The 55,555-nt window shown below is 58.8% G+C and carries 59 protein-coding genes and 4 pseudogenes (1 of these 63 only partly in view); 28 read left to right on the top strand and 35 right to left on the bottom strand.

Annotated elements, in window-relative coordinates; genetic code table 11:
* The 8 genes in view from BN77_RS15325 to BN77_RS15290 are tightly spaced (at most 59 nt apart) and all read right to left on the bottom strand, a layout consistent with a single transcriptional unit that may run on beyond the window.
* Positions 1–1,085, bottom strand: partial view of an FAD-dependent oxidoreductase gene (locus BN77_RS15325; protein ID WP_040677254.1) — the 5' portion only. It extends 670 nt beyond the left edge of the window; the window shows 1,085 of its 1,755 coding nt (coding positions 1–1,085); the start codon lies at positions 1,083–1,085; its stop codon lies beyond the left edge, outside the window.
* A complete protein-coding gene (locus tag BN77_RS15320; protein WP_007533413.1) occupies positions 1,078–2,166 on the bottom strand; it encodes a branched-chain amino acid ABC transporter permease in 1,089 nt (362 codons plus the stop codon). The genes BN77_RS15325 and BN77_RS15320 overlap by 8 nt, the downstream gene beginning before the upstream one ends.
* A 5-nt stretch (positions 2,167–2,171) precedes the next feature.
* On the bottom strand, positions 2,172–3,035 hold the full coding sequence (locus BN77_RS15315; RefSeq protein ID WP_007533411.1) for a branched-chain amino acid ABC transporter permease: 864 nt from the start codon (positions 3,033–3,035) through the stop codon (positions 2,172–2,174).
* Positions 3,022–3,741 carry an ABC transporter ATP-binding protein gene (locus BN77_RS15310; protein WP_007533409.1) on the bottom strand — a complete coding sequence of 240 codons (720 nt, stop codon included), beginning with the start codon at positions 3,739–3,741 and terminating at the stop codon, positions 3,022–3,024. The genes BN77_RS15315 and BN77_RS15310 overlap by 14 nt, the downstream gene beginning before the upstream one ends.
* On the bottom strand, positions 3,741–4,460 hold the full coding sequence (locus BN77_RS15305) for an ABC transporter ATP-binding protein (RefSeq protein ID WP_007533407.1): 720 nt from the start codon (positions 4,458–4,460) through the stop codon (positions 3,741–3,743). The genes BN77_RS15310 and BN77_RS15305 overlap by 1 nt, the downstream gene beginning before the upstream one ends.
* A 59-nt stretch (positions 4,461–4,519) precedes the next feature.
* Positions 4,520–5,800 (bottom strand): ABC transporter substrate-binding protein, encoded by a 1,281-nt coding sequence (locus BN77_RS15300; protein WP_007533405.1) that lies wholly within the window; start codon positions 5,798–5,800, stop codon positions 4,520–4,522.
* 33 nt (positions 5,801–5,833) lie between these two features.
* A complete protein-coding gene (locus BN77_RS15295; RefSeq protein ID WP_007533403.1) occupies positions 5,834–6,895 on the bottom strand; it encodes a maleylacetate reductase in 1,062 nt (353 codons plus the stop codon).
* A complete protein-coding gene (locus tag BN77_RS15290; protein ID WP_007533401.1) occupies positions 6,892–7,767 on the bottom strand; it encodes a dioxygenase family protein in 876 nt (291 codons plus the stop codon). Before BN77_RS15290 ends, BN77_RS15295 begins: the two co-directional genes overlap by 4 nt.
* Positions 7,768–7,865: 98 nt before the next feature.
* Between BN77_RS15290 and BN77_RS15285 the strand changes: the two are divergent.
* A pseudogene (locus tag BN77_RS15285) lies at positions 7,866–8,814 on the top strand (LysR family transcriptional regulator).
* A 55-nt stretch (positions 8,815–8,869) separates the two neighbouring features.
* On the opposite strand, the gene msrB reads toward BN77_RS15285, so the two are convergent.
* From msrB to BN77_RS15270, 3 genes are all read right to left on the bottom strand, one after another.
* The gene (msrB, locus tag BN77_RS15280) at positions 8,870–9,352 is read right to left on the bottom strand and encodes a peptide-methionine (R)-S-oxide reductase MsrB (RefSeq protein WP_007533399.1); all 483 of its coding nucleotides are present in this window, start codon (positions 9,350–9,352) and stop codon (positions 8,870–8,872) included.
* Positions 9,353–9,450: 98 nt separating this feature from the next.
* Entirely contained in the window at positions 9,451–10,734 is a 1,284-nt protein-coding gene (locus tag BN77_RS15275; RefSeq protein ID WP_007533397.1) for an epoxide hydrolase family protein, read from the bottom strand.
* Positions 10,735–10,852: 118 nt separating this feature from the next.
* On the bottom strand, positions 10,853–11,248 hold the full coding sequence (locus BN77_RS15270) for an Ohr family peroxiredoxin (protein WP_007533395.1): 396 nt from the start codon (positions 11,246–11,248) through the stop codon (positions 10,853–10,855).
* 166 nt (positions 11,249–11,414) lie between these two features.
* Here BN77_RS15270 and BN77_RS15265 point away from each other — a divergent pair, with 166 nt between their 5' ends.
* Positions 11,415–11,912 (top strand): MarR family winged helix-turn-helix transcriptional regulator, encoded by a 498-nt coding sequence (locus tag BN77_RS15265; RefSeq protein WP_007533393.1) that lies wholly within the window; start codon positions 11,415–11,417, stop codon positions 11,910–11,912.
* A 281-nt stretch (positions 11,913–12,193) separates the two neighbouring features.
* Here BN77_RS15265 and BN77_RS15260 read toward each other — a convergent pair whose 3' ends face one another.
* Entirely contained in the window at positions 12,194–13,282 is a 1,089-nt protein-coding gene (locus tag BN77_RS15260; protein WP_007533391.1) for a DUF3095 family protein, read from the bottom strand.
* Positions 13,283–13,838: 556 nt separating this feature from the next.
* The gene (locus tag BN77_RS34145; RefSeq protein ID WP_167540356.1) at positions 13,839–14,174 is read right to left on the bottom strand and encodes a hypothetical protein; all 336 of its coding nucleotides are present in this window, start codon (positions 14,172–14,174) and stop codon (positions 13,839–13,841) included.
* Here BN77_RS34145 and rpsU point away from each other — a divergent pair.
* The 3 genes and pseudogenes from rpsU (at position 14,134) to BN77_RS15240 (ending at position 14,992) form a co-directional block, all read left to right on the top strand.
* Positions 14,134–14,359 (top strand): annotated as a pseudogene (rpsU, locus tag BN77_RS15250) (30S ribosomal protein S21). The gene BN77_RS34145 and the pseudogene rpsU overlap by 41 nt on opposite strands.
* Before the next feature lie 61 nt (positions 14,360–14,420).
* Positions 14,421–14,615, top strand: a complete 195-nt coding sequence (locus BN77_RS15245) for a hypothetical protein (protein ID WP_007533385.1) — start codon at positions 14,421–14,423, stop codon at positions 14,613–14,615.
* A 119-nt stretch (positions 14,616–14,734) separates the two neighbouring features.
* Complete coding sequence (locus BN77_RS15240) at positions 14,735–14,992, top strand: DUF982 domain-containing protein (protein ID WP_007533383.1); 258 nt, start codon at positions 14,735–14,737, stop codon at positions 14,990–14,992.
* 122 nt (positions 14,993–15,114) lie between these two features.
* On the opposite strand, the gene BN77_RS15235 is transcribed toward BN77_RS15240, so the two are convergent.
* Entirely contained in the window at positions 15,115–15,429 is a 315-nt protein-coding gene (locus tag BN77_RS15235; protein ID WP_007533381.1) for a DUF2934 domain-containing protein, read from the bottom strand.
* 186 nt (positions 15,430–15,615) lie between these two features.
* Here BN77_RS15235 and BN77_RS15230 point away from each other — a divergent pair, with 186 nt between their 5' ends.
* On the top strand, positions 15,616–15,876 hold the full coding sequence (locus tag BN77_RS15230) for a YMGG-like glycine zipper-containing protein (protein ID WP_007533379.1): 261 nt from the start codon (positions 15,616–15,618) through the stop codon (positions 15,874–15,876).
* Between the two features lie 25 nt (positions 15,877–15,901).
* Here BN77_RS15230 and BN77_RS15225 read toward each other — a convergent pair whose 3' ends face one another.
* Positions 15,902–16,627: a 3-keto-5-aminohexanoate cleavage protein gene (locus tag BN77_RS15225; protein WP_007533377.1), complete on the bottom strand. Its 726-nt coding sequence runs from the start codon at positions 16,625–16,627 to the stop codon at positions 15,902–15,904.
* A 372-nt stretch (positions 16,628–16,999) separates the two neighbouring features.
* Between BN77_RS15225 and BN77_RS15220 the strand changes: the two genes are divergently transcribed.
* The 4 genes from BN77_RS15220 to BN77_RS15205 are packed head-to-tail and all read left to right on the top strand — an operon-like array spanning position 17,000 to position 20,686.
* A complete protein-coding gene (locus BN77_RS15220; protein WP_007533376.1) occupies positions 17,000–17,620 on the top strand; it encodes a TetR/AcrR family transcriptional regulator in 621 nt (206 codons plus the stop codon).
* Positions 17,617–18,582, top strand: coding sequence for an HlyD family secretion protein (locus BN77_RS15215; protein WP_007533374.1), 966 nt, complete (start codon positions 17,617–17,619; stop codon positions 18,580–18,582). The genes BN77_RS15220 and BN77_RS15215 overlap by 4 nt, the downstream gene beginning before the upstream one ends.
* On the top strand, positions 18,579–19,529 hold the full coding sequence (locus tag BN77_RS15210; RefSeq protein ID WP_007533372.1) for an ABC transporter ATP-binding protein: 951 nt from the start codon (positions 18,579–18,581) through the stop codon (positions 19,527–19,529). Before BN77_RS15215 ends, BN77_RS15210 begins: the two co-directional genes overlap by 4 nt.
* Entirely contained in the window at positions 19,526–20,686 is a 1,161-nt protein-coding gene (locus BN77_RS15205; protein WP_007533370.1) for an ABC transporter permease, read from the top strand. Before BN77_RS15210 ends, BN77_RS15205 begins: the two co-directional genes overlap by 4 nt.
* Before the next feature lie 43 nt (positions 20,687–20,729).
* Here the strand turns inward: BN77_RS15205 and BN77_RS15200 are convergent, their stop codons facing one another.
* The gene (locus BN77_RS15200; protein ID WP_007533367.1) at positions 20,730–21,374 is read right to left on the bottom strand and encodes a Vgb family protein; all 645 of its coding nucleotides are present in this window, start codon (positions 21,372–21,374) and stop codon (positions 20,730–20,732) included.
* A gap of 9 nt (positions 21,375–21,383) precedes the next feature.
* Positions 21,384–22,604, bottom strand: coding sequence for a hypothetical protein (locus BN77_RS15195; protein WP_007533365.1), 1,221 nt, complete (start codon positions 22,602–22,604; stop codon positions 21,384–21,386).
* 121 nt (positions 22,605–22,725) lie between these two features.
* Between BN77_RS15195 and BN77_RS15190 the strand changes: the two genes are divergently transcribed.
* The 5 genes from BN77_RS15190 to gltS all read left to right on the top strand — a co-directional run bounded on the left by BN77_RS15190 (position 22,726) and on the right by gltS (position 27,332).
* Positions 22,726–23,523 (top strand): DUF899 domain-containing protein, encoded by a 798-nt coding sequence (locus BN77_RS15190; RefSeq protein ID WP_007533363.1) that lies wholly within the window; start codon positions 22,726–22,728, stop codon positions 23,521–23,523.
* 5 nt (positions 23,524–23,528) lie between these two features.
* The gene (locus BN77_RS15185; RefSeq protein WP_007533361.1) at positions 23,529–23,810 is read left to right on the top strand and encodes a hypothetical protein; all 282 of its coding nucleotides are present in this window, start codon (positions 23,529–23,531) and stop codon (positions 23,808–23,810) included.
* Between the two features lie 176 nt (positions 23,811–23,986).
* On the top strand, positions 23,987–24,865 hold the full coding sequence (locus tag BN77_RS15180; protein WP_007533359.1) for an aldo/keto reductase: 879 nt from the start codon (positions 23,987–23,989) through the stop codon (positions 24,863–24,865).
* A 621-nt stretch (positions 24,866–25,486) separates the two neighbouring features.
* Entirely contained in the window at positions 25,487–25,849 is a 363-nt protein-coding gene (locus BN77_RS15170; protein WP_007533356.1) for an RT0821/Lpp0805 family surface protein, read from the top strand.
* A 277-nt stretch (positions 25,850–26,126) separates the two neighbouring features.
* On the top strand, positions 26,127–27,332 hold the full coding sequence (gene gltS / locus BN77_RS15165; RefSeq protein ID WP_007533354.1) for a sodium/glutamate symporter: 1,206 nt from the start codon (positions 26,127–26,129) through the stop codon (positions 27,330–27,332).
* Positions 27,333–27,401: 69 nt separating this feature from the next.
* On the opposite strand, the gene BN77_RS15160 is transcribed toward gltS, so the two are convergent.
* The 4 genes from BN77_RS15160 to BN77_RS15145 all read right to left on the bottom strand — a co-directional run bounded on the left by BN77_RS15160 (position 27,402) and on the right by BN77_RS15145 (position 30,713).
* Complete coding sequence (locus BN77_RS15160; protein ID WP_244426183.1) at positions 27,402–28,340, bottom strand: helix-turn-helix domain-containing protein; 939 nt, start codon at positions 28,338–28,340, stop codon at positions 27,402–27,404.
* A 197-nt stretch (positions 28,341–28,537) separates the two neighbouring features.
* On the bottom strand, positions 28,538–28,762 hold the full coding sequence (locus BN77_RS15155; protein ID WP_040677246.1) for a hypothetical protein: 225 nt from the start codon (positions 28,760–28,762) through the stop codon (positions 28,538–28,540).
* Positions 28,763–29,027: 265 nt separating this feature from the next.
* Complete coding sequence (locus tag BN77_RS15150) at positions 29,028–30,071, bottom strand: AI-2E family transporter (RefSeq protein ID WP_040677243.1); 1,044 nt, start codon at positions 30,069–30,071, stop codon at positions 29,028–29,030.
* Positions 30,072–30,215: 144 nt separating this feature from the next.
* On the bottom strand, positions 30,216–30,713 hold the full coding sequence (locus tag BN77_RS15145; RefSeq protein WP_007533349.1) for a DUF1269 domain-containing protein: 498 nt from the start codon (positions 30,711–30,713) through the stop codon (positions 30,216–30,218).
* A gap of 719 nt (positions 30,714–31,432) precedes the next feature.
* On the opposite strand from BN77_RS15145, the gene BN77_RS15140 reads away from it, so the two are divergent.
* On the top strand, positions 31,433–31,747 hold the full coding sequence (locus BN77_RS15140) for an alpha/beta hydrolase (protein WP_007533345.1): 315 nt from the start codon (positions 31,433–31,435) through the stop codon (positions 31,745–31,747).
* Positions 31,748–31,930: 183 nt separating this feature from the next.
* Here the strand turns inward: BN77_RS15140 and BN77_RS15135 are convergent, their stop codons facing one another.
* Positions 31,931–32,188, bottom strand: coding sequence for a YMGG-like glycine zipper-containing protein (locus tag BN77_RS15135; protein ID WP_007533343.1), 258 nt, complete (start codon positions 32,186–32,188; stop codon positions 31,931–31,933).
* Between the two features lie 169 nt (positions 32,189–32,357).
* Here BN77_RS15135 and BN77_RS35845 point away from each other — a divergent pair.
* Positions 32,358–32,496 (top strand): annotated as a pseudogene (locus BN77_RS35845) (aminopeptidase P family protein); the annotation flags it as partial.
* A gap of 65 nt (positions 32,497–32,561) precedes the next feature.
* Positions 32,562–33,086 carry a DUF1643 domain-containing protein gene (locus tag BN77_RS32180; protein WP_040677240.1) on the top strand — a complete coding sequence of 175 codons (525 nt, stop codon included), beginning with the start codon at positions 32,562–32,564 and terminating at the stop codon, positions 33,084–33,086.
* Between the two features lie 64 nt (positions 33,087–33,150).
* Here BN77_RS32180 and BN77_RS15125 read toward each other — a convergent pair whose 3' ends face one another.
* Positions 33,151–35,187, bottom strand: coding sequence for an NADH:flavin oxidoreductase (locus BN77_RS15125; RefSeq protein WP_007533338.1), 2,037 nt, complete (start codon positions 35,185–35,187; stop codon positions 33,151–33,153).
* Between the two features lie 145 nt (positions 35,188–35,332).
* Here BN77_RS15125 and BN77_RS15120 point away from each other — a divergent pair, with 145 nt between their 5' ends.
* The 5 genes from BN77_RS15120 to BN77_RS15100 all read left to right on the top strand — a co-directional run bounded on the left by BN77_RS15120 (position 35,333) and on the right by BN77_RS15100 (position 39,892).
* Complete coding sequence (locus tag BN77_RS15120) at positions 35,333–35,962, top strand: TetR/AcrR family transcriptional regulator (RefSeq protein WP_007533336.1); 630 nt, start codon at positions 35,333–35,335, stop codon at positions 35,960–35,962.
* 12 nt (positions 35,963–35,974) lie between these two features.
* Positions 35,975–36,769 (top strand): pyrroline-5-carboxylate reductase family protein, encoded by a 795-nt coding sequence (locus tag BN77_RS15115; protein WP_007533334.1) that lies wholly within the window; start codon positions 35,975–35,977, stop codon positions 36,767–36,769.
* A gap of 68 nt (positions 36,770–36,837) precedes the next feature.
* Complete coding sequence (locus BN77_RS15110; RefSeq protein WP_007533332.1) at positions 36,838–37,839, top strand: ABC transporter substrate-binding protein; 1,002 nt, start codon at positions 36,838–36,840, stop codon at positions 37,837–37,839.
* A gap of 96 nt (positions 37,840–37,935) precedes the next feature.
* Positions 37,936–38,823 (top strand): ABC transporter permease, encoded by an 888-nt coding sequence (locus BN77_RS15105; protein WP_007533330.1) that lies wholly within the window; start codon positions 37,936–37,938, stop codon positions 38,821–38,823.
* On the top strand, positions 38,816–39,892 hold the full coding sequence (locus BN77_RS15100; protein WP_007533328.1) for a quaternary amine ABC transporter ATP-binding protein: 1,077 nt from the start codon (positions 38,816–38,818) through the stop codon (positions 39,890–39,892). The genes BN77_RS15105 and BN77_RS15100 overlap by 8 nt, the downstream gene beginning before the upstream one ends.
* 443 nt (positions 39,893–40,335) lie before the next feature.
* Here BN77_RS15100 and BN77_RS15095 read toward each other — a convergent pair whose 3' ends face one another.
* The 6 genes from BN77_RS15095 to BN77_RS15070 form a co-directional block, all read right to left on the bottom strand.
* Positions 40,336–41,085, bottom strand: a complete 750-nt coding sequence (locus BN77_RS15095; protein ID WP_007533326.1) for a ribonuclease activity regulator RraA — start codon at positions 41,083–41,085, stop codon at positions 40,336–40,338.
* A 20-nt stretch (positions 41,086–41,105) separates the two neighbouring features.
* Positions 41,106–42,269 (bottom strand): mandelate racemase/muconate lactonizing enzyme family protein, encoded by a 1,164-nt coding sequence (locus tag BN77_RS15090; RefSeq protein WP_007533325.1) that lies wholly within the window; start codon positions 42,267–42,269, stop codon positions 41,106–41,108.
* A gap of 33 nt (positions 42,270–42,302) precedes the next feature.
* A complete protein-coding gene (locus BN77_RS15085) occupies positions 42,303–43,400 on the bottom strand; it encodes an ABC transporter ATP-binding protein (RefSeq protein WP_040677237.1) in 1,098 nt (365 codons plus the stop codon).
* An 11-nt stretch (positions 43,401–43,411) separates the two neighbouring features.
* Positions 43,412–44,302, bottom strand: coding sequence for a carbohydrate ABC transporter permease (locus BN77_RS15080; RefSeq protein ID WP_007533321.1), 891 nt, complete (start codon positions 44,300–44,302; stop codon positions 43,412–43,414).
* Complete coding sequence (locus BN77_RS15075; RefSeq protein WP_040677234.1) at positions 44,299–45,258, bottom strand: carbohydrate ABC transporter permease; 960 nt, start codon at positions 45,256–45,258, stop codon at positions 44,299–44,301. The genes BN77_RS15080 and BN77_RS15075 overlap by 4 nt, the downstream gene beginning before the upstream one ends.
* A gap of 73 nt (positions 45,259–45,331) precedes the next feature.
* Positions 45,332–46,810 (bottom strand): ABC transporter substrate-binding protein, encoded by a 1,479-nt coding sequence (locus tag BN77_RS15070; RefSeq protein ID WP_007533316.1) that lies wholly within the window; start codon positions 46,808–46,810, stop codon positions 45,332–45,334.
* 213 nt (positions 46,811–47,023) lie between these two features.
* Between BN77_RS15070 and BN77_RS15065 the strand changes: the two genes are divergently transcribed.
* The 4 genes from BN77_RS15065 to BN77_RS15050 all read left to right on the top strand — a co-directional run bounded on the left by BN77_RS15065 (position 47,024) and on the right by BN77_RS15050 (position 51,597).
* On the top strand, positions 47,024–47,734 hold the full coding sequence (locus tag BN77_RS15065; RefSeq protein ID WP_040677232.1) for a GntR family transcriptional regulator: 711 nt from the start codon (positions 47,024–47,026) through the stop codon (positions 47,732–47,734).
* A gap of 54 nt (positions 47,735–47,788) precedes the next feature.
* Positions 47,789–48,955, top strand: coding sequence for a mandelate racemase/muconate lactonizing enzyme family protein (locus BN77_RS15060; protein WP_007533312.1), 1,167 nt, complete (start codon positions 47,789–47,791; stop codon positions 48,953–48,955).
* Between the two features lie 63 nt (positions 48,956–49,018).
* Positions 49,019–50,380: a mandelate racemase/muconate lactonizing enzyme family protein gene (locus tag BN77_RS15055; protein WP_007533309.1), complete on the top strand. Its 1,362-nt coding sequence runs from the start codon at positions 49,019–49,021 to the stop codon at positions 50,378–50,380.
* A 17-nt stretch (positions 50,381–50,397) separates the two neighbouring features.
* Positions 50,398–51,597 (top strand): mandelate racemase/muconate lactonizing enzyme family protein, encoded by a 1,200-nt coding sequence (locus BN77_RS15050; protein ID WP_007533307.1) that lies wholly within the window; start codon positions 50,398–50,400, stop codon positions 51,595–51,597.
* A gap of 762 nt (positions 51,598–52,359) precedes the next feature.
* Here the strand turns inward: BN77_RS15050 and BN77_RS15045 are convergent.
* The 4 genes from BN77_RS15045 to BN77_RS15035 all read right to left on the bottom strand — a co-directional run bounded on the left by BN77_RS15045 (position 52,360) and on the right by BN77_RS15035 (position 54,276).
* Entirely contained in the window at positions 52,360–52,839 is a 480-nt protein-coding gene (locus tag BN77_RS15045) for a BA14K family protein (protein WP_007533305.1), read from the bottom strand.
* A gap of 285 nt (positions 52,840–53,124) precedes the next feature.
* Complete coding sequence (locus BN77_RS33510; protein ID WP_157224456.1) at positions 53,125–53,274, bottom strand: hypothetical protein; 150 nt, start codon at positions 53,272–53,274, stop codon at positions 53,125–53,127.
* Positions 53,275–53,678: 404 nt separating this feature from the next.
* Positions 53,679–53,840: a hypothetical protein gene (locus BN77_RS33505; protein WP_157224455.1), complete on the bottom strand. Its 162-nt coding sequence runs from the start codon at positions 53,838–53,840 to the stop codon at positions 53,679–53,681.
* Between the two features lie 100 nt (positions 53,841–53,940).
* Positions 53,941–54,276, bottom strand: a complete 336-nt coding sequence (locus BN77_RS15035) for a hypothetical protein (protein WP_007533302.1) — start codon at positions 54,274–54,276, stop codon at positions 53,941–53,943.
* A 410-nt stretch (positions 54,277–54,686) separates the two neighbouring features.
* Between BN77_RS15035 and BN77_RS32175 the strand changes: the two are divergent.
* Positions 54,687–54,905: pseudogene (locus tag BN77_RS32175) on the top strand (isopentenyl transferase family protein); the annotation flags it as partial.
* Between the two features lie 244 nt (positions 54,906–55,149).
* On the opposite strand, the gene BN77_RS34830 reads toward BN77_RS32175, so the two are convergent.
* Positions 55,150–55,353 carry a hypothetical protein gene (locus BN77_RS34830; RefSeq protein WP_007533296.1) on the bottom strand — a complete coding sequence of 68 codons (204 nt, stop codon included), beginning with the start codon at positions 55,351–55,353 and terminating at the stop codon, positions 55,150–55,152.
* 20 nt (positions 55,354–55,373) lie between these two features.
* The coding region (locus BN77_RS34390) for a hypothetical protein (RefSeq protein WP_208856439.1) at positions 55,374–55,555 on the bottom strand (182 nt) is incomplete at its 5' end.

Raw genomic sequence — 55,555 nt, 5'->3', positions numbered from 1 at the left:
ACAGGCGCACGCTCGGTGTTGTAGCTGTCGAGCAGACCGCGCCCGGCCTGTCCCTTCAACACCATGGCCAGCTTCCATGCGAGATTGAAGCTATCCTGAATCGACGTGTTCGAGCCCAGTCCATTCGACGGCGGATGCCGGTGGGTCGCATCTCCCATGCAGAAGACGCGGCCGTTCGACATCTGCGTCGCATACATATTGTTAACGGTCCAAGTCGAGACCGACTTGATCTTCGGCTGAAGTTCGTGATCACCCACGAGATCGCGAACGACCTTGATGGCGAACTCCTCGGTTACCTCAGGAGCCGGCTGATTGATATCGTAGCCCCAGACGATCAGCCATTCGTGCCAGGGCCTGACCATGCGCACGAGCCCCATGCCGATGCCGCCGACATCGGCGCCTGGCTGCAGCACCCAGTAAAGCACCGAGGGCCGATGCGCGACATGTCGCGACAAGTCGGCCTCGAACAGGATGTTCATCGAGCCGCCGACACCCATCTTGCCTTCGAAGGAAAGGTCCGCGTGCTCGGCCACCCTTGAATTGCCACCATCGGCGCCAATCAGGAACTTGGACCGGACGGTAAACTCCCTGCTCGTCAACCGATCGAAACAGGTGGTCGTGACACCGTCGGCATCCTGCTCGTGACCGACATATTCGCACGACATGCGCGCCTGTGTGCCACGCGAGCAGGCCGTCTTAAACAGAAGCGGCTCCATGAAGGTTTGCGGCAGATCGTTCATCAGACTCGGTGAGGAAAGCTGATGTTCGGCGCGAGACAGGGGATGCTTGCCCCAACTCTTCATGCGGCCGATCTCCTCGCCCGTCAGCGATGTGCAGAAGACGTTCTCGCCCATCAGGTCCTGTTCTGCGGCAAACATGTAGGCCTCGTCCTCGACATCTCGCCCGAGATCACGCAGCACCTCCATCGTGCGCTGATTGGTAATGTGCGCACGCGGCGTGTTTGCAAGCCACCGGTAGCGATTGATCACCATGTTCTCGATGCCGTAGGTCGACAGCAGTGCGGCGGTAGCCGAGCCCGCCGGGCCGGTCCCGATGACGAGTACGTCCGTTGTGATATCAGCCATTTGGCCCTCCCATTTGTTTGTGTTCAAGAGGTCCGCCCTTGAGAATTCGGCGGACCGGAAAAAGCTGGATGCCGGTGCGGTCGGAAAACAGGCCCCAAAGCCCGCGTGGCGCAAAAAGCATCGTGACAATGGCAACCAGGCCGAGGATCAGAAGATACCAGGAGCCATAGCCGGCAAGCAGGTTCTGCAGCAGAAAGAAGACGATGACGCCCACGATCGGGCCTTCGACAGTACCGATGCCGCCGATGACGACGATGAAGATCACATACGCCGTCCAGTCGATCACGGAGAACGCCGCATCCGGCGAGATGCGCTGCTCTTGGACGTAAATCAGCGCGCCGCAGCAGCCGGTCAGAAATGCCGCTGTCAGGTAGACCATTGTCTTCATGCGCCGGGCATCGACGCCAACGGCGCGTGCCGCTTGCTCATTGTCCCGAACAGCCGCAAGACCCAGCCCATGGCGTGATCGCAGCAACCAGTAGATGGCTCCGATGGTGATTAAGGCGAGCGCCAGCGCGAGCCAATAGGTCAGCGCATCGCCCGCTTGTGCCGATTTCATGCGAAACAAGGATTTCAACGGCCAGACGCCGATCATGTCACGGGTCGCGTCATGCGGCAAAGATGTGCCGGTGCCACCACCGAGCGCCTTCCACTGGGCAAAGAGCAGACGACCAACCTCAGCGATGACCCAGGTGCCGATCGCGAAATAGGGGCCGTAGAGACGGAAGGTAAAGAAGGCCGTCGGCACCGCGATGAGCGCCGCAAAGAGACCCGCGATGATGACTGCCGCCACCGGATCAAGCCCGAATATGCTAACGAGAGCAAACATGGCGTAAGCTCCGCATCCGACGAAGAGCTGCTGGCCCACGGAAATCAGACCGGCATATCCAGCAAGCAGGTTCCAGCATTGTGCGAGCACCAGCATCGTGAGGATGAAGAACAGGTCCTGGACGGCGCCCCGCGAAACGAGAAGTGGCGCCAGGAAGGCGAGGATGACGACGATCGCCGCGATGATGGCGAATGCCATGGAGGCGCCAGTACGGGTCTCAACTCTGAAGGTCGGTGCGAGCAACTGTTCCATAACGCTCAATCCACTGCACGCGGCAAAAGGCCACGAGGCTTGAACAGAAGGACGAGAAGGAATGCGAGATGTCCGGCAAGAATCTGCCACTCCGGATTGATGGCCCCACCGATCGTCTGCGCGACACCAAGAATGATTCCTCCGGCCAGCGTTCCCCATAGAGAGCCAAGGCCGCCGATGATGACCGCTTCGAAAGCGTAAATCAGCCGGGCAGGCCCGGACGTGGGATCAAAATTGGCGCGCGTCCCCAGGTAGAGCGCCGCGATGGTCACCACCACCATGGCAAGTCCCGTTGCCATCGCAAATATGCGCTGCGGCCGGATACCCATAAGTCCCGCCGTGGTCAGGTCGTCGGACGTCGCGCGGAACGCCCGGCCGACGGACGTGCGATAGATCAGCTGGTTCAGCGCCACGATCACGAGGACCGCTGAGCAGAAGGTAAGCATTGGCATGACCCCGGCATTGATCGGCCCCAGCGAAACGGATGCCGTCTCGAGAGCTCCTGCCGAAATCCGCCGGCTGTCAGCCGTAAAGCCTTCCAGCAAACCGTTCTGGATAACGATCGAGAGACCGAAAGTAACAAGCAGCGGCGGCAGGATATCCTTTCCGAGCGTGCGGTTGAGCAAGTGGTACTGAAGGATCCACCCGGCGGCGAACATGAGAGGCGCCGCGACAAGCGCGGCGACAAACGGATGAAGCCCGAGCAAGGACACGAGCGACAAGATCAGAAAGGCTGCCAAAACAATCAGATCACCATGCGCAAGATTAACCAGCCGCATGATGCCGAAGACCAGGCTAAGCCCCGCCGCGAAGAGAGCATAGAGCCCACCAAGCAGAATGCCCTGTGCTATCGTATCAAGCCAGTTCATGGCCATCTGCTCCAAAGTAAGCCTTGTGAATAGCGTCGCGGTCGAGATCGCATGCCTTTCCGGAAAGCGTGATGCGGCCCTCCATCATGCAATACACCCGGTTGGAGACCTTGAGCGCCTGGGCGATGTCCTGTTCAACGATGATGATCGCCGCTCCGGTTTCCCGAATTCGCGGGAAGGCGGCATAGATGTCGCGCACCACGACTGGCGCGAGCCCTAGGCTGATCTCATCGCAAAGGAGCACGTCTGGGTTCGACATCAATGCCCTGCCAATTGCCACCATCTGCTGCTGGCCGCCGGAAAGTGCGGTCGCAGGGCTGCGGCCCCGCTCTTGCAGGATCGGGAAGAGCGCATAGATGCTGTCGAGCGTCCAAGGACCTGCGGTCTTGCGACCGTAAGTGCCGACCAACAGGTTCTCCTCGACGGTCAGCGATGGAAACAGACGCCGGCCTTCGGGCACCATAGCGATCCCACGCGCCATGACGTCAGGAGCTGTGAGCGCCCCGATCGCCTCGCCCCGATAGCGTATAGCGTCCGGCTCGTTCTTCAGGACGCCCGAGAGCGACCGCATCAGCGTCGTCTTGCCCGCCCCATTCGCGCCGATGATTGCCAGCGTCTCGCCCTCTTCGAGACAAAGATCGACACCGAACAGCGCCTGGAAATCGCCGTAGGACGCGACTAGTGCGTGGGTTTCGAGAAGCGCCATCAGAGGTCGATCCCCAAGTAGATTTCGCGGACTTCCCTCGAATTCATGATCTCGTCAGGTTTCCCGATGCCGATGACGCGGCCGAAATGCAGTACAAGCAGGCGACCGACCACGGCGTTCAGCGCATGCAGGACATGCTCGATCCAGATCACCGCAATGCCTTTGCTGTTCAGGCTTCGGATTGTCGCCACCAGCGCCCGGCATTCGCCTTCCGTCAGCCCTCCGGCTATCTCGTCGAGCAGCAGAAGCTTCGGATCCGTTGCCATCGCGCGGGCGAGTTCCAACCGCTTTCGCTGCAGCAATGTGAGGCTGCCTGCCGTTGCATTCGCCTTGTCGATCAGGCCTGTATCGATAAGGATCTCTGCGCAGCGATCCGCAACGTCCCTTTCCCGCTTGCGTGCGCCGAACGATCCGGCGACGAGCAGGTTCTCGAACACGGTCAGTTGATCGAACGGTTGCGGAATCTGGAACGTCCGGCCCATTCCGGCAAAGCAGCGTGCCATCGGCGGGGTCCTTGTCACATCAGCGTCCGCGAAACGGATCGCCCCATCGTCCGCGGCGATATTGCCGGTAATCAGGTTGAACAAGGTCGACTTACCGGCGCCGTTCGGGCCGATGATCCCGAGCGCCTCGCCCTCCTCGACAGTAAAGGAAATCTGCTCCGCGACGATCAATGCGCCGAACTTCTTCGAGACACTTTCGAGTTCCAGTACAGGCATCTGCTCCTCCTCCGGAGGGAGCCACCTCCGGGCTCCCTGGCGATCCTGAACCCTCAGGCTCAGGCGATCGGCTCCATCTTTCCGCCAGTCGGAATGTTCGGTGCGGTAACATTCTCGACGATCACGAGATCGTAACCTTTACCATCCTGCTTCAGCCGCCACTGGCCTCCCACAAGAGGCGTCTTGGCGACGTTTTTTTGCGCGAACGGCGGCAGCTTCTCATTGCCCCACGCGATCGGCCCAACCAGGGTGTCGAGCTTCGTTTCGCTAATGGCCTTGGCAACCGCCTCTCCGTCACCAGGTTCGTCGGACCGTTTCATGACATCGACCGCCAGTTCGAACAGGGCGTGCGCAAACCCGATCGGCTGCGTCCAGGGCCGTCCGGTCGCCTTGGTGAAGGCGTCGGCAATCTGAGCAGCCGTCTCGCCCGTCAACGACGACTTGAAGGGATGGCTCGGTGTCCACCACACTTCGGTCGACAGATTTTGGCCGGCATCGCCAAGCGATTCCACCGTTTGAGGAAAGAGCAGCGCCTTGCCGATCGACGCGACCTTCGGCTTGAAGCCTTGCTGCTTCGCCTGGTTCCAAAAAGTTGTGAAATCCGGCGGAATGACGACGCCGGTGACAATCTCGGCGTTCGCCTGCTTGAAGGCGTTGATCTGCGCGGAAAAGTCGTCGGAAAGGTTCTGGAAGCGGCCGGGGTCGGTGAGCGTATAGCCAAGCTTTTCGAGTACCGGCGGGAAACCGACAGCCTTATCCCCCCATGCATTGCCGTCGCCATCGTTGGGGAAGAGTCCACCGACCTTCTTGTTGGTCTCGATCTGGCCCCACATGCCGGTGAAGACGGCGATGATGTCCTCGAGGCCCCAGAAGAAGTGATAGGCGAAATTGAACGGTTTCCAGGAATTCGGATCGCCCGGATTCGCCTGCTGGCCGATGAACCATGGCTGCCAGGGCGCTACAGTCGAAATGCAGGGCATTTCTTCGGCTTCGCAGGTCGTCGACACCGGGTTGGTGGTTTCTGGCGTCGAGGAAACAAGGACCAGATTGACCTTATCGGTGACGACCAGTTCCTTTGTCACCTCGGCGGCACGGTTGGGATTGGACTGGCTGTCCTTGACAACGACCTCATAGTCGAACCCCATCTTCTTGGTCGTTGCGAGAAAGCTGTCGATCACGAACTTGTCGGCCTCTCCAAACGCGGCCAACGGTCCGGTCCGGGGGCTGACATAGCCGAGCTTGATCGAACTTTTCTGCGCGAGCGCCGGCGTGGCCAGCCCCGATGCGGCAAGCACCCCCGTGGCGGCCGTCTGTTTTAGGAATTCACGCCTGGTTGTCATCTTGTTCTCCTCCCATCCCCTTTTGTGTGACGACTAATTCTGCGGCCGGCGCCCCTCCCAGGCATCCTGCAGCAACGCACGAATTGACGGCCCGTCGATCGGCCGCGGATTCCAGTAAGGATTGTCGACCGCGATCTGGCTCGCCTTGTCGAGATCAGCTTCAGTCAGGCCTATATCACGAAGCGCGAGCGGCGCGCCGACCGACCTGGCGAAGTCCCAAAGCCCGCCACCGACCGCGCTCCCGAAGATCTCTGCCACAGGCTTCAGGAGCTCCGGCACTGCCACGGAATTGAAGGCCGCCGTATGCGGCAGCATGATCGCATGCGTCTCAGCGTGTGGCGTGTCGAACGTGCCGCCGAGCGTGTGACAGATCTTGTGATGTAGGGCCATACCAACCGTGCCAAGCACGGTGCCGCAAAGCCACGCGCCATAGAGGCCGCCCGCCCGCGCCTCGAGATCGCTTGGCTTCAGCAGAATTTCCGGAAGTGCGGAGCGGAAGGCGCGCAAACCTTCAATCGCCATGAGCGTGGAGATCGGGTTGCGGTCCTGCGCATAAAGGGCTTCAACAGCATGGGCCATGGCATTCAGCCCCGAGGTCATCGACAAGGCGACCGGAAGACCGATCGTCAGCGAGGCGTCATAGATAACCACCTCGGGCAAGATTTTCGCACCTTTGATCGTCGTCTTGCGGCCATCCTCGGTCTGACCAAGGATCGGAGTAACTTCCGAACCTGCATAGGTCGTTGGAATGACTATTTGCGGCAGGTCGGTGCGGTAGGCTATGGCCTTGCCCAGGCCCGTCGTCGAGCCCCCGCCGAGCGACACGACGCAATCGGCACGGCTTTCCGAAACCATCTTCATCGCGGCTTCCGTGACATTGACAGGTGTGTGCATGACCGCACCGCTGAAAATGCCAACCGCAAGTGGGCCGATCGTCGCGGCCAGCGCTTCGGCGTCGCCTTTCTGCTGTGGCGTGGAAAGGACAAGGGCTCTGCGGCAGCCGATCTTCTCGATCCAGTTCGCCACGTTTTGGCTGGCGCCTTCGCCAAAAACAATATGAGCCGGACTGCCAGCGTAGTGAAAAGATAGGCTCATTTTGCTCTCTCCGGCCTTGCCCGCACCATCACGAAAGTGAAGTCGACCTGCTTCGTCTGCGACGCATCTGCGCCTGTCGCGCGAAAATCTCTCACGAGTTCGGGCTTCACCCCGAACAATGCGTCCTCGTGGAGGTGCGAATCATTTCGATCATAGACATGTGTGGTGATTGTCTCGAAGCCGGCGGCACGGACGACAAAATGGAGGTGTGCCGGTCGATGCAGCGGATAGCCAGCCGCCGCCAACAGATGCCCGACGGGACCGTCGTCCGGCACGCTGTACCCCTTTGGCATGACCGTGCGGTAGTTAACGCGTCCATCAGCATCGGTGTGGAAAAGCCCACGCAGGTTGTGCTCCGGCTGCAGGTCCGGTTGCTGGTTCTCATAGAGACCCTGAGCGTTGGCCTGCCAGGTGATCAGCTCGGCCGACGGTATCGGCTGCCCGTCTAGGTCGATGACCCGGACGGCGACGCAAAGCGGCTCTCCTATTCCATCAAGTGAAATCGAGCTGCCCCGCGAGCGTTCGGGCACATCGCTGCGGAAGAACGGGCCACGGATAGTGTTGGGCGTAGCGCCTTTCGGCCGCCGTGAATTGATCTCTTCCACCAGGGCTGACGCGCCAATCAGGTCGGAGAGCAATACCCACTCCTGACGGCGTTCATCGGAGGCATGGCCGACCTCGGTCAGAAACGCGATCACCTTGCGCCAATCATCCTGGGTGGGGCGAAATTCCTTGATCAGTTCATGCGTGTGCCTGGCCACCGCGGCCATTAGGAGAGGCAACTGACCGCCTTTACCGGATGGCATGCGCTCAGCAAACACCTTCGAAGATGTCGCTTCACTGAAAACAAGCGCATCGGTGGCTGGCGACATGCGTGTCCTCCCAAAATCCGCATCATTCGTGGAGGTAAACTAGCAGGCCCACAGGAACTAATTGATGATTTGATTCGGCTTTTGTATAACATATCGTTATGAAGATGGACGAACGGCATCTCATACAGCTTGCCGCTGTGGTCAAGACGGGCGGGGTAACCGAGGGGGCGGCCCTTCTCGGGCTTGCGCAGCCAGCTGTTTCACGGACGCTCTCGATGCTTGAAAGGAGGCTTGGCGAACCATTGTTCGTCAAAGGTCGGCGGCCGTTGCAGCCGACGCCGCTGGGGCTTTCATTGGCCGAGCAAGGGTTGGCGATGCTGGCTGCGTCCCGAAAGGCCTCCGATCTAGTGGAGAGCTTTCGTGTCGGCAAAAGCGGCGTCGTGCGTGTCGGAGGCACGCCTTTTTTCATGGATGCGCTAATCGCAGAGCTGTGCGCCGACTATCAAATCACACATCCTGACGTTCGCATCGATCAAAGCTACGGCTACTTCCCGGATCTTCGCGCCGCCTTGAAGGCTGATCAGATCGATCTTGCGATCTGCCCGATCGACATTCTGGACGAAGGTTCCGGCTTGGAGTTTCAGCAGATCCTGCCGGGGCGCAACGTCATTGCCTGCCGCGTCACATCCGCTGTTATTGAAGCGCCGGCCGCAGCCAAGCCAGCTTCTCGACTATCCCTGGGTTGCGCCGCCGCCCGGCAGTCCGCTGCTTGCCGATCTTCGCGCGCTTCTGCTCTCCTTTGGTGCAACCGAAATCAAGATCCGCTATTCCGGCGGCTCGTTGATGAGTGTGATCAACTATCTTAAGGCAGCCGACGCCCTGACCGTCATGCCACACAGCGTGGTCTTCGCGCTGCGCAGGGAAAAATCCATCACCGCACTGCCGCTCACCATCCCGCATCCCGAGCGGGCACTGGCAATTCTGACGCGCGCGGACTCCGCCCGGTCGCCGGCCGTAGATCAGTTCGCACAGCATATACGCTCTGGATTCGAAAGCCTGCGCCACTTGATCAAGCGACACGAAGAAGCAGTGGTCTGGGGGCGGTAGCAGCGAGCTGCTAGCGCTGGGCGCCAGTCGGGACCAATGTGCCGCGAACGGGTAACTACCACGCAGGCTCGCCTTCTGGGCTACCGCGGCCAAGCTTGTCAGGAAGCGGCTGCCCTTTCGGCGTGAACTCGAGCGACCCTGAATTTATGCAAAAACGCTCGCCCGTGGGAGGCGGCCCGTCGGCAAAGACGTGGCCCTGGTGCGCTCCGCAACGTGCACAAACGATTTCCGTTCTGACCATGCCGTAGCGGCTATCGCGAACACGCCGGAGATGATCGCTCGCCGCCGGGGCAGTGAAGCTCGGCCAGCCTGTGCCGCTTTCGAATTTCGCCACGGCCCTGAACAGGGGAAGACCGCACAGGCGGCAGGTATAAAGTCCCTCACGTCGCTCGTGGAGGAAGACGCCGCAAAACGGCGCCTCCTCACCGTGCTCCAAAAGCAGGTGGCGTTCCTCATCGCTGAGGTCCGCCGCAAGCTGCTGCATCTCTTCCCGCGTGGGAGGGGTACGATCGAACTGCAATTCAACGACGTCACGCATTCCTGGCTCTCCTTCGATCCCGCCGGATTCCCGAGATCTTCTCGGCTAGATTACCATCACAAAAGAGACGGTGCCGCTGAGCGCCCTCCTACCAGTTCCTACGCAGACCGCAGCGAGTGGAACGCCGCTCTGAGCTCGGAGGTGAAGGCATTCGCCTGCTCCCAGGCAGCAAAGTGCCCACCTTTGTCGAGCTTGTTGTAGTGGATGAGCTTCGGATAGGCGCGTTCCGTCCAGCTGCGTGGCGCCGCATAGATCTCATCGGGAAAAACGCTGACAGCAACCGGGATGGTGACATTCTTGACGGCAAAGAACGCCAGCTTGTTTTCCCAGTAGAGCCGCGCCGACGAGACGGCTGTGTTCGTCAGCCAGTAGAGCGTAATGTTGTCGAGGATATCATCGCGCGTCAGGCCTTCGGTCTTTCCATCGAAGATGCGTGCGATCATCTCGTAGCTGCGGATATCGTGGTCGATCATCCACGCTGCCAGACCGACCGGCGAGTCTGCAACTCCATAGAGTGTCTGCGGACGATTAGCCATTTCGATCGCATAGCCGAGCCCATGCTTGTAGAAATCGTCGAGCTGGTCGTACGCATGCTGTTCGTCGGGAGAGAGGTTTTTCGGCGGCGTGCCGCCGGGTTGCAGGGCGGCGGCGATATCGGCAGGAACGGTCGCCGGCATGTTGACATGAATGCCAAGCAATTCCGGTGGAGCGATCAGAGCCATCTGCTCGGTGACCGCATCGCCCCAATCGCCGCCCTGCGCAACGTATCTGGTGTAGCCGAGCCGCTTCATCAATTCGATCCAGGCATGTGCGATGCGCATCGGATCCCAGCCAGTCGTGGTCGGCTTGCCGGAAAAGCCGTAGCCGGGCATTGACGGGATGACGAGATCGAAGGCATCCGATGCCGACCCGCCATGCGTCGTCGGGTTCGTCAACGGCTCGATGATCTTCAACTGCTCGATGACAGAGCCGGGCCATCCATGCGTGACGATGAGCGGCAATGCATTCTTGTGCTTGGAACGAACGTGAATGAAATGAATGTCCAAGCCATCAATCGTCGTGATGAACTGCGGCAGGGCATTCAGCCGGGCTTCGACCTTGCGCCAGTCATATTCGGTTGCCCAGTAGTGCGCGAGTTTTTGAGCGGTCGCATATTGCACGCCCTGCGTACTGTCCGTGACCGTTTCCGGCTCCGGCCAGCGGGTTGCGTTTACCCGCTGGCGCAGGTCGGCAAGCTGCTCGTCAGAGGCCCTGAATTGGAACGGGCGAATCGCAATGTCGTCGCCCGCGATCACGAATGATGCTGGCAGGAGACTAACGGCGCCGGCAACTGCCGCGGAGGCAAGCAGGCTACGCCGTGTGATCGATGCTAGAGCTGTCATGATATCCTCCAATGCTTTCAGCTTGTTCGGGTGCGGGCATAATTTACACTGAACTCCGACGCACCTATGGTGTTGGCGACACCTTTGAATCGGCCTCGCCGAGAACTTTCTCATCGCTTCAAACGAGATTGAGCGCCACGTCGATATTGCCGCGCGTTGCCTTGGAGTACGGGCAGATCTCGTGTGCTGCATGGATCAATTCCTCCGCGACATCACGCTCGATACCCGGCATGTTGACGTTCAGGCGCGCACGGAGAAAGTAGGAACCACCGTCAGCGTTCAAATCGATTTCCGTGTCGATCTCAGGCTCAACGGGCAGCTTGATCTTTCTTAGCGCTGCGGCGACCTCAATGGCGCCGATGAAGCAGGCGGACCATGCTGCGCCGAAGAGGCGTTCAGCGGCCGGGTGCGGCTGTGACATCTGAAGGTCAAGCTCTCCATCGCTGCTGCGCGTGAAACCATTGCGACCGCCCTTGTTGTGGGTCTTGCCGGTAAAGAGGAGCTTCTCGGTCATGGTAGGATCCTTCCTGGTGGGTTTATCACTCGTATCCGCGTTAATCGGATGTAATTTAATCGGATACGATTTAAATAAGGCGATAAAAATCCCTTGTCAATACCATTGCGATTTAATCGGATGCGATTTATATAAAGCATGACGAATAATCGAACGGGATCTCCCCATGTCCGCATCCAAAACCACCAAGAACCTGGAGACAGGAGCGCCCTCGTCCGCCCAGCGCGACAGCAAGCTATCGAATTTTCTTTGCTTCGCGGTCTACTCGGCAAATCTGGCCTTCGGCCGCGCGTACAAGCCGATTTTGGACAAGCTGAACCTGACCTACACTCAGTACATCGCAATGGTCGCCCTCTCTGAGAAAGACGACCAGACCGTGGGAACGCTCGGCGAAAAGCTCTTCCTGGAATCAAACACGCTAACGCCGATGCTTAAGAAACTTGAGACCCTCGGTTATATCCAACGCAAACGCGACCCAGCTGACGAGCGGCAGGTGAGATTGAGCCTGACGGCAGCCGGACGCGATCTCGTCGCGACGGATCCCGGCGCACCGCTGGTCGAAGCAACCGGCCTCGGCAACGACTTTCCGGCCGTCCAGAAGTCCGTGGTGCGGCTGCGCAACAACCTGCTGAAGGCAAAGCAGGACGGATCGGCCAAGGATTAATCGTTTTCTCCACCGTCGAGCGTCAAGCTATGCAGCTGGCACGCGGTCCAAACGCCGAAGCGTCTTCGTTCCGGGCATAGGCTGGCATGCACTCCCCACAAGTCCGCGAAATCGATATTTGCAAATCGCGATCACCGCTGCCTATGAGCCGCAGCAATAGAGATTTCCCCGATCAGGTAGGCGAGCACCAGACCTAGGCCAACGATCCCTGTGAGGTCGCAAGGTCGGCCGGCTGGCGCGGGAACAGACTCCGGATGCCGGCCGGCTTCCGACAGGTCCTACTAGCGTGATGACACCATCGGAAAGTCGCTTGCCCCCATCATCTCAGCTGCCTTGGCATACCCGCCCCCCATGCCATCGAGAAAATGCAGATGAGAATCCGGCTTTCCCGAAGGCACGAAGCAGGTCATGAGCGCATGAGACTGGCGATGCAGGCCGAAGTTGACCTCGCCTTTCGTCCTTGCAGCAACGAGGATGGCCTCGACCGCTTCGATCTGTTTGCTTGTGCAATCAAGTGTGAGACGCAGGCCGTCATCGTATTTGCGGAAGTCCGAGCTGGAGGCGACGGCCAACCAGGCATCGAGGTCGACCGACCTGGTACCATCCCTAGGGATGGCTGTATCTCGCGACAGGGGTTTGGCTTGCCGCGTCCCGGCGCCGAGAACGGAAAGCACGCACTTCGCCAATGATGCGAAGGCTTCCGGGCTTCCATCTTCGACCGGCTCCACCAGTAGCGACAGTATCTCACCCCTCTGGCTGGGGAACGGCTCCCAATCGCAGGTAAGACCGGTCAGATCGGGTTTCGTCGTGTAGCTGCCAGGCTTCACTAGGTATCGGCCGTTCTTGATCTGACGCTCCGCCCATTTGAGGCCACCACCGGCAAACATCGCATAGGTCGCGTTTTCAGAGGCGGCGTAGTGCGCGATGCGGACGTCACGTCCATTGGCACGTATCTCGCCGACGCGCACCAAGCCGGCCCGAAGAGCCAAGTTGAGATTGGCGCTGGCAAAGGCAACCACCTGCCGAAGCGCCGAAGTCGCGGTCATGATCCCATCAGGCGGCAGCGCGAATGCCGCACCATCTCCACGAAACACAAAGAGAAAATCAAAACTGCCCCAGGCGTTGCCAACAGCGGCGATCACCGATGCACCGGCGTAGTTGACGTCTTGGTAGCGCCCCGACTTGATCGCAGACGTCGAGTCGACGACGTCAGTGATCCCGATCAACCAATCGTCGGGTAACGCCACATAAGCGGATGGATCAAGCACCCGCAAAAACTCGCTATGAGCCCGAGCCGTATTTTGTTGATCGTTGCCCGCCGAGCGTTTTCTGGCCTTCGTTGCACTGGCGCCCGATTGCACTGACTGCATGAATCTGTTCCCGTGCCACATAGCAAATCCCTTTCCGCTCGATTTAGTTCGCGCGCGAATAACTCGGATGCGCCTTAAATACGCGAAACACACACGAGCGTCAATATGCGATTTAATCGTATGCGACTTATTTATAACAGTGACGCGGAACAACCGAATCATCCTTCGCCCGCTCGACGCATCATACGAAATGGGGTGGCTGCCGACCGCGATATCACCCTTCAGCCCGATATTCCTTCGAAAGGCTCATAGCCGTCATCCATGCAACAGCCGCCCGCTCCCAAAGTACATGTGGATTACCGCATGTGATAAATTCCATAACGCTGTACTTCAGGTAGCATGTGCTTGGATGATTACATTTCCTAGTCATCAAGAGGTCACTGCAAAACTCACGTCGTTTGTTTTGCGGTGACCTCGCCAAAAATCCACGGGTGGCGGATCTTGTCTCTCGACCTCACAACATCAAGCATGTGACGCCTGACGAAGCGCGAGGCCTCCGGACCCAGGGGCGACCGAAGCCTTGCAAAGGGTCGCTCGCATTCCCATTTTATAGCGGTCACCCAAAAATACGAACTGACACGGTCGACGCCTCGCGCGTCGTTGCTTGCCGTTTTTCTTCGAAGACCGGCACCGTGTCGAACATGCCGCAACTGCGGCAAAGGACCTTCAACTGAACAAACCCAATATAGCCGCCGCGCCAGCGGCGGGTCGGCGCGAGCGCGATGACGCTGCTCGCAGCCCGGACAAGAACTGGAAACCCTATCCCTGCCTTCTCACACGGCGTGAACTGCAGGAATTGATCGCTCAGCAGCTTGGCTGAGATCCACTCCATCCAAAGAAAGGAGAAAAAGATGCAGGTCATCGTCAGAGACAACAATGTCGAGCAGGCCATGCGCGCGCTGAAGAAGAAGATGCAGCGCGAAGGACTATTCCGCGAAATGAAGGAACGCCGGTCCTACGAGAAGCCCTCCGAGCGCAGGGGCACAGGCGATCGCCAGGCAACGCAAAGCAGCTCGCAAGACGTTGCAGCGCGAAGGTCTCTTGACCTCACCGAGGCGGCGGTCCTCCAGCCGATAGGATCTGAAAAACATTGCCGTCGGGTTTCTCGGCGGCAACTCATCTCGAGAAAGGACCAACTATGGAAGAACTGCACAGCCTGACTGTTTCCGATGAACGGCTCGAAGACTGCCGCGAAGTCATTGAGCCGGATCTCCAGGAACTCATTCGAAGCACGATCGCCTCCGGCTTCTCAGCCGAAGAAGTTCTGATTGCAATCAGTGAACTCGTGGCCGAGGATTATGCCACATTGGCCAAATTCCCGAGCGTTCATTGATTGGCCCACGGCCTGATAGACCTCGGTCCACCAAGGCAAGTCTCATGACGGGGTGTTGATCGCTCTTCTCGGAACACCTACATGCTGACTATCGTTTGTTGGCAAAGAGGAGGTTCGTCATGAACACGCTCAGCCACGTAACCGAGCCAATGTGGGCGGCACCTGTGGCAATCCAGATTGGGACACGCCCCTCTGAATTCATCCACGGTCCCGCCGAAGCGGTCGACTATCTGGAGCACAGGTGGCCGATCCAAAACAGCGTTCACCTGGAAGCGGCCAAGCGCAGATGCGTTGAAGCGATGAATTATCTGGCGCATATGGAAGCCGCCAGAGACGCTTTCGTAGCGGCTGCAGCGGAGGCCGAGGTATTGGCGTAACCTGCATCTGGGCGAGGGCCGCTGCTAAGTTGCTGGTCTTTGCGGTCGCCCATAGGGGCACTCCGTCCAGAGACGCGCGCCAGGGTAAGCGATGCCGCAACCTCGGTCGGCCCAAAGCCGCGCTAGTGTGTCGTGACTGACTTTGGAGTGCGTACGCGACGCGGCTTGTCTCCAGAACCTGCGGTCATCGCGATCGGGTCTGCTTTTGCCTTCTTCCCTGCCTGCTTTTCGACCCCGGATTTCGTCGCAGCGCCAGGCTTTGCCGATTTCGCCTTGCCACCCTGCTTGGTCGAACCACGCCGAGCCGCACCATCGGCCTGGTCTGCGAATTCCTTGAAAGCTTGCAACCAGTGCTTCATATCCTGACCGTGGGGGCGTCCTTCCTGCTCCCAGATCTCATAGGCGCGGCGGCGGATGTTTTCTTCACGCTCGTTCATGACAAGGATCCTGATCTTCGTTGCAACGTAATCTAATTGGTGCAAGCACTCCAATAGGCAATGGCGACACCGGCATCGATTGATCGAAAGAAGCTAGCGGCAGCGGCAAACTGAAAGTCGCGATTGTTTTTTCCGAAATGCCTCTATCTACCCTTGCGCGAAGACTTCAAGCGGGAAGGAAAGCAGATGAAACACCTATCGATTTTGCTGCTTTTAGCAGGAGCGACGATTGCCGGATGCACGCCGACGCAGCAGGGCGCGGGAATTGGCGCTGCCTCCGGGGCGGTCATTGGCGGCGTGGCGACCGGCAACGTTCGCGGTGCTGCCGTGGGTGCCGCTATTGGTGGAGCTGCTGGCGCCGTTATCGGCAACGTCGCCGGGAGACCTGGTCAATGCTACTATCGGGATCGGTACGGCCGGCGCTACGTTGCCAACTGCCCGGGCTGAGCACGCAAAAGGGCGCGGTGCCGGCTCAGGCATCGCGCGCCCGAAAGATTTCGACCGCAGCGGCAACAAGCTCAGCATTGTTCGCGGCGGTTGACCCGTTTGGAAGGACCTTTCCATCTTCGAGGCCGATGCGTGTGGAATAGCGTCGCTCCTTCGCCAGCCGGACAAATGGCCAGACAGTAGCGTCGAAACCATGCAGTAGAATGGGCCGCTTGACATCAGCGCGCCGAAGCGTACGGACGATCCCTTCCGCGACATCGCCAGCGGCTTGCAGGTCCTGCTCGTTGTCGAGTTCAATGAGGATACGGAAAACGCGCTCATGCGCTTCAAGGCGAATATATCGTTCCGTATCCGCGATCGACGCTAGCCCGACTTCGATTCCAATTCCCTTTTCACGGAGCAATGTCATGACAGCGGGCGCGTTACCTTCCGAGAGGTTGACCGATGCATAGTCGGGTAGCACGCTCCAGCGACGAATGGCCTCCAGTGTTCGATGCTCGTCACCTTCAATCCAAGCACCGGTAGACACGCCGAGAAGCGAGCCCGGACAGGCGCGCCGCACCTTATTGATGGTTTCATCGACCGCCGCGAGACTCTCCTTGCCGTCAGCGGCACGCGGATGAATGTGGAGTTCCGCAGCACCTGCGGCGACCACCGCCGCAGCATCGGTCGCGATTGCATCAGGCGTGACAGGCAATTGCGGATGGTAGTTGATTGACCGCGCACCGTTGATGCAGGCTTGAACGATCATGGGAAAATGCTCCTGCTGCGACCCCACTGCAACGACATCATACCAGCTGGTCCTTGTGGCTGGCATCCACGCCCGCGGAAAATTGGATGCCAGCCAGCGCTCGCGCCTAAACCGGTTGCCCTTGAGCTAGGACACACGCGCCGCGGCCATCGACGTCGGGCGCAGGGGCCTGGGCGGCGAGCCTCCGCCATCATCAGAGACCTGCGGAAAGCGCCAAAGGGGCGATGTCCAAGATTGTATATCCATCTCGTACGATCGGCGCCTCACCACCGAATTGCAGCAGTAAACCTTTGCGCTTTCAGGCCCGTATTGCAAAAGGACAAGCACCATGTGATAATGACTGTCCAGTCAGTCATACCAGGAATTGGAATAGTGCGCGAAAAGAAGCGAGAAAAACGAGATCCTGAGCAGCGCCGGGCCGAGATCCTGGCCGCCGCTTTCGCCTGCTTTGCAGAGCGTGGTTTTGCGGCCACCCGCATGGAGGATGTCGCTGTTCGCGCTGGGATCGCCAAGGGCACGCTCTACCTGCATTTTCCCGATAAGGAACGATTGTTCATCGAGCTCGTGTCCGGGGTTGCCTCGCCGATCCTCGAAGAAGTGGGTGGCATGGTGCAAAAGGAGATGGTTCCGGCGCGTACCGCTGTCGCGATGTTCTATGCGCTCTTCAAACGCGAGGTTCTGGAGACAGAGCGCCGCCACCTGCTGCGGCTGATCCTCGCAGAAGGCCCGATGTTCCCTGTCGTCACCGATTTCTACTACCGCGAGATCATCACCAAAGGCCTAGCTATCATACGCGTCCTGCTTGCCCGAGCCGCAGCGGGCGGCGAACTACGCAATCCCGTCGTCGCTGACGTCCCGCAGCTGGTTATGGCACCGGCAGTGATGTCGATCATTTGGGCGACGCTTTTCGAAGGCTACGAGCACCTCGATACGCAAAAACTCTTCGACACGTTCCTAGACACGCTCTTCGTGCCGGAAGGAGGCACGATATGAAACGAATCCTCATCGTCGTCATCGTCGCCGCCGCGGTAGTTGCCGCCCTGCCCTTCCTTTTCTACGACAACACCCAGCGTGTCTACCAGGGCTGGGTCGAAGCCGACACCCTGTTCATCGGCGCTGACACGAGCGGCCGCGTGGTCAAGCTCGATGTCGCCGAGGGCCAGGAAGTTGCGCCAAGTGCGCCGCTCTTCAGCATGGATTCTCAGAGCGAAGAGGCAGCCGTCGGCGCCGCACGCGCTTCCCTGGCCCGCCTGCAGGCCGAACTGGAGCTCGCCGAAGCCAAGCAAAAGCGCCCGGAAGAAATAGACATGCTGCACGCCAGCGAACGCGAGGCGGTCGCCCGACTGGAGCTTGCATCGCAAGACCTCGATCGCACCCGTGTGCTCGTCGAGCGCGGTACCGCAACGAAAGCGACCCTCGACACGGCGACGGCCACAGAAGCCGCTAACCGTGCGGTCCTCGACAATGTCCGCAGCCAGATCACGCTTGCCAACCTGCCCGCCCGCATCGAGACACTGCGCCAATCGAGAGAGGCTGTTGCAGCCGCAAAGGCCGATCTCGCCTCCGCAGAAGCGGCACTTGGCCGCCGCTTCGTCTCGGCTCCGGCAACAGGCAGCATTGAGACCATCTACTACCGCACCGGTGAGGTCGTGCCAGCCGGCCGGCCGATCGTGGCGCTACTGCCGCCAGAGAACATCCGCATCCGCTTCTTCGTGCCCGAAACCGAGATCGCGTTGCTATCGCTCGGTCAATCGATCCGCGTCGCTTGCAATAACTGCCAGGCCACCGAGGCAAAGATCAGCTTCATCGCAAAGACCGTCGAATATACACCCCCGGTCATCTACAGCCTCGAGGAGCGGGCCAAACTTGTCTACCGCATCGAGGCGATCCCCACCGATCCGAACGCGCTGCGCCCTGGCCAGCCGGTGGACGTCAGCGCAGGAGCCAGTCCATGAGCGATACGGCAGCGGTCATCGACACTCCTGAAACGGTGATCGACGTCCATCACCTCACCAAGAGTTTTGGCAGCCGGAAGGTGGTCGATGACGTGTCCATGTCGGTGAAGAAAGGCCGCATTCACGGCTTTCTGGGTCCGAACGGCTCCGGCAAGACGACGACGATCCGCATGCTCTGTGGCCTGCTGACGCCGGACAGTGGCGACGGCACATGCCTGGGTTTTAACATTCGTACGGAAAGCGATCGCATCCGCCGGCGCGTCGGCTACATGACGCAGAAGTTTTCGCTGTATCAGGATCTGTCGATCCGGGAGAATCTTGAGTTCGTCGCCCGCGTCTACGGCTTGGCGGATCCTCGCGGCAAAGCAGGTGCCGCGATTGAGCGTCTTGGCCTGAAAGGGCGCGAAGGACAGCTTGCCGGAGAACTCTCGGGCGGCTGGAAGCAGCGCCTCGCGCTCGGCGCCTGCATCCTTCCCGACTCCGCTCTGCTTCTCCTCGACGAGCCCACCGCCGGTGTCGATCCCAAGGCTCGCCGAGATTTCTGGAATGAGATACACGCGCTCGCCGCTGACGGCCTCTCGGTGCTGGTTTCCACGCATTATATGGACGAGGCAGAGCGCTGCCACGAGATCGCTTATATCGCCTATGGCAAACTGTTGGCGCAAGGAACGGTGGATGAAGTGATTGCGAACACCGGTCTCGTAACCTGGACCGCCTCCGGGGCGGGCGTGCAACGTCTTCAAGCCGAACTCGAGAACCAGCCGGGTGTCGACATGGTCGCGCCCTTCGGCACCAGCCTGCATGTTGCCGGCCGCAATCCCAAGGCGCTTGAAAAAGCGATCGCGCCATACCGGGAACGCTCCGATCTCAAGTGGCAAGAGGGCGAAGCGACGCTGGAGGATGCGTTCATCGATCTGATGCGTCGCTCGGAGGACAATTTCCAATGATGACGACAACGGCGAAAGGCAATCGCAACGGCAACGGGATCTCATTCGGGCGCTTCTGGGCCATGACCATCAAGGAATTCATCCAGATGACCCGTGACCGCATAACGCTGGCGACGATGGTCGCCTTGCCAATCATGCAGTTGTTCCTATTCGGCTTTGCAATCAACACGACGCCGCACAATCTGCCGACCGCAGTGCTGATGCGCGAGAACACCGATGTCGGCAGGTCGATACTGGCGGCGCTGGAGAATACCGATTTCTTCCAGATCCGTCATGTCGTCACCCGAGCCGAAGACATGGACTCGCTTCTGGAATCCGGCAATGCCCTCTTCGTCGTGGAGATCCCCAACGGCTTTGAGCGCTCGCTTCGGCGCGGCGATACGCCATCGCTGCTGGTTGCTGCCGATGCCACCGATCCTGTCGCGTCGAGCTCGGCGCTGGGTGCGCTTTCCGGCATCGTGACGTCAGCGCTTGGCAACGACAGGCAGGTCGAGTTCGCCGAACCGAGCAAGGCCGCCTTCTCCATCGTCCAGCACCGCCGTTACAATCCGGCAGGATCATCGACGCTGAACATCGTACCCGGACTGCTCGGCACGATCCTGACGATGACGCTGCTGATCTTCACGGCCCTCTCAGTCACCCGGGAGATCGAACGCGGCACGATGGAGAACCTGCTCTCCATGCCGATCAAGCCGCTGGAAATCATGCTGGGCAAGATTGCGCCCTACGTGCTGATTGGCCTCGTCCAGTCGCTGCTCATTATTGCCGCCGGCCTGCTTGTCTTCGGCATTCCAATCCTCGGCAATCCGGCTTCGCTCGCAGCCGCGACCACGCTCTTTGTCATCACCAATCTGTCGATCGGCTACACCTTCTCGACGATCGCCGCCAATCAGTTGCAGGCCATGCAGATGGCGATGATGTTCTTCCTACCGAACATCCTGCTGTCGGGCTTCATGTTTCCGTTCGCCGGCATGCCCAAATGGGCGCAATGGATCGGCGAGGCCCTGCCGCTCACCCATTATATCCGGATCGTCAGGGCGATCATGCTGAAAGGCGCCAATATCGAGACACTTGCCTACGACACGATCGCCCTCGCCTGTCTGATGGCAGTCGCCATGCTGATTGCTGTCCGCCGCTTCCGCAGGACATTGGACTAGAGGATTCAGCGGGATTTCTCCGGCGGCGCATATCCAGGGGACATCAGGACTGGCTGGCTCTGGGCCGGCGGACGGCACGGACTTTGCCACTGTTGCCACCGCCGCAATACAACCGATCCGCGCCATCGGACTCAAGCCCCGATATACCAATCCCCGCCGGCATCTCGATGCATTCCAGCACCCGTCCGGTTTCGGGCTCAATGTGTCGGATATCGCTCTCATCCCCTTCCCAGGTGGCGTGCCAAAGCTCGCCATCGGTCCAGGTCACACCGGTAACGAAACGGTTAGACTCGATGCTGCGAAGAAGCGCACCGGTTTCCGGATCGATCTGATGGATCTTTCGGCCACGGTAGTCTCCTACCCAGAGCGTACCTTCAGCCCAGGCGAGCCCGGAATCACGACCATTGCCGGGAGCCGGGATTGTCGAGAGCACCGCACCGGTCTTCGGATCTATCTTCTGGATTCGATCCTCTGCAATCTGAAAGAGATAGCGTCCATCGAAGGCAGTTCCCGCGTGCGCAGCAACGTCGATCGAGCGCACGACCTCGCCGGCATCCGGATCGAAGGCATTAAGCCTGTCGCCGGACGCGAACCACACATGTCGACCGTCGTAAGTGACGCCGCCCACCTGTTTCACGTCCGGAAAGGGGCCATATTCGCGAAGGATTTCAGCTTTGGAGTGTTTCATGGAGCTATCCTACTCATTGGGCAAAGGACCTGGGAGTAACAAAGTTGACGGGAACCCGGGCAACGAAGGGATCGTCCACCGGCGCGCAGGCCCGCGGCCGAAGGATTGCACCTTGCCCGCTTCGGCGAGGGCATCAAGCGCCCGCTGCACCGTACGCGGGCTCGCTCCGATCGCGATCGCCAGTGCCGAACTCGACCAGGCTTCCCCGTCGGCCAGAAATGCGAGGATCTCACCATTCTGCTCCTCGACGGGCGGAGCCAGGATGACCACCTCGTTGGCGCGACGCGGCGCGAGCACGAAGCCTCTCTTTGTCGCATCGACATCCGCTATCCGGTGAAGTTCCCCACGCAACCGCCCGATCTCGACACGCAACCTTGCGCGATGCGATTCATCGGCTTCCTTCGCCCGGAAAGCTCTGGCAACCAGCGCGTTGCGCGACATGTCTCCTGGCCAGTTCTGCGCAAGCGCCCGCGCCAGCGCAAACAAGACCGGCCGCGTCGACAGCGAAACGAGCTCGTCGCCATTGCGCACGACATAACGGCATGCATCGACGACCAGCGCCCCTGACGTCAAAACCGCCTCGACCTCCTCCAGCAGCAGGAAGCGCTCGTCACCTTGCCCGATCAGCCTCGCTGCCGGTGTTTTCAGAACTTGGGACACGGCCTCGACTTCCGCCTCGAGGGCCGGAATACCTGCCTCGCGCGCAGAATTTTTCGCACGACGCAGAGCCGCGCGTGCCGCATTCGTGCGAAGACGACGAATGGCAATCCCTCCGACAACCAGTTCGTGGGCGGTCCGCAACGAGGGCGGAAGCGGAGCCGGATCGACCTGTGCAAGCAGGCCTTCGGCCTCATCGAGATGGCCAATGAGCAGAAGCCGCCTTGCCTCGAGATGTCGCGCATGGGCAGCGTTCAGGCGGTCATCATGTGCCTCCAGCACCTCCCGTGCGGAGGTGAGTGTCTTGGCCGGCCACGTCAGGTCGCGCGAGACAAGCGCGATTTCCGCCTCAGCGACGAGGCATCGCGCCCGTGCGACTGGCTCCTTTGCCCCGAACCCACGAGCGGCCGTCTTGAGCAGGACCTTTGCCCGAGGAAGATCACCAAGCTGCGCCATCGCGATGCCGCGAAGGGCGAGCGCCGGCGCATCGCTGCGCAACGCAACCCTCTTCAGGGCGCCGAGAAGATCACCGGTCGCAAGTAGTCTCGCCGCGGCGGTGATCATCGAGTCCATCGAAATCCCGTCAAACTTGTAACTCCCACGCTCGCCGGCTCCGGCCCTAATCTGCTCACGACCACCAAGCAGCCGCAAGTGGCGGCATGCTACGTCAACAGACACCAAAAGGAGAAGTATGATGACGACGCACATGACAGGCACACGCGAAGAATGGCTTGCGGCACGACTCGAACTGCTCGCCGAAGAAAAGGAACTGACGCGGCGCAGCGATATGCTGGCCCAACGTCGTCAGAAACTGCCCTGGGTGCGGATCGACAAGGACTACCGGTTTGAGACAGCCAACGGCAGCGCTTCACTGAGCGACCTCTTCAAGGGCCGTTCGCAACTGCTCATCTACCACTTCATGTTCGGCCCTGACTATACGGCCGGATGCCCCTCCTGCTCGTCGATTGCGGACGGCTTCAACGGCGTTGTCGTTCATCTCGAAAATCATGACGTCGCCTTCACCGCCGTTTCCCGTGCGCCGTTTCCCAAATTGAAGGCATTCAGGGAGCGGATGGGATGGACCTTCGACTGGGCATCCTCCTTCGGCAGCGATTTCAACCTCGATTTCAGCGTTTTGTTCAGCGATCAGCAGCAGCGCGAAGGCGGGATAGAGTACAACTACCGCCGTGAACCGGCAGCCCGAGGCCCGCAGCAGGGCGAAACCGTGCAGGAATGGCGGCTTCGCGGCAGCGAGACACCGGTCGGCCAGATGGCCGCAATGACCGGAACCGACATCGCCACATATACGCGCGACAGGCCGGGCCTCAGCGCCTTTGTGCTCCAGGACGACGTCATCTATCATACCTACTCCAGCTACGCTCGCGGGCTGGACGGAATATGGGGCGTCTATCAGTGGCTCGACCGCGCACCTCTGGGCCGCAATGAGGAAGGCATTTGGTGGCGCCGTCACGACGAATATGGCCAGGCGTAACGCCTATGCTTCCTTCTGACCACGAAAGGCGCAGCGGATCGATCAAGGCGCCGACGGACAATACAGCGGGAGGCGTCATCGACTGGCTGTGTCTTGCGGCTGCGCCCAGCTTCGCCGTCATGGCGATTGTCGCCATCACAAGCGGAGCAGACATGGTCTGCTCCGCAATGCAGGGCCCCTTTCCACTGGACGGCATGACAACGATGTATCTGCTGATGTGCCTCTTTCACCTGCCGCCGTGGCTGCGCCTGATCTCAGGGCGCGTGGTTGAGTCCGAGCGGGCCTGATGTCCAGATCTGGCGCTACCCAGCAAGCTTTCGAGCGCCAGATCGCACTTAGCCCCATTTGAGACCAGCTTCGGGAAGGCAACGCGGATTGGGCTAATGACTTGCATTGTTCTTAACCCGCTCCACCTTAAGCCCGATTAAGCCAACCTTTAAGATAGGCAATCGGGAGAAGGTCAGTGCCAGACAGTTCCACGATCTCAGCCGCCGCATCGGGTCAATTTGCAATCGGCAACCTCGCCATCAACCGTCTTGGCTTCGGCGCCATGCGAGTTACGGGGCCTGGCATATGGGGACCGCCTGGGGACAAGGCCGAAGCATTGGCAACCCTGCGTCGCCTGCCCGAGATCGCTGTCAACTTCATAGACACCGCCGATTCCTACGGCCCCGACGTGTCCGAGGAACTCATCAGCGAAGCGCTATATCCCTACAAAGGACTGTTGATAGCGACCAAGGCAGGTCTGATCCGCGAAGGACCGGATATCTGGACGCCGAACGGGCGGCCGGACTACCTGTTTGAACGCGCGAAGGGCAGCCTCAAGAAACTTCGCGTCGAACGGATCGATCTGTGGCAGCTGCACCGCATAGACCCCAAGGTTCCACGCGACGAGCAATTCGGCGCGGTAAAGACGCTCCTAGATGAGGGCATCATTGCCCATGCCGGCCTGAGCGAAGTTTCCGTTGAAGACATCAAGGCAGCCCGAAAGATATTTCCCGTCGCTACGGTTCAGAACCGCTATAACCTTGTCGATCGCGGCAGCGAGGACGTACTTGACTACTGCGAGCGCGAGGGCATTGGCTTCATTCCATGGTACCCGCTGGCGGCGGGGGGGCTCGCCCGTCCAGGCTCCATCCTCGACAGGTTGGCCAGTAAGTATGGCGCGACGCCGAGCCAGATGGCACTGGCGTGGGTGCTCAAGCGCAGCCCCGTGATGCTGCCGATTCCCGGGACCTCCAAGGTGAAGCACCTTGAGGAAAACGTGGCTGCTGCAAGTATCGAAATCGATGAAGAGGATTTCGCAGCGCTGGATGAGGCAGCTCGCGAGCCTGGCTCCTGAAGGCGCGGACACTAACGGCAAAGTATTGAGGCCAAATGATTGAAGAGGTGCCGCGCCTTGCTCGTTAGCCAATCACGACCCCGAGCATAGGAACATTTTCTGCGTCTGGTAGACATTCCGGGAAGACCTACCAGAGGTCCGGTAACCCAGCTGGCAGAGTACGTCGGCCCAATCGGCGACTTACTCTACATCCGTCTTAGCGGGTACTTCACTGAGCGTGTCTGCCCGCCGTCGACACGAATGTCCTGTTCCGTCATGTAGCCCGGCCCGGCCGATGCGAGGAACGCAACGTGGCGGCAATTTCCTCACTCGTGCGATGGGGCTTCATCGCTACGCTATCGCCGCTCGCCCGCCAGACGTCCGGAAAACGATCGGATTGCGTTTTAAGCCCTGCAATTGCGGGCGATAGAAAGGCTCTCAAGGACCCCCGCGAGACAGAGACCGGCATCAGCATCGAGCGCCGTCATATGGCGCGAAAGGCGAATTTGTGATGGAAATGCGCAAGCACCGCAGCAGAATCTACGGAACAGGCTGGCACTGCTCCCATTTCTATAGTAGCTCCTCAGCTAGCTGTCAGAATTGCACGCTACGATGCGGGAGAACGACCATCGGAAAGTACAGATGACGCGGGAAAATAAATACGCATTGCAATTGGCTGTTCTGGCTGTGTTGCTGACGGGTTGTACTAAGGTCGAACCGCTGGAAACCGCCGCCGTTACACAGCCGATCGCGGCACCTGGGAAGACCGATCAGGCGGTCATCGCAGATACCGTCAGCCGCGGCGACGTTGGAGTGAAGCCCCTTGCCTGGGCCAACCCGTCGACTGGCAGTGCCGGCGTGATTGAAGAAATCGGCGTTGATCCCGAAAGTTCATGCCGCGCCTTTGTAACCACCCAGCGCACGCTGGAAGGAGAAACCCGCTTCAAGGGTCTTGCCTGTCCGTCGGGCGACTCTGACTGGAAGCTCGGGCGGCCGGGTAAATGAGCCACGGCAAGTGGCAAGCAGCGAATGTTAGCAGTGACAATTTTGCGCCATTCGCTGACGTGGGAAGCTCTTGGATACCGGGCATACAATAACGGCCTGAATAATGCCGCAGTGCGCGACCCGCCGGGTTTCTCCTACTCGCAACCGAAATGAAGTTCCCTGGCCGGTCGGATGTAACCGCGGAAGCGTTTTGCGCTGGCTGAATCGCGCGGCGCGTGTCAAAGTGGCACCTGCAACCGCAAACGCGGCGGGGCCGCGGCGTCAGTCAGGGTGACACATGTCGGTGATACAGGTCCCAGGGCTGTTGTCCTTTACCATCGCAATTCTCGTATTCTTTGCTGGGGCCAATCTCAACCGTTTCATTCCCATCCTTGCCCGTTGGAGCATTCCGGAGGCTGTCACCGGTGGACTTCTGGCGGCATTGGCAACGCTTATTGCCTACGAGGCCTTTGGCGTGGAAATCAGTTTCACGCTCGCCGCACGGGACATGCTGCTTCTTTATTTTTTCACGGGTGTCGGCCTAAACGCCAGGCTTTCCGATCTGGCGGCAGGCGGAAAGCCGTTCCTCATCCTTCTCGGCATCACGCTGGTCTTCCTTGTCATTCAGAATCTTGTCGCCATCGGAGCCAGCGACATGCTCGGTCTTCCACAGGGCATGGCAATGTTGCTGGGATCAACGTCCCTCATCGGCGGTCACGGGACGACCATTGCCTGGGCTCCGATCATAACCAATCGCTTCGGGCTTATGAATGCGTTGGAGGTTGGTGTTGCCAGCGCAACACTTGGCCTCGTCATTGCTAGCCTCGTCGGGGGACCAATTGCGCAATACCTGATCAAACGCCATCACTTGAGCGGCGGCGCAGAAGACGAACTGATCATAGGCGTGTCGCGCGCGGCAGTCAGTAGCCATCATGACGACGTCAGTTATATCAGTCTGTTGCGAACCCTGCTGGTAACCAACGTCGCCATACTCGCGGGATATGCCTTGCATGAGCTCATCCTGGATGCTGGCATTAATCTTCCGCTGTTTGTCGTCTGCTTGCTGCTCGCGATCGTGATGACGAATACAGTCCCATTCGTGGTCCCAAACCTGCCTTGGCCGACGCGAAGCCGCGCTCTTTCGCTGATATCCGATCTCTCATTGAACGTGTTTCTCGCAATGTCGTTGATGAGCATGCAATTGTGGGGGCTGAGCGGCTTGGGTTTTGCGCTTGTGATCGTGTTGGCAATTCAGACGGTCGTGGCCATCGCTTATATCCTGTTCGTTGTTTTCCCGGCGATGGGACGTAACTATGAAGCCGCGGTGATTTCCGCGGGTTTTTGCGGAATCTCGCTTGGCGCTACTCCAACAGCGATTGCCAACATGACCGCCATAACCAAAATACATGGTGCAGCGACAATCGCATTCATCATCCTGCCACTCGTTTCTGCATTCTTCATCGATCTGGCGAATGCAGCGGTGCTGGGCTTTCTTGTCCGGTGAAGTTCGCGCGGTCCTCAGGCTGGCGACACAGGACTCCCGCCCATTTCGGAATTGCTCCCAGGCGCGAGGTTACCCCTGCAGCCTTCGAAGAAGCACGCCTAGCCGCTCCTGCGATGGGCAATCCTCGAGGTCCGGGCGAACCGGTATGCCACCTCCTCCTCGATTTCTAACGTCGCTTGGGCTGTGGCCGAACGCTCGCTTGAAAGCACGACCGAACTCGGCGCCGTCGCTGAAACCACGCTCTTCGGCAATCTGGAATATGAGACGCCGATCGTTGGGGTCTTTCAACGCGGCATAGGCACTGAGTAATCGACGGTGCTGAATATAATGCATCACGCCGCCGAAGGGCTCGAATAAGTTGTAAAGCCGCGTGCGCGAAATGCCGAGCTCCCGCCGCACCATCTCGCTTCCGAGTTTGGGATCGAGCAGTCGGCTGTGCACCAGTTGCCTCGCCTTTTCAAGAAGCGCAGTGGCAATTGGTCCCTTGGCAGCCTCGCTATGGTCCGCCGACGGCGAGACGCAGGCAAGGATCATTGCGCGTGTGGCCGCCACGAGCCCAGGTAAATCGGCTTGACTGAGCAGCGGCAGCCGATTGGCTACGTCGATCAGGTAGTCGCAGAACAGCCGTCCCATGCCTGTCCCTAGCGTCGAAAATTCCGCCGATCCAAGCATGGCCGCTGTCTCAAGTGAAAAATCACGCGGCACGAACAGCACGAGCATTTCGCTTTTATCGGCGACGCCAGTGAAAGGTCGACCAAGCGAGTGAATCTGAACTTCGCCTGGGCCTGCGTTAAACGCCCGTCTTCCCGCATCCGTTCGGACGTGTCCGGACAGCAGTACCGTCATTGTCCAGTGATCAACCGGATCCCGCCGAATATGCAATGGCAGGCTCGAAAATGCGAGGCTGTCCGTCCTGATTTGAGCAAGAACAAGACTACCGAGATCCCAAAGCCTCTGGCGGCCGGTGAAGTTAGTTGTCTTCGGGTCAGTGTCGGTAAGTTCGAGCATAGGCGCGAAACTCTTGTGCCATGCCGCAAATTGATCCGACCGCGGCAACCCCGCAGTCGAAAATTCAAACGACGGTAACTTCGATTGGGACCGGCGTGCCGACACCGCATCGACTGCATCGCAGTCCGCGCTCACAAGACTCTCAGCGTCCAACTGGCGCTCGGACATTCTGGCCTGCGTCATGACGTCTTCAGTCATCACGGCATCACCTCCAGCTGGTCGGAAGCAAAGCCGCACCACGAAGGCGCAACATGCCTGGCATATTGCCGCCGCTGTCCCCGCATTGGGAAGAAACGCTGGTCGGGGTCTTGGGCTTGGATCGAGTGCCACCGCTCGACGTGACGGCCATCGGAACGCTCTGTGCCCGAGTTTGCCGCGATGGAAAGGTCGGTCGAGAGAATAGAAAAGAATGCGCAGTTCATTCGTACTCTCCTCTTGGGCCGCCAAAAGCGAGGGCCGGGTGACGTCTGAATGATGCAAGCGAAATGTTTTCTACAGGCTTCGAGGGGCGGCCCGCATTCCCAACGGAGAGCGCCGCTTCTTATCAAAATCCTCCGGGCTGCAATTTAGCCCTTTCGACGTCGTTTCTCAACCGTCAGATGCACGACCTTTCGTCACATCGCTATAAAGTGAGCTTCGAGTTGTATTCGCGCCAAAACGCTCACTGCGCGTCCTGCGGACCCTGCCTCATGCCCCCCGATCTGCGGTAGTATTTGAACTGCCCGACAGCAGTGTCGCGACCCAGTTTCCCGACGGGGTGCCCGCACAATATACAACGAACGCAATGAGGATCGGCACGCCGATGAAGGCACCCGAAATGCCCCACATAAAGCTCCAGAAGAACACTGCAAAGATGACGGCAAAGGGCGATACTGCCAACGAAGCACCGGCCAGCCGCGGCTCTAGGTAGCTGCCGATGATAAATTGGATCACGTTCAGGCTTACAAAAATGACGACAGCCGTCTGCCATGAATCGAATTGGGCGATCGCAAACAGCGTCGGCAGCGCGGTCGCTACGAACGGCCCAAGAAAAGGGATGTAGTTGAGCGCGAACGCAATCGCCCCCCAAGCGGCAGCGAGTTCAAGTCCCGCACCCAGCGCAAATAGCCAGACCACCAATCCAGTTAGGGCACTGGCAAACGTCCGGACGATCATGAAGCGACGCAGCTTTGAACCAATCACGCGATTGGCCGTCAGGATGCGCATGCCGTAAGGTTGGGCTGCGGGCGTAATAAGGCGCGCATTGAAATCTTCCACCTCGAGCAGGCCGAGCATGATGAAGATGAAAACCAGCAGGGTAAAACCGGCGAAGCTGTTCAATCGCCCAGCCATCCCCTGCACAAACCGAACCAGCCAGGTAACATCGAAGCGGTCAGTCAAAGGGCCCGCAACGGCGAGGCCGTGCCCTTCCAACCAATCCGTCCAGTCGACATAGACCGTCTGGAAACGATCCGCGTTGACGAACAGCCATTGCGCGAGCTTGCTGAATCCCCAGGCCACCGAAGAGCCGATGGCGACAATGGCGACCATGGTGATGCTTAGTGTGATCAGAAGTGCCAGGAGCTTTGGAAGCCAGCGCTGCAAAGTGGCCTGACAAGGCCAGACCAGCGCAATCACGAACAGGGAAAAGACAAGCGGCGCGAAGATCGATTGCGCAACATAAAGCAATGCGAGCACCAGGATGCCGGTCGCTACCGTACCGATCATGCGACTGCCGCCTACTTCTTGCATACCCGCACCTAGAATATTGTTCCTTTCTCCAACTGTTCCCCATAAAACCGGAGCTTGGCGTCGCATGGGACTACGCTGCGGCTGCGCGGAACAGCCAGCTTTGGCCTAGCCCCGCGCTAACAGCCGATATGCTGATCATTGCAGCTAGCTGGCTGCGGTTGCTTTCTGCAGCGCGTCACGCAGGACTTGCTCCTTCGTTTCGTCGAGAGAGGTCTTGAGCACGACTCCACCATGGGCCGATATCTCCTTGAGGACCTTGTCTGCTGTCATCTCCTGGATCAGCACGAACAGCGCTCCATTGCCCGGCTCAAGATTGGCAGCGAGATCCTTCATGAAAGCGTCATTTATGCCGACGTCCGTTAAGGCACCGCCGATAGCCCCGGACGCGGCGCCGACCGCCACCCCCAAAAGCGGATTGAGAAACAGGACACCGATCAGCAAACCCCAGAAACTACCCGAGGCAGCACCGGCTACGGTGGTGTTGACCAGTTGATTCAATTTGATCTTGCCGCCTTCCGTCTTCGTGGCGATGACAGCGTCTCCGACCTTGATCAAGTACTCCTTCTGCATTTCGAACAAGCGCTGACGCACTTCTTCGGCTTTGGCTTCTGTCGGATAAACAATGGCAATCAAGGTAGACATGATTACTCCTCCTTTAGCGTGCTTTGCCAAATCATAGCTGGTAATCTATTGCAGACACGACCGTGGAAACCCGGCAGCCTTTCATTGTGTCTCGTTGCTCCCGGTCTTATGGGCCGTAACGCGGTGCCGACCCGAAAGCCGTCACCCCAGCGATTCCCGGATGCGCCGAGCTGCGCGCCCAATCTCAATGGTGGAAGCTTGTTTTCATCGGCGATCTTCCCGAACGTTCTACAGCCGCCGCGGCAGCTCGCCGCCACGCGCGGGGGCTTGCGGAAGCGAAATGGAATCAACACCATAAATGCATCTCATATGATGGGACGCGCTGCATCGAAGCACACCTGCCAAGAACTCATCGACAACAAAAAGAGCGACGGGGCGTCATGACAGAATCGGCAAAACAATCGGGCTGCAGATGGATGGGCGGGCCATTCATCAATTCGTCCGTGCCTATGATCGCGAACGGTAGAAGTCCTGAGTAGGAATTCACGTGACGGTGCTCCCCCTGATACGCAATATTCAGTTGTGAACTATAGAGCGGTTCAGGAAGCGAAGTGATCAGCATAGAATCCCGCAACTATGCGTGCAGTCCAGATTTTTGGCCGCCTTTGTGGAAGCAAGACTGAAACATCACCGTTTTTTCGCTTAACGGCACCTACCGCAAGCACGCACGGAATTGATCTACAGCGCCTGTCGCCGCTGCTCCTGGTATAGACGTCGACGTGTTCCTGAACCAACTTGACGAAATCGGCGACATCCCGCGAGCATTCACAATAATCGCTTCGCTACACAATCGGGCGCTAGGATTCTCCCGCCAATTGGCCGGCGGTCCACGCGTCGGCAGCGGCTCCGATGTCGCCATGAAAAGGGAGATCGCCGTTATCGATATCTTTGCCATCGATGGCGGTAGACACACCGTCTTTGCCAGTTCGCCGACGCTGATGGACTTCGTCAACAACAATGCCCAAATGCGGACGTGCTTAGAGAGGACCGGGGCCCGGGCGGCCAGACCATGCTTGCTGACGGCACTTCAGTGATCGAGGGGCGCTGCATCCTTGGTGATCTTCCTTCCGAGCCGCATTCTGGGGACTTGCGCAAGCAGCCGCCAGGAAATAGCGACAGGTCCGTTGCGCCGAGATCGGGGCTTCACGGCGATCGTGGTAATTCAGGCGTGACGCCGTGCGAGATGACATCGACCGCGATTTGGTGTCAATCACCCGCTAGCGCGGGCAGGCTGCAATATAGCGCCGACCGTAGCGGTCGCGAAACTCGCACTGGCCAGGACGACCGGCCACGTTCCCGATCACAGCACCGGAAGCCCCGCCGATTGCCGCCCCAACTGCCGCACCACGCACATTGTTCGTCACCGCGCCACCGACCACCGCACCTGTTGCCGCGCCAATACCAGCGCCCTGTTGCGTCGGTGTGCAACCTGCAAGCGAAAGACCCGCCAGCGAAAAAATCAATAACTTCCTCATCGCCTCTCCCCTATAACGAGCAATTAACATCGGAGGTCGCGGCAAAAGCCATGCTCGTCATCATAGTGTTGCAGAGGATTGTTTGTGATCGGCACAGAATCCCGAAAACAAGCTCTGGGTTCAAATCTCTTGGCGCAGCCGCCACACCAAAACGTCCGGCCGGACGCGAGGCGTCACTGAAGAGAACATAGTTCTAACTGTTGAAAGCCTGATTGCGGAGACCGGGTCGGAGACCATCAAACTGGAAACACAAGTTCTTGTTAGGTCTCGAGGCGCGGAGCGCGTGGACTTTCCCATTGGAGGACATTCTGAGGGCTTTGAATGCCCGTAAGCATGCGACGCGCGAGGCTTGGCGAGTGAGGGAAGAAGGCGCATGAGCGACTTTACCATCTCTTCTGCAGTGTTTTCACGATGCGGCTGCTATCGCTACCGGCTGGAGCGACAGTGGGACCCTTCAAAAGAGGCCGTTGGCTTCTTGATGCTCAATCCGTCTACTGCGGACGCTCTCAGCACCGACCCAACGCTTCGCCGATGTATTGCCTTTGCGAAGTCGTGGGGATTCGGTGGTCTCGTCGTCGGGAATCTCTTTGCTCTCCGATCGTCCAATCCAAGACTGATCTATGAGCAAGCAGACCCGGTTGGGCCGCAAAACGATCGATACCTACGCGGGATGTCCGAAAGCTGCGATCGGATCTTGTGCGCTTGGGGAAGACATGGTGTCCATCTTGATCGAGCTTCTAAAGTTTGCGGAATGCTCGCTCCATCAAAGCTCTACGCACTTAAGTTCACGTCCGATGGGCACCCTTCCCACCCGCTTTATATTTCGGGCACAGCCGAGCCAAAGCCGTTTCAGAATTACCCTCCAAATTCCGGCGTGGTCGAAGGGACTGTGGCTTAGCCTAATTCCTCTTTCGGGCACTCTATTTAGCTGTCAGATGGGTTGGTGAGGCCGCATTCTTGATCTACAGATCCTTCGCAATGCGCAGACCATCATAGATGGCTGCATGCGTATTTCGCGCCGCAACCGCATCGCCGATCCGGAAGAGCTGGAACGTTCCTTCCCGGTTGCGGATCACGGACTGCGGTTCGCCTTTCAGTAGCTGGTCGTAGGAGATCTCGCCAAGATTGCTCGAAAGAGGTTTGAGCTCGAAATAGAGTTCGTCGAGTGGGATCGTGCCGTGGTTGACGACAATTTGGTCGACCAGCCGCTGTTTCGACACGCCGCCGTAGTCGCTTCCGACGTTGGCGATGATCCGGTTTCCGCTTTTTTCAGCGGATTCGAGGCGGAAGGTGACTGTGAAGGTGACATCCAGTTTCTGAAGAGATCGCATATAGGGAACAAGGTTCATCGCCATAACCTCCGGCGCGAAGGAGCGATCGGGCGTCATGATCTCGACCTTCGCGCCCGCCTTGGCCAGAAACTCGGCTGCCTGCAGACCCGCATGGTCTCCGGCATCGTCGAAGACGAGGACATTCGAGCCCGGTTTCACGGTTCCGGAAATGACATCCCAAGACGATACGACAAGATCATTGCCCTTGGTCAGAACCTCAGTATGAGGCAGGCCCCCTGTCGCGATAATGACGACGTCGGGCCGCTCCGCGATGATGGCCTCTGCTTCCGCCCACGTATTGAAATGGAAGGTAACGCCGTATTTTTCGCACTGCGCCATCCGCCAGTCGATGATGCTGATCATCTCTCGGCGACGTTCGCTCTGGGCAGTCAGCCGGATCTGTCCACCGGGATCGCTGGCCGCCTCAAATACGATCACCTCATGACCACGCTCGGCGGCGACGCGAGCGGCCTCGAGACCGGCCGGGCCAGTGCCGACCACGACAACTTTCCTGCGGATGTCTGCCTTCCTCAACACGTGCGGCATTGTCTCCTCTCGTCCGGTCGCTGCATTGTGAATGCAGAACGCCATGCCGCCCTGATAGATGCGGTCAAGGCAGTAATTGGCACCGACACACGGCCGGATATCGTCTTCCCGTTTCTCGATGATCTTGCGAACGATGTGGGGATCGGTCATGTGAGCCCGAGTCATCCCGACCATATCGACTTTCCCGGCCGCAATTGCATGACGCGCCGTGGCAACGTCGGGGATCTTGGCCGCATGAAAGGTCGGGAACTTGGTCGCTGCCCTGATTTCTCCGGCAAAGTCGAGATGAGGTGAGTTGGCCATTCCCTGTATCGGAATGACATCGGTCAGCCCTGGATCGGTGTCGATATGTCCTCGGATAACGTTCAGATAATCGATGAGGCCGCTGTCGCGTAGCCTGCGGGATATTTCGATGCCTTCGGCCTTCCCCGTGCCGCCGGGAAGACACTCATCGGCCGTGTAGCGGACGCCGAGGATGAAGTCGTCACCAACCCTTTCGCGGATCGCCTTGAAGACGTCGAGACAGAAACGAATGCGGTTCTCAAGCGGCCCGCCGTAATGACCTTCAAGTTCGTTGGTAAGCGGCGAGGCGAACTGATCGATGAGGTGCCCATAGGCCTCGAGTTCCACGCCATCCATCCCGCCAGCCTTCATGCGCTCGGCTGCGTCGGCAAAGTCCTTAATGATGCGCTCGATATCCCAGTCTTCCAGTTTCTTGGGGAATGCCCGATGGGCTGCTTCGCGATGGTGCGACGGGGCAACGACCGGGAGCCAGTCACCCTTGTCCCAGCGCGTTCGTCTGCCAAGATGCGTTAGCTGAATCATGATCGCGGCACCCTCTTCGTGGACGGCGTCCGTCATCTCCCTCACCCAGGGAACGATCTCGTCCTTGTATGCCAGGAGATTGTTGAAGACGGGCGGACTGTCCTTGGACACGGCAGCAGATCCCGCCGTCATCGTCATGGCGACACCGCCTTTGGCCCGCTCGACCGTATAGGCCCGGTAGCGCTCCTTGGGCATGCCGTCCTCGGGATAGGCCGGCTCATGGGATGTCACGATGATGCGGTTGCGAAGCGTCAGATGCTTGAGCTGATATGGCTGCAGGAGGGGATCGTTCGACATCGGTCGTGCTCCGAATAAGGAATTCGGTTCGGACGCTAAGCATTATGTACACACGTGTCAACGAGGAAAACACAGCAGTCAACTTTCTTGGACAGTCGTGTACATTTCGATTGCATCGTCCCTAACGATTTGCTAGGAGTTGCTTATGGATCAAAGTTTGGGCGACAGCGGCTGGCGTGGATCGCATGAGGGATGGCTGGAAGCGGCCTATGCCGCCCTGCTGGAGTCGGGGATCGATTCAGTAAAGATCTTGCCTCTGGCAAAGAAGCTCAATCTCTCGCGCACAAGCTTTTACTGGTTCTTCAAGGATAGAGAGGAACTGCTGGCGGGACTGGTGTCACGTTGGCGGGATCAGAATACAGGTTCAATCGTAAGGCAGTCGGAAGCCTACGCGGAGACCCTGGCGGAAGCGATGCTTAACGTCTTCGACTGCTGGCTGGACAGCAGGCTGTTCGACAGCAAGTTCGAGTTTGCCATGCGAAGCTGGGCGCTGCAGTCGGATAATATCCTTCAGGAGGTCCAAAAAGCAGATCGGACGCGGATGGATGCGCTTGCCAGTATTTTCAAACGCTTTGGACATCCCGAGAGCAGCGCAGATGTCCGCGCGCGCACGACCTACCTCGTACAGATCGGCTACATTTCCATGCAGACCAAGGAAGACGTGGCAGTGAGGATGAAGAGAATCCCGGAATACATCGCGATCTACACTGGCGAGATACCGCAGCAGCGGGAGCTCAATCGCTTTTACGCAAGGCACGGATACAGGCCCGGCTAGGAGGCGAGGACCATGAACGTCGCGTTGAGGATCGGAGTGATTGGCGGAGCCGGATGGCTCGGAGGAGCAATTGCCAACTCCATGCTCAACGCCGGCATCGTCAGGTCGGAACACCTTTCCCTTTCCTATCGCAGCGGGAAACCGGAACGCTTGCCCGGCGCTTTTTGGACGACAGATAACCAGGACCTGGTGGACAGGTCCGATGTCGTGATCATGTCAGTTCGCCCGCAGGACTGGGACGTCGTCTCGATCGACGCCAAACAGAAGCTGCTGATCTCGGTGATGGCGGGTATTCGGATTTCCGCGCTGCGGGAAAGGCATAAGACCGAGCGGGTAGTGCGAACGCTTCCTAACGCTGCGGCGGATGTTTCGATGTCCTATACCCCTTGGATCGCATCAAAAGGTGTGGAGGAACGCGACCGAGACATCGTCAGAGCCATCTTTGATGCCTGCGGAATCCAGGACGAGGTCAAGAGTGAACGCGACATTGACTATCTAACAGGCTTTTCAGGCACGGGGCCCGCCTTTCCGTCCCTGGTGGCGTCGGCCATGATGACGCACGCGGTCGACCATGGACTTTCCGCCGATGTGGCACGCCGCGCTGTGATTACGCTCCTGAAGGGGACAGGTCGCCTTCTGGAAAAACGCGAGGAATGTCCGAACGACATCGTGCGTTCCTTTGTCGACTACCGCGGGGTTACAGCGGCGGCGATCGAGGAAATGCGGGCAGCTGGCCTCGACGACGCCGTCTCCAGGGGATTGACCGTCGCGTTCAAGAAATCGGAGAGTATGGGAGATTCCCCATGATGACAGTTGGTGGGACTACGCGGCATCCCACTTTCGAGACAAGTGCCGCAATAACAAAGGGAACGGGAATGAAAAAACTATTGGCATCCACATGCATGATGTTCGGGCTGTTGGGAGTGGCCTCATATGCGAACGCCGCCGATTGCGGCTCCCTGACGATCGCCAGTATGAACTGGCAGAGCGCCGAGGTGCTTTCGAATCTCGATAAGATCATCTTGAACGAGGGATATGGCTGCCAAGCGGAGATTACCGTCGGCGATACCGTTCCGACGATCACCTCGATGGCAGAAAAAGGCCAGCCCGACATTGCCCCGGAAGCCTGGGTCGATCTCATTCCTGATGTCGTGAAGAAAGGCACCGACGAAGGGCGCATCGTTAAAGTTGGTTCGCCCCTGCCCGAGGGCGGCATCCAAGGTTGGTGGATCCCCAAATATCTTGCGGACGCCCACCCTGATGTGAAGACGATTCCGGACATGCTCAAGCACCCGGAACTGTTCCCAGACCCGGAGGATTCCTCCAAGGGAGCAATTTACAACGGACCGCAAGGCTGGGGCGGCACAGTGGTCACATCGCAGCTCTTCAAGGCGTTTGAGGCTGAAAAAGCAGGCTTCAAGCTCGTGGACACCGGCTCTGCGGCCGGTCTCGATGGCTCGATTGCGAAGGCATACGAGCGTAAGCAGGGCTGGGTCGGCTACTATTGGGCTCCGACCGCTTTGCTTGGCAAGTATGAAATGGTGAAGCTCGAGGCCGGCGTTCCGGCCAACGCTGCGGAATGGAAACGCTGCAATACGGTGGCAGATTGCCCAGATCCCAAGCCGAACGCGTGGCCCGTCGACACGATTGTTACTCTGGTTGCTAAGCCATTTTCCGAAAAAGCCGGCCCGGACGTCATGTCCTACCTCGAGAAGCGTTCGTGGAGCAATGATACCGTCAACAAGCTGATGGCGTGGATGACGGACAATCAGGCGAGCGGCGAGGACGGCGCCAAGCACTTCCTGAAGGAAAACAAAGACATCTGGACAAAGTGGGTGTCGGAAGACGCAGCAAAGAAAATCGAAGCCTCGCTTTGATGGTTGACTAGGCGGCGCGTTTTGACGCGCGCCGCCGCTTCAAAAGCCGGAGATAGCCAGAAGACTAGTCACGGCTCTTTGAGAAAGGGGAACCGAATGGAATGGTTTTACAAATTTCCGCACATGAACGACGACAGTCTTCGCGACCTCAAGAAGATGATTGACGACGGATTTCGAGGTTTCACGAGGGCGTACGGCGATTCCATCGAGAGCTTCTTTTCTCCGCTGCAACACTTCTTGATCGCCGTCGACCGGTTCATGACCCAAACGCCGTGGCCGATCATAACGCTCATGGTCCTGATTATCGCGTGGCTGGCTGGCCGCAGCCTGAAGATTGTAGTCGGCTGTCTGGTGACCTTGTTGCTCATTGGCTACTTCGGCATGTGGGAAGACACCATGCGGACTGTCTCGATGATCTTCGTCTGCACGGTCCTGTCCATCGCGCTCGGGTTGCCGATCGGGATTCTAATGGCGCGATCGGATCGGTTCCAGCGCGTCGTACATCCAATCCTCGACGTGATGCAGACCATGCCGAGTTTCGTTTATCTGATCCCAGTCGTCATGCTGCTTGGAATTGGTCGCGTTCCCGGTCTTATCGCTGTCGTGATTTATGCAATTCCGCCAATGATCCGATTGACCGACCTCGGCATTCGACTGGTGGACAAGGACGTGCTTGAGGCAGCCGACGCGTTCGGAGTTTCGAATTCCCAGAAGCTCTTCAAGGTGCAGATGCCGCTTGCCCTGCCAACCATCATGGCCGGGATCAACCAGACGATCATGATGGCGCTGGCGATGGTCGTGGTGGCATCGATGATCGGTGTCCAAGGGCTTGGACAGCCGGTTCTGAAGGCGATTGCCAATCAGTACTTCACGCTCGGCATTTTCAACGGCCTTGCCATCGTCGGCATCGCCATCATCTTCGACAGAGTCAGCCAGGCATACGGCAAACGGCTCCAGAAGCATCGGGAGATCGTTAATGGCTGACCGCGATTTCGGCGGCATCAGGATCCGCCATCTCTTCAAGATCTTCGGTCCGAACGCGAGATCTCACATCGAGGCAGTTCAGAACGGACTGACGAAGTCTGAGTTGAACCGGAAGTACGGTCACGTACTTGGACTGCGTGATATCAATATCGAAATGCCGTCGGGCTGCATCCAGGTCATCATGGGCCTGTCCGGTTCGGGGAAGTCGACGCTCATTCGTCATATCAACCGACTGATCGACCCAACCGCCGGCGAAGTGCTTGTCGGCGGCGTGGACGTGGTCAAGATGGACGAGACCGAGCTTCGCACATTCCGCAGGCATCAGACGGCGATGGTGTTTCAGAAGTTCGCGCTACTGCCGCATCGCAACGTCCTCGACAACACTCTCTTTGGCCTTGAGGTCCAGGGAGTGGAGCGTTCGAAGGCGGTCGACATCGCAATGCGATGGCTGGAGCGAGTCGGCCTGAAGGGCTTTGAGGAGAAATACCCGAACCAGCTTTCAGGCGGCATGCAGCAGCGCGTTGGTCTGGCGCGTGCCCTTTCGAACGACGCGCCCGTTCTTTTGATGGATGAGGCCTACTCCGCGCTCGACCCGCTGATCCGCACGGACATGCAGACTGTACTGCTCGACATCCAGCAGGAGATCAAGAAGACCATCGTCTTCATCACGCACGATCTTGATGAGGCCCTGAGACTGGGAGATCAGATCGCTATCCTACGCGATGGCGAAATCATTCAGCAAGGTAGCAGCCAGGACATCGTGTTGCGGCCAGCAGACGAGTATGTTGCCAACTTCGTGAAGGAGGTCAACCGCGGCCGCGTGGTTCAGGTAGGTGCCATCATGAGTCCCCCGCGACCCGGAGCCGCCGTTAGCGGCGTCACTGTAGACGCTGCGACGACTGTCGAGGAGGCGGTTCGCATGCTTGCGTCGGTTCCCGATGGGGACGTGACTGTCATCGGTCAAGGATCTCGTCCCGTCGGTGTTGTCACCTTTCGCCAGCTTGCGACTGCGATGGTTAACTCGGATACTGCTCAAACACGTGACGACGCGATTGCACTCGTCCAGTGAGGCTCTCCGCAAAAAGCCCGACCTTAGTGGAGCACGGAGTTCATTGCGAACTCCGTGCTCATCCTAGCGCAGATCATGTTCCTGCCTATCGAGATCCTTGAAGAGGTCTGCTCCCGCAAAGAGCGCGGCGCCACTCTCCACGATATGATCACTGTCCGGCCCTCCAGAACCTATGACACCCAAAAAACCGTAAGCGCCCGACGCTGCAATTTTCCGTGGAGCGAGACTCCAGACCTGCACTTGGAATCATTGCGTGGAGGCGGAAATCATTTCCGCTAGCGCCAGCTCTGCCAGAAGCTGATATTCGGAGGACCTCGGCGGCTGGATCCGGTCGCCGGATCGAAAAGCGGACGCCCCACGGCGAAATTTGTCTCCCTATTTTTTGCGTCGACGTCGGCGATATCTCAGAAGGTTGCGGCCCGCCCCCGAGGGTAATCAAGCGGCTAACTTCGCTTTTCCAAGCGGTTTGTTTTGCGCCACTCTTCGTACTCTGCGCGGGCATCGTCATGTAGCGGATAATAGCGCTGCAACGACCCGCCTTCCATAAGCTTCACTCGCGAGAACTCCTCCCAATCGTGATGCTTTTGCGACTCTTCGATTACCTTCGAGGCCATTGCGACTGGAAGCACCACCACCCCGTCGTCGTCGGCGACGATGATGTCGCCCGGGATTACCGTGACACCGCCGCAGGCAATCGGAACGTTGACGGCGTTGGGATAGATGCTGGTTTGCACATGGTAGTTGGGCGTCCAGCCGCGCAGCCACAGTGGGAGATCTAGCTTCTCGACATTGGGCCGATCGCGCATGCACCCGTCGATTACGATACCAGCGCCGCCTCTGCCTTTGAAATACGTCGACATCATATCGCCGAAGACGCCCGAGCTCATGTCGGCCCGCGCGTCGACCACGACTACATCGCCCTCTTGCGCGCGATAGAGCACGTGTCGGTGTAACTGTGTCTCCGGATCGGCATATTCTCCCTCGGTGAAGAGGTCCGGCCGCTGCGGCATGAACTGGAGCGTCAGCGCCGGCCCGACGATCGACTTCCCGCGATTCTGCGGCACAGGACCGACCATGTGAGGATTGTGGAAGCCCATGTGGCCAAGCGTGCCAGCAACCGTCGCGGCGCCGATACCCTTCAGTGCGGCGATTAGGTCTTTGGGCGGTCGCGTGATGTCATGAATATCCGTCATTTTGGACTCCGTGGATGAAACTACCAGTTCGTAACAGAACCGTCGCGGCGCCTCAGGTGAGGTGCCTCCCAGAAACGAAAGCTCTGCGCCTTGATCGCCTCTTCGTTGACCTCGACGCCGAGCCCCGGAAGTTCGCTGACGGGATAGTCGGAGCCGTCGAGCCGTGGTTGCACGGGGAAAAAGTCGGAACTGTCGAAGCCCAGCCCTGTTTCGGGCGCCCTGGTCTCGAGCCAAGCGAAATTCGGCACCGCTGCGGCGAGATGGATGGTGGCGGCCGTGCAGACCGGACCAAGGGGATTGTGCGGCATCAGGTCCACATAATGCGCCTCGCCCCAGCCAGCAACCTTCATCGCCTCAGTGAGTCCGCCAACGTTGCAAACATCCAGCCGGTTGAACTGATGGATGCCGCGCTCGATGTAGGGCAGGAACTGCCACTTGCTGGCGAATTCCTCGCCGATGGCGAACGGGATGTCGGTCATCTTGCGCAGGGATTCGTAGGCCTCCGGTGTCTCGCCTCGTATCGGTTCCTCGAGGAAATCAAGGGTGCCACGGCCGAGTTTATTACAGAAGCTCGCCGCCTGTGCCACCGACAGCCGATGGTGATAGTCGATGCCTAGGACGACGTCGTCGCCAAGCGCCTCGCGCGCCTTGTTAAGCATACTTGCGGTAACGCCGATCGACTCGTGCGGCTCAAAAATATCCTTGCTGTTTTGACCGATAGGGAAGAAGCGGATCGCCTGCCACCCCTGTGCGCGTAGTTCGCGGGCTCGTTCGATCGCAACATCGCCCTCGGCCTCGTCACCGGTGGAGGCGAAGGTAGGAATGCGGTCGCGCTGCTTGCCGCCCAGGAGTTCGTAGGCCGGCACCCCCAGCACCTTGCCCTTGATGTCGTGAAGAGCAATGTCGATGGCGGAGATCGCTGCCTGCAGAACGCGCCCGCCTTCGAAGTACTGGCTGCGATAAACCTCTTGCCAGATCCGACCGATCTGCATCGGGTCGCGGCCAATGAGAAACTCGCGATAGTGCTCGATCGTGCCGACCACGGCCTTCTCGCGACCGCTCAAACCGCTCTCGCCCCATCCGAAGATGCCGTTGTCGGTCTCTACCTTAACGAGCATCTGGTTGCGTGTTCCGACCCATACTGGATAGGGCTTGATAGCGGTGATTTTAAGCTTGATAGTCATCCACGCCCTCGTTCCGCACGCATCGGCTCTGTCTCAGTTGGCCCTGAGGGCCATTTCTGTTTGGCCGTCGAACAGATGCATCCGCTCCTGGTCGAACTCGAGCCAAATCGGCTCGTCAGGCGCGACGGCAATGGTCGGCGGCACGCTGACGTTGACGAGGGCGCCAGACAGGAACGCCTGCACGAAGGTGACATCTCCGGTTGGTTCCACCGTGTAGGCCTTGGCAGGAACGCTTCCTGGCACCGCACTCTTGTGCAGCTTGATCGTCGAGTGACGGGCACCGAGCACGACTTTTTTGGTTGTTGCCCTCGCGATCTTCTGGGCGTTGTTCGGCGAGAGCTCGAGGCGCCAGCCCTCCGCACTGGTCAACACAGTGTCGCCGCCTGCTGTTGATGCCTCCAGCGGAACAAGGCTCATCGCCGGGCTGCCGACGAAGCTGGCGACGAACATGTTCACCGGATGGGCAAAGACCTGCGCCGGTGAATCGTATTGCTGCAGATAGCCGCCGTTCATCACCGCCATCCTGTCGGCCATGGTTACTGCTTCGAGCTGGTCGTGCGTCACATAGATGATCGTCGCCTTGAGGTCCTGGTGGAAACGCTTGATCTCCGACCGCATCTGCACGCGCAGCTTTGCGTCGAGATTGGAGAGTGGTTCATCCATCAGGAATACCGCGGGATCGCGAACAAGGGCACGGCCTAGCGCCACGCGCTGCTGTTGCCCGCCCGAAAGTTCGCGTGGCTTGCGCTCGAGCAATTGGGTCATGTCGAGCACTCGCGCTGCTTCCTTGACCTTCTTGTCGATCTCATCCCGTGGCAGTTTGCGCATCTGCAGAGGGAACGCCAGATTTTTGTAGACCGATTTCTGCGGATAGAGCGCGTAGTTCTGGAACACCATAGCAATGTCCCGGTCCTTGGGGTCGAGGTCGTTGACCACCCGGTCGCCGATGACGATGTCGCCAGATGTGATCGGGATGAGCCCCGCCACAAGATTGAGCGTGGTTGTCTTGCCGCAGCCCGAAGGGCCGACGAGCGCAACGAATTCGCCGTCGTTGACCGTCAGCGAAACATTATTGACAGCTTTGAAGCTTCCGTAGGTCTTGACCAGATCTTTGAGGACCACGTGGGCCACCGGCAACTCCCCTAGTGCTTGACTGCGCCTTCCGTCAGGGCGCGTACGAAATATCGTTGCAGAACGAGGAACAGGACCACGACGGGCACGCTCATCATGAAGCTGGCCGCCATCAGGCCCGGAAAGTCCGTTGTATTTTCCGAGAAGAAGCGCTGGATGCCGACCGGCAGTGTCAACTGCTCGTTCTTGGACAGGAAGGTATAGGCGTAGATATACTCGTTCCACGCACCGATGAAGGAATAGATAGCCGTGGCTATGATTCCTGGCGTCGAGAGCGGCATCACGATCAGGACAAAGGCCTGGAACCGTGTTGCCCCGTCGATGCGCGCCGCCTGCTCCAGTTGCACCGGGATGTTGTCGTAGAAACCCTTGAGAAGCCAGATTGCAAGCGGCAGGCCGAATGTGAGGTAGGTGAGGATGAGCGACCAATGCGTGTTCACCAGCCCGATCGCGCGCATCAGAATGAAGAGCGGCACGAGAAAGATCACTGCCGGGAACATGTTCCTAAGCAAGACGGCGAAGAACAGGAAGGTCCGGCCAGGGAAGGTGAAGCGCGAAAACGCGTAAGCCGCAGGAACTGCAACGATCACCGAAAGGATGGTTGTGGCGGTGGAGACGAAAAGGCTGTTCCAGAAGAAGCGCAGGAAATCCTGACCGACGCTGTTTTGCGGATCGAGCAGCTTCTGGTAGCTGGCGAGGGTGGGTTGGTCCGGCCACCATTGTGGCGGGAACTGCATGGCTGCGAAGCCGGACTTGATCGACGTGATCAGCATCCAGATCATCGGTAATGCGGTGTAAAGCAGCATGAATACAAGGAAGATGCGTCCGCCCCACCGCCATCCATCGATGCGCATACGACGCCGCGCCTGGCTTCGATGAGCAGTCTCGGCAATCGTGCTCATTCGCTCCCATCCTTCTGCTCGCTGCCGCCCAGCGCACGGACGTAGAAGTAGCCGAGCGCCATCAGGATCAGGAACAGTAGCACCGAATAGGCCGATGCCACCCCCCAGCGCTGGCGGCCGAAGGCGAGTTCGTAAATGTGCGTGATCCAGATATGCGATGCATTCGACGGCCCGCCTCCGGTCATGATCCAGGGTATGATGAAAGAATTGAAGTTGGCCACTGCCAGTAGAAGGATCGTCACCGTCGAAACGTTTCTCAGGTGTGGAAAGGTGACGTGCCAGAACCGCTGCCATGCATTGGCGCCGTCGACTTTTGCAGCGCGCAGCAACTGGTCTGGAACCGTCTGCAGGCCAGCCATCATCATGATCATGGCAAACGGAAACTCTCGCCAAATATTGACGACGATCAGCGAGGGCAGCACTGTGCTGACGCTGTCGATGAAATTCGGCGGCCGGTCCGCCAATCCTAGGCCGACCAGCACCGCGCCAACGATCCCAAAATCCGAGTGGTAGATCCACTTCCAGATATAGGACGCGGCGACCGCGCTAATGACCCAGGGAATGATTAGGACGGCGCGCAGGATGCCCCGGCCGACAAAGTCACGATGGAGCGCCAGGGCGCTGGCAAACCCCAAGACAAACGAGATGAAAGTGGAACCCAGTGTCCAGATAAGAGTGTTCGAGGTGACCTTCCAGAACACTGGACTCGTGAGGATGGCGATATAGTTGTCGAGGCCGATGAAAATCCTGTCCCGGAGTTGCAGGCCAGGCGGCGTATTAAAGAACGACAGCTCGATCGTGTAGTAGATAGGGTAGGCTATGACGATGAGCATCACGGCAATCGCAGGAAGCACATACGCATAGTCAGCGCGATGCTCCCAAATCCGTCGCAACAGGCCCGACTTATCAGGTTGCAGTCTTCGGCGAGCCTCGGCCTTTGCAGTCAACATCGTCACTGTCCGGTGCCCTTATTCTTCGGAACAAACCGGCTGCAATCGAGGCACAGCCGGTAAGATCGTCAGGCTTGGACTAGAGTCCGCCGTCCATCAGGACTTTTACCTTCTTGGCTGCGTCGTCCGCTGCTTGGTCGACGGTCATGGCTCCGGTCAAGGCGTTCTGCAGCATGTCCGGGATGATGATATTCATGATCTCGGGGGACTGTGGCAACGCCGGGAACGGGATGCCGTACGGCAGCATCGAGGTCGTGACATCAAGGAACTTGATGTTGTCCAGACGTTCCTTCATCCATTTGGTCTTGAAGCCATTAAGGTTTCCCGGGTTCGAGCCGGCATAGGCCATCTTCAACGACCATTCGGGGCTCGTCCACATACAAATGATAGCCTTTGCAGCCGGCTCGTCTACCTTGCCGCCTTCGACATATTCAGGCTTCAGGATGTGAATGTTGGAGCCGCCAAACACGACGGCACGCTTGCCGTCGGGGCCAGTCGGTATCAGGCCGTAGCGCATGTTGTCGATTACGGTCTGCGCCTTGACTTTGTCGGTATCCGTCGCTTTTTTCTGCAGGTCGAGCATGACGTTGTAGTCGGACGGGTGCGAGATCATCATCCCGAGTTGGCCAGCGAGGAAGAGGGGCTGATTATCGGCCTGCTGGTTGGTGAGTGCCGAAACCGGAACCGACTTGTCGCGAACATACATATCGTAGGAGGCTTGCAATGCCGCCTTGCTCTGCGGGCTATTGAGCTCGACCTGCTTATAGGTCGGGTTGGCGGTAGCCTCGTCGAAGACGCCGCCGCCATAGGCCCAAAGCTGCGGCATGAAGCGGTATGGCGTATTGCCGGCATTCTTGCGAGCCACGAGCCCGTAACCGGCAATGCCGAGCTTGTCGTGGATCTGCTTGGAATACTTGACAACGTCGTCCCAGGTTGCCGGAGCCTTGTCGGGATCAAGGCCTGCACGTTTAAAGATGTCGGCGTTCCAGATAAACGCCATCGTTTCGTTGTTGGTCGGAATGCCGTAGGTCACGCCCTCCCAGGTCACGGCCTTCATAGCGCCGGGCCAGAAATCCTCGGTCGAATATCCTACATCCTCGGGCTTGAGCGGCTGCAAATATCCCTTTGAGGCGAACTCGGTGCCGCCGAGGATTTGCAAGCGGACCGCCATGGGCGCTGCATTGCCAAGCAGCGCTGTCCGGAACTTGTCCAGCAGGTCGTTGTACGTGAGTGCTTGTTCCTCAAGCTGGATGTTTGGATAGGTTTTGCGGAAGGTCTCGAAGAACTCTTTGTAATACTGACGCAGGAGGTCGGGGTCGCCTTCGAACACGCCCTGATACCAGAAAGTCAGTCGCCCCTTATAGTCGAGTGGGGTGACCTTGGCGCAATCGGCCGCCGTGTCAAAATTCTGTGTGCCGGCAATGGAGCGCACATATTGCGGCGACCACTTGCTCAAGTCGACGGGCGCACCCAGCGCAGACGCGGACATTAACGATACCATCAAAGCAGTGGAGACAGCGCTGCGCAGGACGGCACTGCCGAGTGAAATCCTCGTCATAGGTATCCTCCAGGTTCTCTCCCATGAGCTCTGCTTCGAGGCGAGCTTTTTCTTCGCTCGTCAGCCGCGGGACGCTTTCAGCCAAATGTATCCATACGAGCTTATCATACATTTTCAGATCGTAGATTTCCTGTCAACATGATAAATCGTACATTGTTTATAGAACATTCGCGTGATAATCGATCAATCGGTGTATTGAACTTGGGGGCTGCCTTGGCGGAGATAAGCAATTTTAAAGCACAACCACCCAAAGGGATCGATGCGATGGGGGCCTCCAGCGAGGGCGCCTCGCTTTATCAACTGATCAGGGAAGACATCATCGAAGGGCGACTTGCTGCCAACGAACGGCTGGTGGTTACCGATCTCGCCAGGCGCCACGGCACCTCGACCAATCCCGTGCGCGAGGCTCTGCAACTTTTGCGCGGAGAGGGCTTTGTCACCTTCGTTCCCAACCGCGGAGCGCGCGTGCGGCCCATAGATCAGGATTTTGTTCGGGACATTTATGAGATAGGAGTCCTGATCGAGCCGGCACTGACGCGATGGTTCGTGAATATGGCCACCGTCGAGGACATTGCCGAACTCGAACGTATCCAAAGCCTGATTGAAGAGAACAACTTCGCCGACACGTTCAGGCACAGCGAGCTGGACACCGCCTTTCACACCGTTATGTACCAAAGGCACTACAACCGCCATGCCGCCGAGCTTTGGTGGAAGCATCGCGAAGTGCTTCGGGCCGTGAGCCGACGTTTCAACTTCACGCTCGCTCGGCGTGCCGCGATCCTTAGCGAGCACCGCGAGCTCATCGCGCTTGTGAAAGCGGGAAATGCGGACGAGGCGGCCGAACTCATTGCACGCCATGTCGAGGGCTCCGGTCGTCACATCCTCGAACACATGCGTGCGCGTAGCGCCGCTCGGGCAGGATAGAATAGATCGCCTGGAATATCGTTTTCCCGACCACTTCAGATAAGGGCAGTTGAGATGAAAATCACCAGCGTCCGGCCGTGGCTAATCAAGTCCGATGCATCTTATTGGGGAGAGTATCTGTTCGTCGAAGTGACAACCGACGAGGGGGTGAGCGGCTGGGGTGAGATCACCACCACGACAAGGCTTGCCAATCGCGCCCTCTGCACGATCCTACGGCAGATCGGCGCCGCTCTGACAGGCGAGGACCCGGCCCGTATTGAGTATCTGTGGCACAAGATATTCCGCAGCTTCACGTACATGGGCAGCCGCGGCGCCGCAGTCGAATGCGTGAGCGCCATCGACATCGCCCTGTGGGACATTCGAGGCAAAGTTCTTGGTAAACCGATCTACGAGCTGTTGGGCGGACCGGTACGCGATGAAATCGCGCTCTACACCCATCCCGACCAGGTCAAGTTTAGTAGCAAAGAGGGTGTGGTTCGCGAAGTTCAAGACATCGTCGAGTCCGGGCACACTGCGTTCAAGTTTGATCCTTTTCCCTACCAAGGCCGCACCGCCGGTGGACAGCCTCGCGAACTGCTGGATGGCTACCTCGATGGTCGCATGACCCGCAAGGATGAGCGTGAAGCCGCCGAACTCACGGCTCTGATCCGCGAAACGGCGGGATCTGATGTCGACATCCTAATCGATGCGCACGGCCGGTTCGACGTTCCCACCGCCATTCGCCTTTGTCGAAGCCTCGAGGAGGCTGGTCAGATCGACTGGTTCGAGGAGCCCTGTCCACCGGAGAGCCTCAACGCTCTCAGACAGGTCCGTGAGAAAGTGAGCGCCGCTATCTCGTGGGGCGAGCGCGGCCATACGAAGTGGGATTTTGTGCCGGTGCTCGAAAACAAGCTCGCTGACTACATCATGCCGGACGTCACCTGGACCGGCGGCATTACTGAGCTCAAGAAGATATCCGCCCTGTGCGAAGCCTACTACATCCCGGTCTCGCCGCATGACGCCGCAGGGCCAATCAACGTGGTTGCAGGAGCGCAAGTGATGATGACCGTTCCTAACTTCTACAAACTCGAAACGTCGGAGTGGAACCTCGGCAAATACGATCACCTCATCGACAGACCACTCGATGTCTCGAACGGCAGCCTCAAACTTACAGCCAAGCCTGGTCTCGGCGTTGAGATGAACCGCGACTACCTTCAAAACCACGAGATAGAGCTGGACTAGCCATACCCTACGCCGCCCCACGTGCACGGCGACGAGCCCCCGACCGAAACGAGGATATATATCATGCCAGAGGCAGATGGAGCCGACGAGGCGCTCAATCGGGTGAACACGCATTCCAAGCCGTCCGACCTTCGCATCACCGACATGCGGGTAGCCGAAATTGTCGGCGCGCCGTTCAGCTCCGTGCTGCTTAAGATCTACACCAACCAGGGTATCGTCGGTCTTGGCGAGGTGCGCGACGGTGCCAGCGCGACCTACGCGCTGATGCTGAAGAGCCGGTTGCTTGGCGAGAACCCCTGCAACATCGATCGACTGTTTCGCCGGATCAAGCAGTTCGGTGGGCACGGCAGGCAAGGTGGCGGCGTATCGGCGGTTGAAATCGCATTGTGGGATCTCGCCGGCAAGGTCTATGGTGTCCCCATCTACCAGATGCTCGGCGGCCGTTTTCGGGAGAAAGTGCGCGTCTATTGCGATACCGACGCCACTGTACCGAGCGGAACCGAGACCGGTAAGCGCCTCAAGCAACGCATGGAGCTCGGCTTCACCTTCCTCAAGATGGATTTGGGACTGATGCAGATCGCGGATGTGCCCGGTGCCGTCGTGTTTCCTGCCGGCTCACTAGAAGGATACCGCGAACGTCCGGGCCGCGGGCCGCTCAAGACCATCGAAGAGCGGCGTATCCGCAACGCCGCGTATGATTTGCATAACGTCCAGCACCCGTTTACAGGCCTCCACTTTTCCGACAAGGGCCTCGATCTGCTTGAGCAATACATCGCCGAGGTTCGCGAGGTCATCGGCATGGATGTGCCGCTCGCGATCGACCATATCGGCCATATCTCGATGCAGAACGGCGTTCGCCTTGCCAGGCGAATTGAAAAATACGTGCCAGCCTGGCTCGAAGATGTGATCCCCTGGCAGTATACCGAGCAATACCGGCAACTCCAGAAGGCCACCACAGTGCCGATCTGCACCGGCGAGGACATATACCTCAAGGAGGGCTTCGAGCCTCTGCTTGATAACGGGGGCGTCTCCGTCATCCACCCGGACCTGCTCACCAGTGGGGGCATCCTCGAGACCAAGAAAATCGGCGACATGGCACAGAACTATGGTGTCGCCATGGCTATCCACATGGCAGAAAGCCCAATCGCCGCGATGGCCGCGGCGCATGTCGCGACGGCGACCGAAAACTTCATGGCGCTCGAATATCATTCCGCCGATGTCGATTGGTGGGATGATATCGTCACCGGTCTTCCCAAGCCGGTGGTGAAGGACGGCTTCATCACTGTTCCGGACAAGCCGGGCTTGGGGATTGAAGACGTCGTCGACGAGGTGATCTCGCAGCATTTGCAGCCGGGTGTCACCGCCATTTGGCAGCCTACGCATCACTGGGACGACGAGTATTCCTGGGATCGCACCTGGAGCTGAGCCGAAAAGGAACGAAGTTGAAGATCACCGATCTCCGCTGCGCCGTCATCGGCAAGCACCCGGTCGTTCGCATCATTACGGACGAGGGCCTCTATGGCTTGGGCGAAGTCGAATTCACCAAGTCCTACCTCAAGCCCTGGGTTCTGCATTTCCGCGAGGCGCTGGTCGGCGAGGACCCGACCGATGTCGAGAGAGTAATGCTGAAGATTCGCCAACGGGGCTCTTTCAAGCCCTACGGCGCTGCGGTGAGCGCAATTGAGCATGCGCTGTGGGATATTGCTGGCAAGGCCGCGGGCGTGCCGACCTATAAACTGCTTGGCGGAAAGGTACGGGACAAGGTGCGCGTCTACAACGGTTCGATTCGCCAGAAACGCATGGGCGACCGGCCGGAAGATTACGCCGCTGACGTCAAATGGATGATGGAGCAGCCTCAGAATTTCTTCATGATCAAGCAAGGAATCTCGTTCCACTCGAACATGAAAGACACCGTAGCGGGCTTCCACTACGGCGTAACGCAAAAGAAGGCCGGCTATCACGGTGCCATGGATCAGGGCATAATCAGCGAGCGCGGTTTCAATCACATGCTAGACTGCGTGATCGCGATGAAGGAAGTGCTGGGCGACAAGGTCAGCCTGGCGCTCGACTGCGGCCCCGGCTGGATGCTGTCCGATGCGATTAAGTTCGCCCGCGCAGTCGAGAAGTACAATTTGATGTGGCTCGAGGACATGCTGACCGGCGACTACGTGCCGTGGGTCAATCCGCAGGCCTATCGGGAACTGACAACCTCCACCTCGACGCCAATCCACACTGGTGAGCAGATTTACCTGCGGCACAATTTTAAGGAGCTTATCGAGACGCAGGCGGTACGCGTTATCGGCCCCGATCCAGCCGATGTTGGCGGCATTGCCGAGCTCAAATGGGTCGCCGAGCACGCCTACATGCACTCGATCGGAATGGCACCGCACGGCACTGCCAACGGCCTGCTTGGCCTCGGGGCGTTGATTAATGTCTGCGCCACGTTGCCGGCAAATTTCATCGCGTTCGAATATCCGACCGCCTCCGACCCCTGGTGGGAGGAGCTGGTAATCGGCTTGCCGCCGCAGATCGTAAAGGACAGCATGGTGGACCTGCTGGAAGCGCCGGGGCTGGGCGTTGATATCGACTCCGAAGCGGCCAGGAGATATCTCAGGGAAGAGGATATGGGCTTCTTCGACTGAACCTCTCTCCACCTGCGCGACGTGAATCATCCACGCAAATACTCTCTGGAATGACGCTTCGGGTCATGCGCCATACAAGCGGGGTCGGCGAAACGAAGGCGATCAGATCAGATGATTGAGCCTGCAGATTTGACAGTCACAATGGAATACCCCTTGGCGCAGACCTCGTCCATGACGGTCGCTTCATTTCCTCAGCAAGGTGATATGGAGAAAGTTGCAATAGAGTTGCGGTGAAAGTGTCAATAGTGGTGCGGTGAAACCGGCAATAGCATCCTGGTGAAACCGTCAGTGCGCGTTGGACTTCTCGGTCCAGATCTGGTCGTGCCAGTAGCCACAGAGGTTCTCCGACGCGGGGCGTGACCGTCCGCAGCACGTCGGCGAGTTGCCAGCGCAATCCCATGTAGCGGGTGTTTCCTTCCAGCGCGACAAGGCGATGCCGGCCAGGGCCTGAGTCCACCGAGACTTGTACATTTCACGTCAATGAGACAGCGAAGCGGAAATCATTTCCACTTCGCTCAACGGGCTGAGTCCACCTTTTCTTGAACCGAAAGACTGATGTGGGGCCGGAAGAGAAATCTCCGACATCGTAACCCTCGCGGCCCGACCCTGCCAGTGTGGGCTGCCCTTCTGGCGCATCGCATCCATCGACCGGCGCAGGAAGGAGATGTTGCTGTTGACGCCCCCTATCGCCGCTTTGCAGGATGTTGCAGCCGTTTGAAGATAGCCCAGTCGCGGGAAGGTGCCACCGGGTAGTGCCGTGTATCAATAGGGGCCCAAGCATTGGCGACGGGGGCCGTAATAGGGCTGGAACGTATTATCGAACGCCCTGTACGAACCATAGCGCGCATAGCACCAACGCTCGTGGGCGCTGATCCCGGCATAATAGGGGTGACGATACGGCCGATAATAGCCGTAGGGCCGGCCGTAATAGCGGTAGGGAGCGCCGTAATACGAGCCATAGTAGGATCCGTAATAGGGCTGGGACAATGCGCCGCCAATGATCGCACCTAAAGCCAGGCCACCCAAAGCCAAGCCCCAGTTCGATCCATGGTGATGGTGATGGTGATAGTCGCCGTAGTGGTCACCATCCCAATGGCCGTCCCCTCCGTGATGCCACTGCACCTGCTCTATCTGCTGCCCTCCTTCGATCCTTGGTGGATTGATTGCGGGAAACGCCTGGGCTGGCGTGACGCCGGGAACACCTATGATCAAACCAAATGCGACGACCGCCAGCTTTTTCATGACGGCTCTCCTCTGCTATTGACGTGGAGGAAATATCCTCCCATCCGCCTGAACTAAAGGTGAACGCAATATGTCGAAATACGTTCCTGGTTCCTGACAGTTGGAGCTTTGAGGTGCGCCGATAATGATCTCGTTGTCGTTAGGCTGCATCAGGTTTTCTTTAAGGCTACTGCCGGCCGATGAACTCGGTTTTCAAGCCATGATGACGGGCCTTCCGCAGAAAGGCTTTAGCGCCCATCAGAGTGAAAAAGCTTTCGTGCTCGGCAGGCCCCTGGTTCATCGATCTCATCCAGTGAAGGCCGTGCCAGCTTCTGACGCGAAGACGCCATCGCCCGTCATCGAGGCGGCGAAGTTCACCGCCACTTGAGGCTGGTCCGATGGCGCTCGGGAATGGAGCACTTTGTCGGTTTCTGCGCTTCCAACTTCTGTATTCATTCGTTGTTCTCCTCTTTGCTCAGAAATTGCGACAGCCAACTCGTCCGCCTGGCTCCGGAAGGAATACGGCCGGTTCTTTGACCGAGGGACGAGTTGCAACAGTAATCTTCGACTGAGGCTGACCGCGTTCGCGTCCTCCGCCTTGGCAATCTCGGCTTCTGTGGCAGCCCTCGCCTTCACGGTATCCGGGTCTTCGAGCTTGGCAATCGCGCGGATCGCGTCTCCGGGGCAGTGATCGAGGCGCTGTCGAGAAGCGCCGAATGCGGAAAGGGATACGTCGCGAGTTCTGCTTGGGCGCCTGACCCCAAAATTCGGTAGCCGCGGGCTCAAAAGCCGATGCCTCGGACAATCGCGGCGATCCAGGCGAAGAACGCCGATGGAGTGATGGAAAGGAGACGGACCGGTCAAGAGCGAGGTGGAAAGCCGAGCTTGGTTTGCATGGCCTTATAGCGCGAGTCGGCTTTCAACTGCTCGAATTCGTGCCCCTGCAGGAAGGCTAGTTGAAAGTCGTGATCTTCGTAGGCGCGCTCGAGCCATAGGAAAGCGTTGTCCAGGTCGGGAGCCATTTGAATCACACGATTTAGCGTCTCAATCGCATCCTGACGGCCTGCGCGGAAGAGTATGAACCCAACGTCGCCAACAATAGCGCTGTTCAGTGGATCGATCTCAGCGGCACGTATCTCCCCCGCAAGGGCAGCGGCCTCGCTCAACGAAACGGGCATTACACAGAGCGTCGACCCACACCTGGGCAAGACCGACATAGGCCATCGCGTAGGCAGGGTCGCGACGCGCGGCGGCCTCGTAGCCGGCAATCGCCTGCGCAAAACCCTCGGCGGTATAATTGTAGTGATCTCGCCGCGCCTTCAGGTAGTAATCGTGCGCCACGGGGTCGCTCGTCGCCGCGCGCTCGACGCGCTGCTTTACAGGGGCGAGTAACGTGACCTCCAGTGCTTTCGCCACCTTCTGTGCTACATCGCTCTGCACGGTGAATATCTCGTGCATCGGGCGATCGTAGCTCTCAGCCCATAAATGGGCCTGTGAGGCGCTGTCGATGCGTTGCGTAGTGATACGGACTTCATCGCCAACTCGCCGCACACTGCCTTCAAATATCGTCCCGGCTCCAAGTTCATCCGCAATCTCGGCGATACTCTTGGTGCTGCCCTTGTAGACCGAGACACCGCTTAGATACCCGCTTAAAGGCTCCTTTTGCGCATCGATGCCCTGAAATCGTGGATTAGCGACGTCTCCTTTCGGAAGAGGCCACCGCGGTCTCTACGGTCGCCATGGTGGCGCGTAATAGCCAGACATGCGCCGCAAATCCGAAAGACCGATTGCTGCCCCGATCAGTTGAAGCGGTCCAGGCATAGTTCTCTTCTCGCCGAATTGATTGAATGACATGATAGACAGCGCCTATGAGAATCAAGAAGTATCTGATCGAAGGCGGTTCCGGCGCTGGAAAAACGTCTGTCGCTACGGAACTGGAGCGGCGTGGTTACCATGTCGTCCACGGTGACCGGGTCTTCTGTGTCGGCGACCCGAAACAGGCAAGGCACTGTCAGGACCACCCGAAGGCGAGGACCGCATCGTTTTGGGGATATGCGCACTGGTTTTGGCCTGTCGACAAGGTCCGGACTTTCCGAATTGTCCGCCACGTTGAGGAGGATGCCCGCTCCCTCAAAGGTCAGCGGAGGCACGCAGCTTCTTTTGTGCGTTCACCGCCGATACATAGTGGAACGCGGACACCGGTACAGCAGCGAAGGCAAACTGACACAATGTCGAAAGGAAGCTCGACTGCAACTCAGGTTGCATGAAGCCGCCGGACATCGACATAAATGCTGCGAAAACCAAGCCCCGGAGGATAGCGTATTCAGCTATTCAGGGTACGGAGCGTTCCCGCAGGTTGTCGGAGGGAAAGAAACCCGCCAGTCCCTTCATCGCCAGCAAAAAGAGCGGAAACAGCAAGCCGAGCTTGAAGAGACTGGTCGGCGAAGAGGTCTGATCAGTGAGGTATAAGCCCAGCGGAATGGCAACCGCGGGCCCGAGAAAGATAAGGTAGTCCTTGAGCACCTGGCTTTCCACTGGTGAGCTTCCATATTTCGTCAATCAATGATTGTAGTCACCGGAGGGTTGCTGTCAAACAGCTGGTGCAGCGCGGCGGAAGCCGCACCACGACGAGCCGGTGACGAATCGGGTGGTTTTCGGACGGATTCCGGCCGCCGCGCTCCGGTGGCTATGCCGGACGTCCAGCGGATTTTTTCAAACTTGAATCTGTTTCGGGAAA

This window comes from Rhizobium mesoamericanum STM3625, from assembly GCF_000312665.1.
Lineage (GTDB): Bacteria > Pseudomonadota > Alphaproteobacteria > Rhizobiales > Rhizobiaceae > Rhizobium > Rhizobium mesoamericanum.
The sequence above is the reverse complement of the archived record's forward strand: the minus strand, read 5'-3'. Positions and strand labels throughout refer to the sequence as shown.

Excerpts from the sequence above, each read along its gene's own strand:
- BN77_RS15265 (WP_007533393.1), top strand. The coding sequence starts at position 11,415 with ATGTCCGCATCCAAAACCACCAAGAACCTGGAGACAGGAGCGCCCTCG.
- BN77_RS15200 (WP_007533367.1), bottom strand. The coding sequence starts at position 21,374 with ATGAAACACTCCAAAGCTGAAATCCTTCGCGAATATGGCCCCTTTCCG.
- BN77_RS15110 (WP_007533332.1), top strand. The coding sequence starts at position 36,838 with ATGAAAAAACTATTGGCATCCACATGCATGATGTTCGGGCTGTTGGGA.
- BN77_RS15225 (WP_007533377.1), bottom strand. The coding sequence starts at position 16,627 with ATGATCGTTCAAGCCTGCATCAACGGTGCGCGGTCAATCAACTACCAT.
- BN77_RS15090 (WP_007533325.1), bottom strand. The coding sequence starts at position 42,269 with ATGACTATCAAGCTTAAAATCACCGCTATCAAGCCCTATCCAGTATGG.
- BN77_RS15230 (WP_007533379.1), top strand. The coding sequence starts at position 15,616 with ATGAAACACCTATCGATTTTGCTGCTTTTAGCAGGAGCGACGATTGCC.
- BN77_RS33510 (WP_157224456.1), bottom strand. The coding sequence starts at position 53,274 with ATGAATACAGAAGTTGGAAGCGCAGAAACCGACAAAGTGCTCCATTCC.
- BN77_RS15095 (WP_007533326.1), bottom strand. The coding sequence starts at position 41,085 with ATGACGGATATTCATGACATCACGCGACCGCCCAAAGACCTAATCGCC.
- BN77_RS15170 (WP_007533356.1), top strand. The coding sequence starts at position 25,487 with ATGACGCGGGAAAATAAATACGCATTGCAATTGGCTGTTCTGGCTGTG.
- BN77_RS15310 (WP_007533409.1), bottom strand. The coding sequence starts at position 3,741 with ATGGCGCTTCTCGAAACCCACGCACTAGTCGCGTCCTACGGCGATTTC.
- BN77_RS15060 (WP_007533312.1), top strand. The coding sequence starts at position 47,789 with ATGAAAATCACCAGCGTCCGGCCGTGGCTAATCAAGTCCGATGCATCT.
- BN77_RS15045 (WP_007533305.1), bottom strand. The coding sequence starts at position 52,839 with ATGAAAAAGCTGGCGGTCGTCGCATTTGGTTTGATCATAGGTGTTCCC.
- BN77_RS15300 (WP_007533405.1), bottom strand. The coding sequence starts at position 5,800 with ATGACAACCAGGCGTGAATTCCTAAAACAGACGGCCGCCACGGGGGTG.
- BN77_RS15145 (WP_007533349.1), bottom strand. The coding sequence starts at position 30,713 with ATGTCTACCTTGATTGCCATTGTTTATCCGACAGAAGCCAAAGCCGAA.
- BN77_RS15100 (WP_007533328.1), top strand. The coding sequence starts at position 38,816 with ATGGCTGACCGCGATTTCGGCGGCATCAGGATCCGCCATCTCTTCAAG.
- BN77_RS15315 (WP_007533411.1), bottom strand. The coding sequence starts at position 3,035 with ATGAACTGGCTTGATACGATAGCACAGGGCATTCTGCTTGGTGGGCTC.
- BN77_RS15155 (WP_040677246.1), bottom strand. The coding sequence starts at position 28,762 with ATGAACTGCGCATTCTTTTCTATTCTCTCGACCGACCTTTCCATCGCG.
- BN77_RS15105 (WP_007533330.1), top strand. The coding sequence starts at position 37,936 with ATGGAATGGTTTTACAAATTTCCGCACATGAACGACGACAGTCTTCGC.
- BN77_RS15120 (WP_007533336.1), top strand. The coding sequence starts at position 35,333 with ATGGATCAAAGTTTGGGCGACAGCGGCTGGCGTGGATCGCATGAGGGA.
- BN77_RS15295 (WP_007533403.1), bottom strand. The coding sequence starts at position 6,895 with ATGAGCCTATCTTTTCACTACGCTGGCAGTCCGGCTCATATTGTTTTT.
- msrB (WP_007533399.1), bottom strand. The coding sequence starts at position 9,352 with ATGCGTGACGTCGTTGAATTGCAGTTCGATCGTACCCCTCCCACGCGG.
- BN77_RS15150 (WP_040677243.1), bottom strand. The coding sequence starts at position 30,071 with ATGCAAGAAGTAGGCGGCAGTCGCATGATCGGTACGGTAGCGACCGGC.
- BN77_RS15185 (WP_007533361.1), top strand. The coding sequence starts at position 23,529 with ATGCTTCCTTCTGACCACGAAAGGCGCAGCGGATCGATCAAGGCGCCG.
- BN77_RS15115 (WP_007533334.1), top strand. The coding sequence starts at position 35,975 with ATGAACGTCGCGTTGAGGATCGGAGTGATTGGCGGAGCCGGATGGCTC.
- BN77_RS33505 (WP_157224455.1), bottom strand. The coding sequence starts at position 53,840 with ATGGCTCCCGACCTGGACAACGCTTTCCTATGGCTCGAGCGCGCCTAC.
- BN77_RS15080 (WP_007533321.1), bottom strand. The coding sequence starts at position 44,302 with ATGAGCACGATTGCCGAGACTGCTCATCGAAGCCAGGCGCGGCGTCGT.
- BN77_RS15205 (WP_007533370.1), top strand. The coding sequence starts at position 19,526 with ATGATGACGACAACGGCGAAAGGCAATCGCAACGGCAACGGGATCTCA.
- BN77_RS15195 (WP_007533365.1), bottom strand. The coding sequence starts at position 22,604 with ATGGACTCGATGATCACCGCCGCGGCGAGACTACTTGCGACCGGTGAT.
- gltS (WP_007533354.1), top strand. The coding sequence starts at position 26,127 with ATGTCGGTGATACAGGTCCCAGGGCTGTTGTCCTTTACCATCGCAATT.
- BN77_RS15035 (WP_007533302.1), bottom strand. The coding sequence starts at position 54,276 with ATGCACGAGATATTCACCGTGCAGAGCGATGTAGCACAGAAGGTGGCG.
- BN77_RS15135 (WP_007533343.1), bottom strand. The coding sequence starts at position 32,188 with ATGAGGAAGTTATTGATTTTTTCGCTGGCGGGTCTTTCGCTTGCAGGT.
- BN77_RS15320 (WP_007533413.1), bottom strand. The coding sequence starts at position 2,166 with ATGGAACAGTTGCTCGCACCGACCTTCAGAGTTGAGACCCGTACTGGC.
- BN77_RS15160 (WP_244426183.1), bottom strand. The coding sequence starts at position 28,340 with ATGCTCGAACTTACCGACACTGACCCGAAGACAACTAACTTCACCGGC.
- BN77_RS34145 (WP_167540356.1), bottom strand. The coding sequence starts at position 14,174 with ATGGCCTGCTCGACATTGTTGTCTCTGACGATGACCTGCATCTTTTTC.
- BN77_RS15305 (WP_007533407.1), bottom strand. The coding sequence starts at position 4,460 with ATGCCTGTACTGGAACTCGAAAGTGTCTCGAAGAAGTTCGGCGCATTG.
- BN77_RS32180 (WP_040677240.1), top strand. The coding sequence starts at position 32,562 with ATGAGCGACTTTACCATCTCTTCTGCAGTGTTTTCACGATGCGGCTGC.
- BN77_RS15055 (WP_007533309.1), top strand. The coding sequence starts at position 49,019 with ATGCCAGAGGCAGATGGAGCCGACGAGGCGCTCAATCGGGTGAACACG.
- BN77_RS15275 (WP_007533397.1), bottom strand. The coding sequence starts at position 10,734 with ATGACAGCTCTAGCATCGATCACACGGCGTAGCCTGCTTGCCTCCGCG.
- BN77_RS15070 (WP_007533316.1), bottom strand. The coding sequence starts at position 46,810 with ATGACGAGGATTTCACTCGGCAGTGCCGTCCTGCGCAGCGCTGTCTCC.
- BN77_RS15215 (WP_007533374.1), top strand. The coding sequence starts at position 17,617 with ATGAAACGAATCCTCATCGTCGTCATCGTCGCCGCCGCGGTAGTTGCC.
- BN77_RS15190 (WP_007533363.1), top strand. The coding sequence starts at position 22,726 with ATGACGACGCACATGACAGGCACACGCGAAGAATGGCTTGCGGCACGA.
- BN77_RS15240 (WP_007533383.1), top strand. The coding sequence starts at position 14,735 with ATGAACACGCTCAGCCACGTAACCGAGCCAATGTGGGCGGCACCTGTG.
- BN77_RS15125 (WP_007533338.1), bottom strand. The coding sequence starts at position 35,187 with ATGTCGAACGATCCCCTCCTGCAGCCATATCAGCTCAAGCATCTGACG.
- BN77_RS15245 (WP_007533385.1), top strand. The coding sequence starts at position 14,421 with ATGGAAGAACTGCACAGCCTGACTGTTTCCGATGAACGGCTCGAAGAC.
- BN77_RS15210 (WP_007533372.1), top strand. The coding sequence starts at position 18,579 with ATGAGCGATACGGCAGCGGTCATCGACACTCCTGAAACGGTGATCGAC.
- BN77_RS15270 (WP_007533395.1), bottom strand. The coding sequence starts at position 11,248 with ATGACCGAGAAGCTCCTCTTTACCGGCAAGACCCACAACAAGGGCGGT.
- BN77_RS15235 (WP_007533381.1), bottom strand. The coding sequence starts at position 15,429 with ATGAACGAGCGTGAAGAAAACATCCGCCGCCGCGCCTATGAGATCTGG.
- BN77_RS15290 (WP_007533401.1), bottom strand. The coding sequence starts at position 7,767 with ATGTCGCCAGCCACCGATGCGCTTGTTTTCAGTGAAGCGACATCTTCG.
- BN77_RS15260 (WP_007533391.1), bottom strand. The coding sequence starts at position 13,282 with ATGCAGTCAGTGCAATCGGGCGCCAGTGCAACGAAGGCCAGAAAACGC.